At 68.2% G+C, this 55529-nt stretch carries 61 protein-coding genes (2 of these 61 running past the window's edge); 20 read left to right on the top strand and 41 right to left on the bottom strand.

The annotated features are described in order from the left end of the window. From NAM01S_RS11540 to NAM01S_RS11500, 9 genes are all read right to left on the bottom strand, one after another. Nucleotides 1–1010, bottom strand: the 5' portion of a protein-coding gene (locus tag NAM01S_RS11540; RefSeq protein ID WP_067783607.1) for a vWA domain-containing protein. The gene continues 199 nt to the left of window position 1, outside the view; only the first 1010 of its 1209 coding nucleotides appear in the window; the start codon lies at nt 1008–1010; its stop codon lies beyond the left edge, outside the window. Further along, a complete protein-coding gene (locus tag NAM01S_RS11535; RefSeq protein WP_067783604.1) occupies nt 1007–1657 on the bottom strand; it encodes an SRPBCC family protein in 651 nt (216 codons plus the stop codon). The genes NAM01S_RS11540 and NAM01S_RS11535 overlap by 4 nt, the downstream gene beginning before the upstream one ends. 13 nt (nt 1658–1670) lie before the next feature. Then, nucleotides 1671–2558, bottom strand: coding sequence for an AAA family ATPase (locus NAM01S_RS11530; protein ID WP_067783601.1), 888 nt, complete (start codon nt 2556–2558; stop codon nt 1671–1673). Further along, the gene (locus NAM01S_RS11525) at nt 2555–3148 is read right to left on the bottom strand and encodes a nucleotidyltransferase family protein (protein ID WP_067783598.1); all 594 of its coding nucleotides are present in this window, start codon (nt 3146–3148) and stop codon (nt 2555–2557) included. Before NAM01S_RS11525 ends, NAM01S_RS11530 begins: the two co-directional genes overlap by 4 nt. Further along, nucleotides 3145–4038 (bottom strand): XdhC family protein, encoded by an 894-nt coding sequence (locus tag NAM01S_RS11520; RefSeq protein ID WP_067783595.1) that lies wholly within the window; start codon nt 4036–4038, stop codon nt 3145–3147. Before NAM01S_RS11520 ends, NAM01S_RS11525 begins: the two co-directional genes overlap by 4 nt. Nucleotides 4039–4063: 25 nt before the next feature. Continuing rightward, nucleotides 4064–6454 (bottom strand): aerobic carbon-monoxide dehydrogenase large subunit, encoded by a 2391-nt coding sequence (locus NAM01S_RS11515; protein WP_067783592.1) that lies wholly within the window; start codon nt 6452–6454, stop codon nt 4064–4066. Then, the gene (locus NAM01S_RS11510; RefSeq protein WP_067783589.1) at nt 6451–6969 is read right to left on the bottom strand and encodes a (2Fe-2S)-binding protein; all 519 of its coding nucleotides are present in this window, start codon (nt 6967–6969) and stop codon (nt 6451–6453) included. The genes NAM01S_RS11515 and NAM01S_RS11510 overlap by 4 nt, the downstream gene beginning before the upstream one ends. Before the next feature lie 2 nt (nt 6970–6971). Continuing rightward, nucleotides 6972–7862, bottom strand: a complete 891-nt coding sequence (locus tag NAM01S_RS11505; protein WP_067783586.1) for an FAD binding domain-containing protein — start codon at nt 7860–7862, stop codon at nt 6972–6974. Nucleotides 7863–7940: 78 nt separating this feature from the next. Next, complete coding sequence (locus tag NAM01S_RS11500) at nt 7941–9077, bottom strand: XdhC family protein (RefSeq protein WP_067783583.1); 1137 nt, start codon at nt 9075–9077, stop codon at nt 7941–7943. Between the two features lie 64 nt (nt 9078–9141). On the opposite strand from NAM01S_RS11500, the gene NAM01S_RS11495 reads away from it, so the two are divergent. Beyond that, nucleotides 9142–10098, top strand: coding sequence for a LysR family transcriptional regulator (locus tag NAM01S_RS11495; protein ID WP_067783581.1), 957 nt, complete (start codon nt 9142–9144; stop codon nt 10096–10098). 71 nt (nt 10099–10169) lie between these two features. Here the strand turns inward: NAM01S_RS11495 and NAM01S_RS11490 are convergent, their stop codons facing one another. The 12 genes from NAM01S_RS11490 to NAM01S_RS11435 all read right to left on the bottom strand — a co-directional run bounded on the left by NAM01S_RS11490 (nt 10170) and on the right by NAM01S_RS11435 (nt 24142). Continuing rightward, nucleotides 10170–11399, bottom strand: a complete 1230-nt coding sequence (locus tag NAM01S_RS11490; protein ID WP_067783971.1) for a glycosyltransferase — start codon at nt 11397–11399, stop codon at nt 10170–10172. 200 nt (nt 11400–11599) lie between these two features. Further along, on the bottom strand, nt 11600–13186 hold the full coding sequence (locus tag NAM01S_RS11485; protein ID WP_067783578.1) for a flavin-containing monooxygenase: 1587 nt from the start codon (nt 13184–13186) through the stop codon (nt 11600–11602). Nucleotides 13187–13194: 8 nt separating this feature from the next. Further along, nucleotides 13195–14367: a hydroxymethylglutaryl-CoA synthase gene (locus NAM01S_RS11480; RefSeq protein WP_067783575.1), complete on the bottom strand. Its 1173-nt coding sequence runs from the start codon at nt 14365–14367 to the stop codon at nt 13195–13197. Beyond that, nucleotides 14364–15437: a hydroxymethylglutaryl-coenzyme A reductase family protein gene (locus tag NAM01S_RS11475; RefSeq protein ID WP_157107701.1), complete on the bottom strand. Its 1074-nt coding sequence runs from the start codon at nt 15435–15437 to the stop codon at nt 14364–14366. Before NAM01S_RS11475 ends, NAM01S_RS11480 begins: the two co-directional genes overlap by 4 nt. Beyond that, nucleotides 15434–16519 carry a type 2 isopentenyl-diphosphate Delta-isomerase gene (gene fni, locus NAM01S_RS11470; protein ID WP_067783572.1) on the bottom strand — a complete coding sequence of 362 codons (1086 nt, stop codon included), beginning with the start codon at nt 16517–16519 and terminating at the stop codon, nt 15434–15436. The genes NAM01S_RS11475 and fni overlap by 4 nt, the downstream gene beginning before the upstream one ends. Continuing rightward, nucleotides 16516–17595, bottom strand: a complete 1080-nt coding sequence (locus tag NAM01S_RS11465) for a phosphomevalonate kinase (protein WP_067783568.1) — start codon at nt 17593–17595, stop codon at nt 16516–16518. The genes fni and NAM01S_RS11465 overlap by 4 nt, the downstream gene beginning before the upstream one ends. Next, nucleotides 17592–18653, bottom strand: coding sequence for a diphosphomevalonate decarboxylase (gene mvaD, locus NAM01S_RS11460; protein WP_084482851.1), 1062 nt, complete (start codon nt 18651–18653; stop codon nt 17592–17594). The genes NAM01S_RS11465 and mvaD overlap by 4 nt, the downstream gene beginning before the upstream one ends. A 43-nt stretch (nt 18654–18696) precedes the next feature. Further along, the gene (mvk, locus tag NAM01S_RS11455) at nt 18697–19689 is read right to left on the bottom strand and encodes a mevalonate kinase (RefSeq protein ID WP_084482849.1); all 993 of its coding nucleotides are present in this window, start codon (nt 19687–19689) and stop codon (nt 18697–18699) included. A gap of 161 nt (nt 19690–19850) precedes the next feature. After that, nucleotides 19851–20687, bottom strand: a complete 837-nt coding sequence (locus tag NAM01S_RS11450; RefSeq protein ID WP_067783565.1) for a methyltransferase family protein — start codon at nt 20685–20687, stop codon at nt 19851–19853. Next, complete coding sequence (locus NAM01S_RS11445) at nt 20678–21694, bottom strand: fatty acid desaturase (RefSeq protein WP_067783562.1); 1017 nt, start codon at nt 21692–21694, stop codon at nt 20678–20680. The genes NAM01S_RS11450 and NAM01S_RS11445 overlap by 10 nt, the downstream gene beginning before the upstream one ends. Before the next feature lie 61 nt (nt 21695–21755). Then, the gene (locus NAM01S_RS11440; RefSeq protein WP_067783559.1) at nt 21756–23021 is read right to left on the bottom strand and encodes a hypothetical protein; all 1266 of its coding nucleotides are present in this window, start codon (nt 23019–23021) and stop codon (nt 21756–21758) included. Next, on the bottom strand, nt 23018–24142 hold the full coding sequence (locus tag NAM01S_RS11435; protein ID WP_253798763.1) for a polyprenyl synthetase family protein: 1125 nt from the start codon (nt 24140–24142) through the stop codon (nt 23018–23020). The genes NAM01S_RS11440 and NAM01S_RS11435 overlap by 4 nt, the downstream gene beginning before the upstream one ends. Nucleotides 24143–25941: 1799 nt before the next feature. Between NAM01S_RS11435 and NAM01S_RS11430 the strand changes: the two genes are divergently transcribed. Next, nucleotides 25942–26223: a hypothetical protein gene (locus tag NAM01S_RS11430; RefSeq protein WP_067783557.1), complete on the top strand. Its 282-nt coding sequence runs from the start codon at nt 25942–25944 to the stop codon at nt 26221–26223. Nucleotides 26224–26375: 152 nt separating this feature from the next. Here NAM01S_RS11430 and NAM01S_RS11425 read toward each other — a convergent pair whose 3' ends face one another. Continuing rightward, nucleotides 26376–27554 (bottom strand): helix-turn-helix domain-containing protein, encoded by a 1179-nt coding sequence (locus NAM01S_RS11425; RefSeq protein WP_067783553.1) that lies wholly within the window; start codon nt 27552–27554, stop codon nt 26376–26378. A gap of 229 nt (nt 27555–27783) precedes the next feature. On the opposite strand from NAM01S_RS11425, the gene NAM01S_RS11420 reads away from it, so the two are divergent. From NAM01S_RS11420 to NAM01S_RS11405, 4 genes are all read left to right on the top strand, one after another. Beyond that, a complete protein-coding gene (locus tag NAM01S_RS11420; protein ID WP_067783550.1) occupies nt 27784–28020 on the top strand; it encodes a hypothetical protein in 237 nt (78 codons plus the stop codon). Next, nucleotides 28017–28229: a hypothetical protein gene (locus NAM01S_RS11415; RefSeq protein ID WP_067783547.1), complete on the top strand. Its 213-nt coding sequence runs from the start codon at nt 28017–28019 to the stop codon at nt 28227–28229. Before NAM01S_RS11420 ends, NAM01S_RS11415 begins: the two co-directional genes overlap by 4 nt. A 519-nt stretch (nt 28230–28748) precedes the next feature. Continuing rightward, nucleotides 28749–29273 carry a pentapeptide repeat-containing protein gene (locus NAM01S_RS11410; protein WP_253798765.1) on the top strand — a complete coding sequence of 175 codons (525 nt, stop codon included), beginning with the start codon at nt 28749–28751 and terminating at the stop codon, nt 29271–29273. Nucleotides 29274–29400: 127 nt separating this feature from the next. Beyond that, the gene (locus tag NAM01S_RS11405) at nt 29401–30294 is read left to right on the top strand and encodes an SGNH/GDSL hydrolase family protein (RefSeq protein ID WP_067783541.1); all 894 of its coding nucleotides are present in this window, start codon (nt 29401–29403) and stop codon (nt 30292–30294) included. A gap of 18 nt (nt 30295–30312) precedes the next feature. Here NAM01S_RS11405 and NAM01S_RS11400 read toward each other — a convergent pair whose 3' ends face one another. Then, entirely contained in the window at nt 30313–31158 is an 846-nt protein-coding gene (locus NAM01S_RS11400) for an alpha/beta fold hydrolase (RefSeq protein ID WP_067783536.1), read from the bottom strand. Nucleotides 31159–31274: 116 nt separating this feature from the next. On the opposite strand from NAM01S_RS11400, the gene NAM01S_RS11395 reads away from it, so the two are divergent. From NAM01S_RS11395 to NAM01S_RS11370, 6 genes are all read left to right on the top strand, one after another. Then, a complete protein-coding gene (locus NAM01S_RS11395; protein WP_067783533.1) occupies nt 31275–31856 on the top strand; it encodes a TetR/AcrR family transcriptional regulator in 582 nt (193 codons plus the stop codon). A 102-nt stretch (nt 31857–31958) separates the two neighbouring features. Then, a complete protein-coding gene (locus NAM01S_RS11390) occupies nt 31959–33173 on the top strand; it encodes an acyl-CoA dehydrogenase family protein (protein ID WP_067783530.1) in 1215 nt (404 codons plus the stop codon). Nucleotides 33174–33210: 37 nt separating this feature from the next. Next, complete coding sequence (locus NAM01S_RS11385) at nt 33211–33963, top strand: SDR family oxidoreductase (RefSeq protein WP_067783527.1); 753 nt, start codon at nt 33211–33213, stop codon at nt 33961–33963. Nucleotides 33964–34125: 162 nt separating this feature from the next. Continuing rightward, complete coding sequence (locus NAM01S_RS11380; protein ID WP_067783524.1) at nt 34126–35043, top strand: phytanoyl-CoA dioxygenase family protein; 918 nt, start codon at nt 34126–34128, stop codon at nt 35041–35043. Nucleotides 35044–35170: 127 nt separating this feature from the next. Beyond that, on the top strand, nt 35171–35623 hold the full coding sequence (locus NAM01S_RS11375) for a VOC family protein (RefSeq protein ID WP_067783521.1): 453 nt from the start codon (nt 35171–35173) through the stop codon (nt 35621–35623). A gap of 128 nt (nt 35624–35751) precedes the next feature. Further along, nucleotides 35752–36708: an alpha/beta fold hydrolase gene (locus tag NAM01S_RS11370; RefSeq protein WP_067783518.1), complete on the top strand. Its 957-nt coding sequence runs from the start codon at nt 35752–35754 to the stop codon at nt 36706–36708. 76 nt (nt 36709–36784) lie between these two features. On the opposite strand, the gene NAM01S_RS11365 is transcribed toward NAM01S_RS11370, so the two are convergent. Continuing rightward, nucleotides 36785–37261 carry a winged helix-turn-helix transcriptional regulator gene (locus tag NAM01S_RS11365; protein WP_067783963.1) on the bottom strand — a complete coding sequence of 159 codons (477 nt, stop codon included), beginning with the start codon at nt 37259–37261 and terminating at the stop codon, nt 36785–36787. Nucleotides 37262–37375: 114 nt separating this feature from the next. Here NAM01S_RS11365 and NAM01S_RS11360 point away from each other — a divergent pair, with 114 nt between their 5' ends. Then, nucleotides 37376–38656: an MFS transporter gene (locus tag NAM01S_RS11360; RefSeq protein WP_067783515.1), complete on the top strand. Its 1281-nt coding sequence runs from the start codon at nt 37376–37378 to the stop codon at nt 38654–38656. On the opposite strand, the gene NAM01S_RS11355 is transcribed toward NAM01S_RS11360, so the two are convergent. The 11 genes from NAM01S_RS11355 to NAM01S_RS34960 form a co-directional block, all read right to left on the bottom strand. Then, entirely contained in the window at nt 38595–38888 is a 294-nt protein-coding gene (locus NAM01S_RS11355) for a gas vesicle protein K (protein ID WP_067783512.1), read from the bottom strand. The genes NAM01S_RS11360 and NAM01S_RS11355 overlap by 62 nt on opposite strands. Then, nucleotides 38881–39102: a gas vesicle protein gene (locus NAM01S_RS11350; protein WP_067783509.1), complete on the bottom strand. Its 222-nt coding sequence runs from the start codon at nt 39100–39102 to the stop codon at nt 38881–38883. The genes NAM01S_RS11355 and NAM01S_RS11350 overlap by 8 nt, the downstream gene beginning before the upstream one ends. After that, a complete protein-coding gene (locus tag NAM01S_RS11345) occupies nt 39099–39890 on the bottom strand; it encodes a GvpL/GvpF family gas vesicle protein (RefSeq protein ID WP_067783506.1) in 792 nt (263 codons plus the stop codon). The genes NAM01S_RS11350 and NAM01S_RS11345 overlap by 4 nt, the downstream gene beginning before the upstream one ends. Continuing rightward, a complete protein-coding gene (gvpJ, locus tag NAM01S_RS11340; RefSeq protein ID WP_067783503.1) occupies nt 39883–40278 on the bottom strand; it encodes a gas vesicle protein GvpJ in 396 nt (131 codons plus the stop codon). Before gvpJ (NAM01S_RS11340) ends, NAM01S_RS11345 begins: the two co-directional genes overlap by 8 nt. Then, nucleotides 40275–40601, bottom strand: coding sequence for a gas vesicle protein GvpO (gvpO, locus tag NAM01S_RS11335; protein ID WP_067783500.1), 327 nt, complete (start codon nt 40599–40601; stop codon nt 40275–40277). Before gvpO ends, gvpJ (NAM01S_RS11340) begins: the two co-directional genes overlap by 4 nt. A 19-nt stretch (nt 40602–40620) precedes the next feature. Further along, complete coding sequence (locus tag NAM01S_RS11330; RefSeq protein ID WP_067783497.1) at nt 40621–40857, bottom strand: gas vesicle protein GvpG; 237 nt, start codon at nt 40855–40857, stop codon at nt 40621–40623. Between the two features lie 3 nt (nt 40858–40860). Next, nucleotides 40861–41652 (bottom strand): GvpL/GvpF family gas vesicle protein, encoded by a 792-nt coding sequence (locus NAM01S_RS11325; protein WP_067783494.1) that lies wholly within the window; start codon nt 41650–41652, stop codon nt 40861–40863. Continuing rightward, entirely contained in the window at nt 41652–42050 is a 399-nt protein-coding gene (gene gvpJ / locus NAM01S_RS11320) for a gas vesicle protein GvpJ (protein ID WP_067783491.1), read from the bottom strand. Before gvpJ (NAM01S_RS11320) ends, NAM01S_RS11325 begins: the two co-directional genes overlap by 1 nt. Continuing rightward, nucleotides 42047–43288 (bottom strand): SRPBCC family protein, encoded by a 1242-nt coding sequence (locus tag NAM01S_RS11315; RefSeq protein WP_067783488.1) that lies wholly within the window; start codon nt 43286–43288, stop codon nt 42047–42049. Before NAM01S_RS11315 ends, gvpJ (NAM01S_RS11320) begins: the two co-directional genes overlap by 4 nt. A 5-nt stretch (nt 43289–43293) precedes the next feature. Next, on the bottom strand, nt 43294–43899 hold the full coding sequence (locus NAM01S_RS11310) for a hypothetical protein (protein WP_067783961.1): 606 nt from the start codon (nt 43897–43899) through the stop codon (nt 43294–43296). Between the two features lie 403 nt (nt 43900–44302). Next, nucleotides 44303–44476 (bottom strand): hypothetical protein, encoded by a 174-nt coding sequence (locus NAM01S_RS34960; protein ID WP_157107700.1) that lies wholly within the window; start codon nt 44474–44476, stop codon nt 44303–44305. On the opposite strand from NAM01S_RS34960, the gene NAM01S_RS33950 reads away from it, so the two are divergent. The 3 genes from NAM01S_RS33950 (at nt 44424) to NAM01S_RS11295 (ending at nt 46324) form a co-directional block, all read left to right on the top strand. Then, the gene (locus tag NAM01S_RS33950; protein WP_084482843.1) at nt 44424–44762 is read left to right on the top strand and encodes a helix-turn-helix domain-containing protein; all 339 of its coding nucleotides are present in this window, start codon (nt 44424–44426) and stop codon (nt 44760–44762) included. The genes NAM01S_RS34960 and NAM01S_RS33950 overlap by 53 nt on opposite strands. 709 nt (nt 44763–45471) lie before the next feature. After that, nucleotides 45472–45906 carry a T6SS immunity protein Tdi1 domain-containing protein gene (locus tag NAM01S_RS11300; RefSeq protein ID WP_218018383.1) on the top strand — a complete coding sequence of 145 codons (435 nt, stop codon included), beginning with the start codon at nt 45472–45474 and terminating at the stop codon, nt 45904–45906. Between the two features lie 85 nt (nt 45907–45991). Continuing rightward, on the top strand, nt 45992–46324 hold the full coding sequence (locus tag NAM01S_RS11295; protein WP_169810837.1) for a hypothetical protein: 333 nt from the start codon (nt 45992–45994) through the stop codon (nt 46322–46324). A gap of 269 nt (nt 46325–46593) precedes the next feature. Here NAM01S_RS11295 and NAM01S_RS37255 read toward each other — a convergent pair whose 3' ends face one another. Continuing rightward, nucleotides 46594–47112, bottom strand: coding sequence for a TetR/AcrR family transcriptional regulator (locus NAM01S_RS37255; RefSeq protein ID WP_373862662.1), 519 nt, complete (start codon nt 47110–47112; stop codon nt 46594–46596). Nucleotides 47113–47282: 170 nt separating this feature from the next. On the opposite strand from NAM01S_RS37255, the gene NAM01S_RS33940 reads away from it, so the two are divergent. Beyond that, a complete protein-coding gene (locus tag NAM01S_RS33940; RefSeq protein WP_084482878.1) occupies nt 47283–48074 on the top strand; it encodes an alpha/beta fold hydrolase in 792 nt (263 codons plus the stop codon). Nucleotides 48075–48294: 220 nt separating this feature from the next. Continuing rightward, nucleotides 48295–49326 carry a cytochrome P450 gene (locus NAM01S_RS11280; RefSeq protein ID WP_067783474.1) on the top strand — a complete coding sequence of 344 codons (1032 nt, stop codon included), beginning with the start codon at nt 48295–48297 and terminating at the stop codon, nt 49324–49326. Nucleotides 49327–49328: 2 nt separating this feature from the next. On the opposite strand, the gene NAM01S_RS11275 is transcribed toward NAM01S_RS11280, so the two are convergent. Then, nucleotides 49329–49751 (bottom strand): DUF2752 domain-containing protein, encoded by a 423-nt coding sequence (locus tag NAM01S_RS11275; RefSeq protein WP_067783471.1) that lies wholly within the window; start codon nt 49749–49751, stop codon nt 49329–49331. Further along, nucleotides 49748–50254 (bottom strand): CD225/dispanin family protein, encoded by a 507-nt coding sequence (locus NAM01S_RS11270; RefSeq protein ID WP_084482839.1) that lies wholly within the window; start codon nt 50252–50254, stop codon nt 49748–49750. The genes NAM01S_RS11275 and NAM01S_RS11270 overlap by 4 nt, the downstream gene beginning before the upstream one ends. 317 nt (nt 50255–50571) lie before the next feature. On the opposite strand from NAM01S_RS11270, the gene NAM01S_RS11265 reads away from it, so the two are divergent. After that, the gene (locus tag NAM01S_RS11265; protein WP_084482837.1) at nt 50572–51933 is read left to right on the top strand and encodes a M20/M25/M40 family metallo-hydrolase; all 1362 of its coding nucleotides are present in this window, start codon (nt 50572–50574) and stop codon (nt 51931–51933) included. Nucleotides 51934–51964: 31 nt separating this feature from the next. Continuing rightward, a complete protein-coding gene (locus NAM01S_RS11260; RefSeq protein WP_067783465.1) occupies nt 51965–52489 on the top strand; it encodes a YbhB/YbcL family Raf kinase inhibitor-like protein in 525 nt (174 codons plus the stop codon). A 64-nt stretch (nt 52490–52553) separates the two neighbouring features. Here NAM01S_RS11260 and NAM01S_RS11255 read toward each other — a convergent pair whose 3' ends face one another. The 3 genes from NAM01S_RS11255 to NAM01S_RS11245 form a co-directional block, all read right to left on the bottom strand. After that, nucleotides 52554–54386, bottom strand: a complete 1833-nt coding sequence (locus NAM01S_RS11255; protein ID WP_067783462.1) for an AMP-dependent synthetase/ligase — start codon at nt 54384–54386, stop codon at nt 52554–52556. A 162-nt stretch (nt 54387–54548) separates the two neighbouring features. Beyond that, nucleotides 54549–55166 carry a GTP cyclohydrolase II gene (locus NAM01S_RS11250; RefSeq protein ID WP_253798769.1) on the bottom strand — a complete coding sequence of 206 codons (618 nt, stop codon included), beginning with the start codon at nt 55164–55166 and terminating at the stop codon, nt 54549–54551. Between the two features lie 175 nt (nt 55167–55341). Next, nucleotides 55342–55529: the 3' end of a GTP cyclohydrolase II gene (locus NAM01S_RS11245; RefSeq protein ID WP_253798770.1), read on the bottom strand. Its footprint extends 433 nt past the window's final position; only the last 188 of its 621 coding nucleotides appear in the window; the start codon falls outside the window, past its right edge; its stop codon occupies nt 55342–55344.

Raw genomic sequence — 55529 nt, 5'->3', positions numbered from 1 at the left:
GCGCGGGCGAGAACATCGGGGGTGTCGCTGTCCCAGCCGTCCGAGGCGATGACGACGACGGCGCCGCGCACCGCGTCACCGGACGGCGTCGCGAGCAGCGCGCCGAGGCATCGGCCGATGTGCGTGCCGCCGTAGCGGTCGACAACCTTGTCGTTGGCCCGTGCCACCGCGACGTCGGGGGAGCGGTGCGCCAGCACCGAGGTCAGCCTGGTCAGCGAGGTGGAGAAGGCGAAGACCTCGGGCCGATCGGGGGAGTGGCGCAGCATCGCGGCCCGCATCAGATGCAGGTAGATCGTCGCGTACGGCTGCATCGACCGGCTGACGTCGCAGATCAAGACGATTCGGCGGCGTCGACGCCGGGGACGGGTGCGGACGAGCACCGCCGACTCCCAGCCGGTGCGGCGAGAGTTGCTCATCGTCGCGCGGAAGTCGATCCGCTTGCCGTGCGGATGGCTTTCGTAGCGCCTGCTACTGCGCTGGGGCCAGAGCGCCGCCGCCTGTTCCAGCCAGGTCCCGATGGTGCGCAGATCGTCCGGATCGAAGCGGGCGAACGGTTCCTGTGCACGCGCCGCGAATCGGCTCGGCAGCACGTCGGGCAGCGCGGCGCCCCGGTCGGTCGATCCATCGGCGTCGGCTACCGATCCCAGTGTCGCCCAAGGGACTTCACCGCCGTGCCGAGGCTGCCCTCGACCACCCATACCCGGGGCCGTCGCGCGTCCGGGAGGCAGTCCGTGCGTTCGGCTCGGCGGGTCCGTCCCCAGTACCGCGTCGGCGAACACCGTCGCGAAGACCGCGTCGAAGGCGGCGAGATCCTGCATGCGATCCACGAGCGTGAGGCGCGTGGCCCAGTAGAGCTCGGGGCGCGATCGCGGCGTCATGCGACGCAAGGCCTGCACGTACAGCGCGGGCCCGCTCGGCGCCACCGCGACCCCGCCGCGTCGCAGCCGCGCGACGACCGCGACCGCGAAGGCGGCCAGATCGACGCCACGCAGCAGGACCGCCCGCGTCATCGTCTGCTACGTATTCGCTTGAGTAGCACAATGGTTCCGATCAAGGCCGCGAGCGCGAACGCGATCGCGGGCACGTACTTCTCGAGCAACGCCGACCTGACGAGATTTCCGAGGTCCAGCGGCGCCTGCTCGGGTTGCGCGACAGGCTGTAGCCGCGCTGCTCGGCTCTCCGCCTCGGCCGTTGGCTCGACCGCGGCCGAATCGCCCTCCGCCAGTTTCGCTTCCAGTGATGCGACGAATTCACCGATCATCTTCTCGGACACCTGCTGCAGCATCCCGCTGCCGAATTGCGCGAGCTTGCCGACGATCTTGAGATCGGTGTCCACGCTGACACGGGTCTTGTCGCCGTCTTCACGCAACCGTGTGGTGATGATCGCCGCGGCGTTTCCGGATCCGCGGGAATCCCGGCCGCGGCCGTTGATGACGGCTCGATGGTCGTGTTCGTCGCGCTCGACGAAATTCGCCTTCCCGCTGAATTCGCTGATCACCGGACCGACTTTGACCTTCAGCTTGCCGAGGAAGTCGTCTCCTTCCCAGCCCACCATTTGTGCGCCCGGCATGAGCGGGACGACCTGTTCGAGGTCGGTCAGCACCTCCCATGCCCGCTCGACGGGTGCGTTGACGGTGAACTCGTTGGCGATCTTCATCGGAGTATCCCTCTCATCCGGAAGTCGGGCCTCGGGTGTATTCGGCGAACGCCGCGTCGACGGTGACGCGGTCGTCGGGCGTCTTGGCCAGTGCGCTGAGCGCGGCGATCGCCTCCGGCGCGGTGAGTTCGGTGACATCGAGTGTCGCCAATGCCGCGATCCAGTCGATGGTCTCGGCGACGCCGGGCGGCTTGTCGAGATCGAGCGTGCGGGTGTGGGCGACGAATCGGGTGGCGTGCTCGATCAGCGCGTCGGTCGCCCCTGGCACGGTGCGTCGCACGATCGCGACCGCGCGGGCCGGTTCGGGGTAGTCGATCCAGTGGTAGAGGCAGCGCCGCCGCAGCGCGTCGTGCAGGTCGCGACTGCGGTTCGAGGTCAGCACCGCCAGCGGCGACTGTTCGGCGACGAAGGTACCCAGTTCGGGGACGGTCACCGCCGCCTCGCCGAGGAATTCCAGCAGCAGCGCCTCGAATTCGTCGTCGGCGCGGTCGATCTCGTCGACGAGAAGCACCGGCGGGGTCGGTCCGCGATACCGGACACAGCGCAGGATAGGACGGTCGACCAGGAATGCCTCGGTGAACAGGTCGGCTTCGGTGAGGTCGGCGCCGCGCGCCTCGGCGAGCCGGATGCTGAGCAGTTGACGTTGGTAGTTCCAGTCGTAGAGCGCTTCGCTCACGGTGAGGCCCTCGTAGCACTGCAGGCGGATCAGCGGTGCGCCGAGCACGGTGGCGAGGGTCTTCGCCGCCGTCGTCTTGCCCACTCCCGGTTCGCCTTCCAGCAGCAGCGGCCGCCCCAGCGTGGTGGCCAGATAGAAGGCCGCGGCGGTCCCGGTGTCGAGCAGGTAGTCGTCGGCGTCGAAACGTCGCACGACGTCCTCGACATCGTCGAACGGCGACATCATGGCGGTGACGCGGAGCGCAGGCGCTCGTAGTCGTCCCAGGTGTCCACGTCAAGGGGCACCGGTGCGTCGACATCGAGCAGGGACACCGGCACGCGGCCCGACTCGATGATCTTCCACACGGCCTTGTCGCCGTGCAATTCGGCCAACTCGCCGAACATGCCGCGGCTCAGCCAGAAGGGATGCCCGAGGCCGTCTCGATAGCGGCAGACCGTGACGGCTCCGGTCGTTCCCTCGGCGATCAGCCGATCGACCGTCGCCGCCGAAAGACCCGGCTGATCGCCGAGCACGAGCACGATTCCGTCGGCCCGTGGGTCGACCGAGCGCAGCGCCGAACGCAACGACGACGAGCAGCCCGAACCGAAGTCTTCGGCCATGACCACCGCCAACCCGGTGAGATCGACCCGCTGCCGGATCGCCTCGGCGGATCCGCCGAGGGTGACGATCATCTGATCGAAAGCGCACGAGCGCACCACGTCGAGGGTGGCGCCGAGAACCGTCGTATTCCGATACGGCAGCAGCTGTTTCGCAGTCCCGAGCCGCCGTGAGGCTCCCGCGGCGAGGACGACTCCGGTGACGAACCCGCTCGTCATGAGTCCGTCTTCGTCGTCGCGAAGGAACTGCGGCAGCCGGAACTACAGAACCAGTAGTCGACATCGTCGACGGTGAGATGTGGCGTATCCGGCCCGACCGCCACCGTCATGCCGCACACCGGATCCAGAGCCTCGGAGACGACGCTCACCGGGCTCGACGGGACGGTCAAACCATCCTTGCGGATCGCCTGGATCAGTTCCGCGACGATCGAGACTGCTATCTCCTGCGACGTCTTGGCCCCGATCGGCAAACCCACCGGTGTGCGTATCCGCGCACGCTCGGCGTCGGTCAATCCGAGCTCGTCGAGGATCGACGCACCGCGAATCTTGCTGGCCACCAAGCCGATATAGCCCACGCCCGCGTCGAGCGCCACCCGGATCAGCTCGGCTTCCGGTCCGCCGTGGCTGGCGATCACCATCGCCGTCGTGTCTGAATGCGAATCCAGCGGCTCGGCTTCGGCAGCACCGCGTTGCACCCCGAATCCCACCAGTTCGCACATTTCGGCCAGTGCGTCCGCGATGGGAGTCGCACCGCAGATGCGCACCAGCGGCGCCGGGATCTGCGGCTCGAGGAAGATCTCCAGCGCGCCGCCGGACAGGCAGGGATTCACCACCACCGCCGCGCCGGGCGCCTCGGGAAATTGCAGATCGCCGTCGGGCAGCACCCGCAGCAGCACACTCTCGTTCGACTGCAGTGCGCCAAGCGCGGCCTTGCGGACCGAGTTCTGGGCGCACTGGCCGCCGACGAATCCTTCGATCGTGCCGTCCGGCAAGAGGATCGCCTCGTCCCCGGCATGCGCCGAGGTCGGTTGCTGCGCGCGCACGACGGTCGCGTGCACGAACGGAGTCCGGGTGCGGACCAGCTGCTGTGCTCGCTCGCTGATCTTCATCGGTGATCTCATCGCTGGTATCCACTCAGATGGGCGGTGTCGGCCTGCCCTGCATCGCTTCCCACACCCGCGACGGCGTCAGCGGCATGTCGGCGTGCCGAACTCCGAACGGCGCCAACGCGTCCACCACCGCGTTGACCACCGCCGCGGGCGATCCGACCGTGGCCGATTCGCCGATGCCTTTGGCGCCGATCGGATGCACCGGCGACGGGGTGACCGTGTGGCCGGTCTCCAGATGCGGAACCTCGAGCGCCGTCGGGATCAGGTAGTCCATCAGGGAGCCACCGAGGCAGTTGCCGTCCTCGTCGAAGGCGATGATCTCCATCAACGCCATGCCGATGCCGTCGACGATGCCGCCGTGGATCTGGCCCTCGATGATCATCGGATTGATGCGGGTTCCGCAGTCGTCGACGGCCAGGAAGCGCCGCACCTTCACCACGGCCGTTCCAGGGTCGACATCGACGACGCAGAAGTACGCACCGTAGGGATAGGTGAGGTTCTCCGGGTTGTAGCAGATCTGCGCGTCGAGCCCGCCCTCGATTCCCTCGGGGAGGTCACCGGCGCCGTGCGCGCGCATCGCGATCTGCTGGATCGTGACGGCCGCGGACGGATCGCCCTTGACGTGGAACGAGCCCTTCTCCCAGTCCAGGTCGGCGATGGAGACCTCGAGCATGCCGGAGGCGATGATCCGCGCCTTGTCGCGCACCTTCCGCGCCACCAGCGCGGCGGCCGCACCCGAGACCGGTGTCGACCGGCTGCCGTAGGTGCCGAGGCCGAACGGCGTCTGATCGGTGTCGCCGTGCACCACGTCGATGTCGTCCGGCGGTATGCCGAGCTCCTCGGCGACGATCTGGGCGAACGTCGTCTCGTGTCCCTGCCCCTGGGTCTGAACCGACAGGCGCAGAACGGCTTTGCCGGTCGGATGGACGCGCAGCTCGCACCCGTCGGCCATGCCGAGCCCGAGGATGTCCATGTCCTTGCGCGGGCCAGCGCCGACGGCCTCGGTGAAGAAGGACATCCCGATGCCCATCAGCTCGCCGCGTGCTCGCCTGTCCCGCTGCTCTTCACGCAACGCGTCGTAGCCGATCATATCCATCGCGAGGCGCATGGTCTTCTCGTAGTCGCCGGAGTCGTAGACCCAGCCGGTCTTGCTGGTGTACGGGAACTGTTCGGGGCGAAGGAGATTCCGCAACCGCAGTTCGGCCGGATCCATCTTCAATTCGTGGGCGAGGCAATCGACCAACCGCTCGACGAAGTAGACGGCCTCGGTGATCCGGAACGAGCACGCGTAGGCGACGCCGCCGGGCGCCTTGTTGGTGTAGACCGCGGTCATCTTGCAGTACGCGGCCTCGATGTCATAGCTACCGGTGAAGACGCCGAAGAAGCCCGCCGGGTACTTCAACGGCGCGGCCGTGCCGTTGAAAGCGCCGTGATCGGCGAGCACGGTCGACCGGATGGCGAGGATCTTGCCCTCGGCGGTGGCGGCGATCTCGCCGACCATGATGTAGTCGCGGGCGAACCCGGTGCTGGTGAGGTTCTCGCTGCGGTCCTCCATCCACTTCACCGGTTTGCCGAGCAGCAGCGAACCGACGATGGCGCAGACGTAGCCCGGATAGATGGGCACCTTGTTGCCGAACCCGCCGCCGATGTCGGGGGCGATCACCCGGATCTTGTGCTCGGGCAGTCCGGCGACCAACGCGTACAGCGTGCGGTGGGCATGCGGCGCCTGAGTCGTCGACCACAGCGTGAGCTTCCCCGTCACAGGATCGAGATCCGCGACGGCGCCGCAGGTCTCGATAGGGGCGGGATGCACGCGCGGGTAGACGATCTCCTGCTTCACCACGACATCGGCGCGCGCGAACACCGCCTCGGTCGCGGCGGCGTCGCCGGTCTCCCAGTCGAAGCAGTGGTTGTCGCGCTTGCCCTCGAGATCGTCGCGGATCACCGGCATCTCGGGCGACAGCGCGGTCCTGGCGTCGATCACCGGATCGAGCATCTCGTACTCGACATTGATCAGCTCCAGCGCGTCGCGCGCGGAGTAGCGATCCTCGGCGACGACGAAGGCCACCTCTTGGCCTTGGAATCGGACCTTGTCCGTCGCGAGCACCGCCTGCACGTCGTTGGACAGCGTCGGCATCCAGGCCAGGCCCTTCGCCGCGAGATCCGCGCCCGTGACGACGGCCTTGACCTTCGGAAGCGCCTGTGCCGCCGAGACATCCACGCTGACGATCCGCGCGTGCGCGAACGGGGAGCGCAGGATCGCCATGTGCAGCATGCCGGGCAGCGCCACGTCGTCGACGAAGTTGCCGCGGCCGCGAATGAACCGCGGGTCCTCCTTGCGCAGCATCCTGCCGTGACCGCACGGCTTGCGGTCGTTGTCGACACGGTCTTCGGGGCGGGGCTCGACGGCGGTCATGACGCGCTCCCCGCGGGCGCTGCCGTGGCGGCGGGTTCGGGTTCCGCGGCTTCGCCTCGTTGCTTCGACGCGGCCCACTGAATGGACCGCACGATCGTGGTGTATCCGGTGCAGCGGCAGATCTGGCCCGAGATCGCCTCGCGGATGGTCTGCTCGTCGGGATTCGGGTTGCGGTCGAGCAGCGCCCTGGCGGTGATCATCATTCCCGGCGTGCAGAATCCGCACTGGAGCCCGTGGCACTGCATGAAACCCTCTTGGACGGGATCGAGCTGGCCGTCCACTTCGAGTCCCTCGACGGTGCGCACCGCGTGGCCGCCCGCCATGACGGCAAGCATCGTGCACGACTTCACCGGTTCGCCGTCCACCTCGACCACGCAGGCGCCGCAGTTGCTGGTGTCACAGCCCCAGTGGGTTCCGGTGAGCCGCAATTGATCTCGCAGGAAGTGCACGAGCAGGGTGCGTGGCTCTACTTCCGCGGTGACCGACTCGCCATTGACGGTCATGGTTACCTGCATGGCTAATTCCCTTTCGGCGCGGGATGGTTGAGCACTCGCTCGACGGCGCTGCGCAGCGAGCGGATCGTCAGTTCGGAAGCGAGATGGCGCTTGTACTCCGCGCTGCCTCGCGCGTCGGAGACCGGTGCGCACGCCGCGCTCGCCCGGCGGCCCGCCTCCGCGAAGACCTCTTCGGTGGCAGGCCGGCCGATGAGCGCGTCCGACGCGGCGGCCAGCGCCGCCGGATCGGGGACGACTGCCGTCAGGCCGATCCGTGCGGCCGCTATCGCGCCGTCGTTCAAAGTCACCGTCGCGCCGGCCGCCGCGATCGCCCAGTCGGCGACCCGACGCTCCACCTTCGTGTAGGCGCTCGAGGTCCGGTGCCGCACGGGAATCCGGATCTCGATCAGAAGTTCGTTGTGCGACATGGCGGTTTCGTACGGTCCGGCCAAGAAGTCGTCCATCGCGATCTCCCGCTCGCCGGACGGTCCGCGCACCAGGCAGGTGGCGCCGAGGACCGTGCAGACCGTGGTGAGATCTTCGGCGGGATCGGCCTGGCACAGCGAGCCGCCGATCGTGCCGCGGTTGCGCACGACCGGATCGGCGATCACCCGCTCGGCGTCGCGGAAGATCGGACACACCGCGGCGAGGCGGTCGGATTCGAGCAAGTTCCGATGCCGGACCATCGCACCGATCCGCACCAGGGTCGGATCGGTGACGATGTAGCCCAGCTCGGCCGCCAGGTCGTTGATGTCGATGAGATATTCCGGATTGGCCAGCCGCAGCTTCATCATCGGCAGCAGGCTGTGCCCGCCCGCGATGATCCGCGCCTCTTCCCCCAGCCGGTCGAGTAGTCCGATGGCGTGGTCGACGCCCGTCGCGCGCTCGTATTCGAATGGTCCAGGAACTTGCATGTGATCGACCTCACATCGATGGGGAAGCTCAGCCTCTGCCCCGCACATGCCGCCGTCAAGACCGATTTAAGGGATCACTTAATTCGCTGACGCGCCCGGTGTGTGGTGAATCCGGCCGCCGGTTTCGGTCAGTGAACGGCCGTGTCCGCCCCAGCGTCGCGCGATGATCTCCGCCGCGATCGAGACCGCCGTCTCTTCGGGCGTCCGGCCGCCGAGATCAAGCCCGATCGGGCTGGCCAGCCGGGCGAGTTGTTCGTCGGTGAGGCCGGCGTGACGCAGCCGGGCCATCCGCTCGTCGTGCGTGCGGCGCGATCCCATGGCGCCGACATAGCCGATCTCCGGCGCGCGCAGCGCCACCTCGAGCAGCGGAACGTCGAACTTGGGATCGTGGGTCAGCACGCAGACGACGGTCCGCGAGTCGATCGCGCCCGCGGCGATCTGCGCGGCCAGGTAGCGGTGTGGCCAGTCGACGACGACCTCGTCGGCGGTCGGGAACCGGGCGGAGGTGGCGAAAACCGGCCGCGCGTCGCACACCGTCACCCGATAGCCGAGGAACGATCCCTGCTTGGCGACCGCGGCGGCGAAATCGATCGCGCCGAACACCAGCATCCGCGGTTGCGGCGCGTAACTCGCGACAAAAACCGCCATACCTTCGCCGCGCCGCTGTCCGTCCGGGCCGTAGGTCAGCACCTCGTTGCGACCTGCCGCGAGCAGCCCGCGCCCGTCATCGATCACCGCGTCGTCGGCGCGCGCCGAACCCAGCGTGCCGTGCGCGGTGTCCGGCCGGATCAGCAGCCGTCGCCCTATCCGGCTGGCATCGGGGTGCTCGATGACGGTCGCGACCGCGACCGGCCGGTCTTCGGCGATGTCCGCGGCGATCTCGCCGAGTTCCGGAAACGTCGCCCGCGAGATCGCCTCGACGAAGATATCGATGACGCCGCCGCAGGTGAGGCCGACGGCGAAGGCGTCGTCGTCGGAGAAGCCGTATTGCTGCAGCACCGGGCGTCCGGTCCGGATGACCTCGGTGGCGAGGTCGTAGACCGCGCCTTCGACGCAACCACCGGAGACCGAACCGCCGACCGTCCCGTCGGGGGCGACGACCATGGCCGCGCCCGGCGGTCGCGGCGCCGAACGGAAGGTCCGCACGACCGTCGCGACCCCAGCCGTGCCCCCGGCGTTCCAGGTTGTCATCAGATCCGTGAGCACGTCCTGCATGATGCGTCCTCCACGCGCGATGCGGCGGTGGGCGCTGCGCCCACCTCCAAATTAGACTCGAATCGTGACGCCCGCCCAGCTTCGGGCCTACTCGACCGTGGTGCGGCTCGGCTCCGTCCACGCGGCGGCCAGAGAGCTGGGGATGTCCGACGCCGGTGTCTCGATGCACATCGCCCAGCTGCGCAAGGAACTCGACGACCCGCTGTTCACCCGCGCGGCGGCGGGATTGATCTTCACACCCGGCGGGCTGCGTCTGGCCAGCCGGGCGATCGAGATCCTCGGACTACAGCGCCAGACCGCCATCGAGGTGAGCGAGGCGGCGCACGGCCGACGGCTGCTTCACATCGCGGCGTCGAGCGCGTTCGCCGAACATGCCGCGCCCGGCCTCATCGATCTGTTCGCGGCCCGGGCGAAGGATCTGTCTGTCGAGCTGAGCGTGCATCCGACCAGCCAGTTCCGCAGGCTGATCGAGACCCGCGCGGTGGACATCGCGCTCGGGCCCGCACCGGAGGGCGCAGGCGCGACCGTCACCGCCCGGCCGTTCCTGAAGTACTCGATCATTTCGGTCGCGCGCCCCGACAGCCCGCTGGCGGGCGCCGCACCGCATCCGACGCTCCTGCGCGAGCAGCAGTGGATGCTCGGTCCGAGCGCTGGCAGTGTCGACGGACATATCGCGACGATGTTGCGCGAGTTGGCGATTCCCGAATCGCGGCAGCGGATCTTCCAGAGCGACGCCGCCGCTCTGGAAGAGGTCCGCCGCGTCGGGGGCATCACCCTGACGATCGGCTTCGCCGTTTCCTCCGACCTCGCGGCCGGTCGGTTGACCCACATCAACGGTCCCGGCCTGCAGGTATCCGACGAGTGGTGCGCGACCACACTGCCGCCCGATGCCCGCCAGCCCGCGGTGTCGGAACTGCTCCGGTTCATCACCACGCCGCGCTGCATTCAGGCGATGATCCGCGGCTCCGGCGTCGGTGTCACGCGGTTCCGTCCGAAAGTGCATGTGACACTGTGGAGTTGACAGTTGACGCGGACGCGCGCGCCAACCGTCGGGTACCTCGGACCGGCGCGTTGGATGGGGAAGCTGGGTGATCAGCCCGCGGTTCCGCTGCGGCCGGTCATGTCGAGGAACATCTTCGCGGCGACCGTCGCTCCGTCGGTGCGGATCGTGGCGGCAACGGGCTTCGCGCGCGTGCGAGTCTCCGGCGCCAAGGCGACTTCGAGTGCGGCCGAGAGGGATTCGACGGTCGGCGCCGGACCGTCGTGCGCCGCGCCGATGCCAAGCCTGGCCACTCGGTCGGCCCAGTACGGCTGGTCCGCGATCTGAGGGACCACCACCTGGGGGGCGCCTGCCTTGGCGGCCGTCGTCGTGGTACCCGCGCCACCGTGGTGCACCACCGCGGCCACCCGGCCGAACAGCGCCTGCTGATTGACCTCTCCTACGGCGAAGCAGTCGTCGGCGTCGTCGATCAGGGCCAGCTCGGCCCAGCCGCGCGCGAGGACGACGCGGCGACCCTGCGTGCGGACCGCCTCTATGGCCACCTGGGCGATGTCCTTCGGGACGTACGACGCGATGCTGCCGAAGCCCACGTACACCGGCGGTTCCCCGGCATCCAAGAACGCCTCCAGCTCGTCCGGGAGTGGGCGATCGTCGGGCAGAATCCACGCTCCGGTCTGCACGAGGTCGAGGTCCGTCATGCCCTGCGACGGGCACAGCGTCGGGTCCGCCGCAAGCCAGGGCCGGTCGGTGAAGACGTAGTCGCGGACGTTGTCCACCGGCGGCAGGCCGATCTCTGCCCGATGGCTGTTGAGCGCCTCGCGGTACAGCGCGTTCACCCGTTGGGCGTCCTGCTCCCACAGCACCCGGTTGTCGGTCTCGTTCTTCGGTGACTGCTTGCCCGGCCGCGTGCCCGGAGGGTAGTGCCGCGACGGCAGTCCGTAGAGCTGGAAGCACGCGAGCACGTAGACGATGCCCAGTTTCTCGGCCACGTCTCGCGCCCCGGCAGGCATCAGGCCGGTCGCCAGCAGCGCGTCACATCCCTCGGCCGCCTCGGTGAGCGTGGCGAACCGCGCCGCGACCAGCTCGCGGGCGAACCGGAACGCGTCGTCCGCCGTCGGCGGCTTCGCACCGGCGACCACCGAGCGCACCGACGGGCCGAGCGGCACGAGCGGAACGCCGACACGCGCCAGCAGCTCCGCGAACTCCTCGTCCGGCGGCGCGCACACCAGCGCCTGCGCACCCAGCTCTCGCAGCGCCACCGCGAGCGCGACCACGGGTTCGACATCTCCGCGCGATCCCACCGTCGTCAACAACACACGCACTTCCGCACTCCCCATTTCCGCAGGTCATGGCTTCCGGCCGACAATGATGGGCCATGACCCGGGTCTTGCCGCAAGCCCCGGGGTGCGCTATATCTTGAGAAGGGGAGGGGAGTGGGACCTCCTCGCATTCGCTTCTTCGCAGCCGAATCCTTCAGCGAGCTACCGCGCCGACGATGTGCGGCGGGCGCGGAGCTGCCTCGCTACCCGCCCGCGTGACTGACCGGCTCGGTGACTCCCTGCTCGGCACGATCGGCGGACACGTCGGCTCGGTTCGGCAGCGTATTATCCTGCGCCACAACCGAAGTCGTCTCGTAGTTCGCAACGTCGAACTTCCGCAGCTGCCCACGGAACCGGAAGCTGAAGTCGGGCCACAGCGTGGGATTGTTCCCGTGCTGGTCGAGGAACCAGCTGGTGCAGCCGCCGGTGAGCCACACGCTGCGGGCCATCTTCTGCCGCAGGCCGCGGTTGTACTCGTCCTGCACGTCCTTTCGGACCTCGAACGTGCGCAGCCCCCGCTTGTCCATCGTCGCGAGAGCGTCGAGGACATAAGCGATTTGGGATTCGATGATGTAGATCAGCGAGGTGTAGTTCAGGCCGGAGTTGGCGCCGAGCATGGTGAAGAGGTTCGGGAAACCCGCGACCGTCGTGCCCTTGTAGGCCTGTAGCCCCTCGGTTTCGAACTCCTCGGACAGCGTGAGTCCGCCCCGGCCGGTGAACATGCGGTAGGTCGGCGAATCGGCGACGTGGAAGCCGGTGCACAGCACGATGGCGTCGACCTCGCGTTCGGTGCCGTCCGCCGCGACGATCGAGCGTCCGCGGATCTCCTCGATGCCGTCGGTGACGAGCTCGACATTGTCCCGGGTGAGCGCCGGGTAGAACCGGTTCGAGACGAGCAGACGCTTGCAGCCCGCCCGGAACTTCGGCGTGAGCCGCTTGCGCAGTGCCGGATCGCGAACCTCCAACCACAGCTTCACGCGCGCGATCAGCTCGAGAAACACGGCCGTGGCCGGGAACTTGGCCTGGCTGATCACGAACAGTTCGCGGTTGGCGTAGATCAGCCCGCGGAGCAATCGTTGAAGTCCAGGAACATGTTTGAACGCGAATCGCTCCGGAGCAAGGTACCTGCGGGTGAGGTGCGGGAACACCCATGCCGCGCTGCGCTGGTACACGTCGAGCCGCGCGACCTGCGGTGCGATGGACGGTACGATCTGCACGGCCGAGGCGCCCGTGCCGATGACCGCGACCCGCTTACCGGACAGTTCCGCGTCGTGATCCCATTGCGCGGAATGGAAGATCTCACCCTCGAACGAGTGAATTCCCTTGATGTCGGGCAGATTCGGCTCGGCGAGCACCCCGGCGGCGGAGACGACGACGTCGGCGGTGAACTTCCCGCGCGTGGTCTCGACCTCCCACCGGGCGTCCGCCTCGTTCCACCGGGCGCTCGTCATCGCGCAACCGAAGATGTGCTTGTCGCGCACACCGTACCGATCGGCGATGCCCTGGATGTAGCGGTGGATCTCCGGCTGCGGCGAGAACGACCGCGACCACTCGGGATTCAACGCGAACGAGTACGAGTACAGCTGCGACGGAACATCGCAGCCCGCACCCGGATACGTGTTGACCCGCCAGGTGCCGCCCACATCGTCGCCGCGCTCGATGACCAGGAAGTCGGTGTACCCCTCCTGGGTCAACCGGACGGCCGTGCCGAGTCCGGAAAGCCCGCTCCCGACGATGAGGACGCGGGTGTGCCGAGGCGTGGCGTCCCCGTTGGTGATGCTTTGGCTCATATTCGACCTCAACGGGATTCGTAGATGCGCTTGTGACCGGAGATCGCGGCCAACCGGAAGGGGCGGCCGGTCTCCTCGGGGATGGCGTGATACATCCCGTCCGAGGGCGATTCGGCTTCGTGCAGCACGCGGTAGCGGTCGTAGTCGAGCGCGACGCGGGTGGCGATGGCGTCCCGGTTGGCGTCGGTGCGCAGGTGTGCACGGTAGCCGGGTTGTACTGTGCCGCTGAAGAATTCGGCGACGCTGCCCGATCCGTAGCTGATGAAGGCCAGCGGCTTTCCGGTCAGGTCGCCGGTGTGGTCGAGCAGGGACGCGAGACCGAGGTAGAGCGAGGCGGTGTAGCTGTTGCCGACCGTGCGGTTGTAGATCGTGGTGTTGCGGATCGCGGCATCGATCTCCGCCGCGTCGGCGGTGTGCCCCTGGCTCTCCAGCAGGTGGCGGTGCGCCTTGAAGGCCATCTTGGTGAACGGCTGGTGGTAGCAGAACGCGGCGAACTCGGTGAGCTCGCGCCCGCCGTTGCGGCGGTAGTCGGTCCAGGCTTCCTGGGTGGCCTTCTGGTAGGCGTTGACGGAGGTCTTGCCGTCGACCATGGCGGCGGTGCGGTAGTTCGGGCGCCAGAAGTCCATGATGTCGGCGCTGTAGATGCCGGACTGCGGATCCAATTGCAGGATCGCGGGATTCGCGCTGACGAGCATGGCGACCGCGGCGGCGCCCTGGGTCGGTTCGCCGGGGGTGCCGAGTTCGTACTTGGCGATGTCGGTGGCGATGACCAGCACGCGCTGCGACGGGTCGCGGGCGATGAGTCCGGCGGCGAATTGCAGACCGGCCGTGCCGCCGTAGCAGGCCTGCTTGAGCTCGACGACGCGAGCGGTGTTCGGCAGGCCGATCAGCGGGTGCAGGTACAGCCCCGCCGCCTTGGACTGGTCGACGCCGCTTTCGGTGGCCAGCAGCACGGTGCGGATGTTGTCGACGCCGTGGCGGTCGAGGATGGGCTTGGCGGCGGCCGCCGCGATGGTGACGATGTCCTCGTCGGCGGCGGCGACGCTCATGTTCTCCTGGCCGATGCCGAGGTAGAACTTGTCGGGATCGACGCCGAGGCGCTCGGCGAGCACCGCGTGATCGAGGGCGTAGTGGGTGGTGGCGAAGGAAAGGTCGTGGATTCCTACCGGTGGGACGGTCATGGCTGTGCTCCGATGGTGGCGGTGGGGATGCTTGCGGTGGGCCGTTCGAATTGGGTGTGGGCGCGCATCAATTCGCCGCTGTTGGTCTGCGCCGCCATCAGCGACAGTTCGCCGCACAGCACGGTGGCCGCGGCGATGACGGCGAGCCGGCGAGCGTTGTCGCCGGGCTCGCGATCCGCGCGGCAGCCGAGGCGGGTCAGGTTCTCGTCGACGAAGCTCAGGTCCTTGCCGTTGCCGACTGTCCCGACGATGAGATTCGGCAGCGTGCACGAGAAGTAGAGGTCGCCGTCTCGGTCCTCGGCGTGGGTGATGCCCTGCGACCCTTCCACGATGTTCGCGGCGTCCTGCCCGGTGGCGAGGTAGAAGGCGAGCAGCATGTTGGCGTAATGCGCGTTGGCGGAACGGATTCCACCCGCCAGCAGGGTGCCGATGAGGTTCTTGCGGATGTTCAGCTCCACCACTTGGCGAGCGGTGGTGTGCAGCCGCTTCTCGACCACTTCGCGGGGGACGAGCAGCTCGGTGACGACGTTCTTGCCGCGGCCGAGGATGCCGTTGACCGCGGTCGCCTTCTTGTCCGTGCAGTAGTTCCCGGAGATCGAGACGTACCGCAGGCCGGGCATCGTGGCCAGGATGTGGTTCATCAGGTGGTCGCAGGCGAGGGTGGCCATGTTGTGGCCCGAGGCGTCGCCGGTGGTGAATTCGAAGCGCAGGAACAGCAGGTTGCCGGTGATCTGATGGTGCAGGTCGATGAGGCGGGCGAACCGGCTGCTACCCGCGGCAACCCGCTGGAGTTCGGGGAACCGGTCGCGCAGCTGTCCGACGGTGGTGTGCGCGGTGTAGGCGTCGTCGGCCTCGAGCAGGATCGAGCGGGTCATGCGGTCGTCGACCAGGGTGGCCACCACGCCTTTTTCGGTCAGCGTGGAGATCCGCGCGCCGCGACCGACCGAGGGCCACAGCGGCGATTCGTAGGTGGCCAGTGGGACGTCCACACTGTCGTCGACGGTGTTGCCCGTGATGCGCACGGGGCCGACCCACCGCAGCGGTACCGCCGCGAAAGACTCGTCGTTCACGCGTGGCTCCTTCTTTCCGATTCGTTCCACCAGGGACTCCGGTGGGCATAGGAGGCCGCGTCGATACCGCGCAGCCGGCAAAACGTGTCCACCTCGCCGGTGATCAGCAGGTCGCTGCCTGCCAGGTCGGCGGGCGTCGGCGCGCCGAGCACGGTGAGGATCCGCCGCAGCTGATCGAGCCACGTGCGAATCGTCTCGATCAACGCGTCGGTACCGTGACTGACCAGCGTCTCGAGGAAGCGACCCGCGACCCCGGTCGCGTTGGCGCCCAACGCCAATGCGCGGGCGACGTCGAGGGGTGAGCGGATGCCGCCGGAGGCGAAGAGGTCGATGCCGGTGACGCCCGCGCAATCCACCAGGCAGTTGACCGTGGACTGGCCCCAGTCCGTCAGGAAGGAGAAGTCCGCCGTGGTGCGCCGGTCGTTCTCGATGCGCGCGAAATTGGTGCCGCCGCGCCCGCCCACATCGGCGACGGCCACACCCGCGTCGCGCAGCCAGGTGACGGTGGGCCTGCTCAGACCGAAGCCGACTTCTTTGACGATCACCGGCACGGAAGTGTGCTCGGTGATGCGCTCGATCTGCCGGGGCCAAGAGCCGAAAGACCGGTCGCCCTCGGGCATCACGATCTCCTGGACCGCGTTGAGGTGGATCTGCAACGCGTCGGCTTCCAGCAGATCGATCGCTCGCCGCACCTCGTCCAGCGTCGCGGTGGCGTTGACGTTGACCATGACGAAGCCGTGCGGATTCTCCTCGCGCAGCACACGGAAGGTGTCGGCGACGGAGGGGTCGCGGAAGTAGGCGCTCATCGATCCGGACGCGATCGGAACCCCAGTCTCGCGGGCGGCGATGGCCAACTGCCGGTTGATCTCTCCGGTGTGCTGACTGCCACCGGTCATGCCGTTGATGAAAAGCGGTGTTTCCCAGCGCTTCCCGGCCACGTCGACGGCAAGCGACACGTCGTCGCCGTCGATGCCCGCGAGTGCGTGGTGAACGAAGGTGACCGAGTCGAAGTCGTTGGGTCCGCCGTCGCGCTGCTGGCTCACGGCGTGGCGGACGTGATCGTCTTTGCGGCTCGCGATCATCGGCGATCCCCTTCGAATGGATGTGTGCGCAGCGCCAGCGGCCGGATGCCCGCGCCGACCCAGCGGTCGGTGAGCTCGGTGATCGCCGCGGTGCGGGCGCGGTCGATGAGCGCGATGCCGCAGTCGCCGCCACCCGCGCCGGAGGGTTTGGCCGCGGCGCCGACGGCCGCTCCCGCCTCGCACAGCGCACGCAGCGACGGCGTCATGATGCCCAATCGAGCTCGGGCGTCGAGGTCGACCAGAAGCGCTCGGGCGCAGTCGATTTCGGTACGGATGGCAGGTGCGTCGTCGGCTTCCAGCGCGGCGACGAGTCGTTGGACGCACTCGTCGCTGTGCACCAGGAAGTCGGCAGGCGTGCCCGCGCGGAGTCCGGCGACCAATGCCGGTGTCGACGCGGGCTTCTCGGTCCAGCCGACCCGCATCGCGAGTCCCGTCGGCGTGGGCAGCGAGCGCACCGACAGTCCCGGCCATGGCGCCCGCAGCGCGGCGGCCACCCCGCTCTCGGCCACCAGCTCGGCTACGCGCCCGCGGTCGGGGGAGCTGTAGGCGATCCAGCCGCCCCAGGTGCTCGCCGCCACGTCGCCGCCGGAGGCGCGCGGGTTGATCGACACGGTGGCCAGCATCGCCAACCGGTACCGGTCCATCGAGCTGAGACCGAGCCGATAGAACTGGCCGAGTGCCGCGACGGTGGCCACCGTGACGGCCGCGCTGGAACCGAGACCGAGCTTTCTCCCGTCCGCGTCGGCGAGGTCGGTGCTGATGCTCAGCCGGTAAGGGCGCGCCACGATATCGCGCTCGACGACCAGCCGGTCGATGATCGCGGCCGCGGCGAAGACGTAGCTGAAGTTCGGCGGCACAACGCCATCGGCGGGAACCAGTCCGTCGCCGATGCGCCCGCAGGTCAGCGTCACGCCACCGTCGAGTTCCGAATGCAGCGTCGTGACTTCGTCATCGGCCTCGACGACCGTGGCGGTGGCATAGCGGTCGACCGCGGTGAGAACGGCGTGGTGCCCCGGCTCGACGACGGCGTATTCCCCTGCGATGAACAGCTTTCCGGGGGCGCGGCAGGTGATCATCGCTCGTCGTCTCGGACGAGAGTCGCACCGGGGCCGAGATGCGCCACCTGGATGTCGGCGACGTCGCCGCCGTCGCGCAGGGCGGTGGTCACTCGCTGCTCGTCGGCGCGGGCGCACAGCACCTTGACGTTCGGTCCGGCGTCCATGGTGGCGTAGGCGGCGATACCGTCCGCGCGCAGCGCGAGCACCCGATCCAGGAGCGCGACCGACCGCGGCGACAGGTATCGGACCGACGGTCTGGCCAGCAGCATGGTGGCGTGCATGCCGAGGGCGTTGCGCTCGGCGATCTCCCCGACCGCTGGCAGATCGCGGCGCGCGATCGCCTTGCGCATCTCGTCGAGGTCGAGCCGGGACGCGGCGGCCCACGGCTGGTAGAACGGCGAGGTGTCGCAGGTCCGCCGCATCGCCTCCCGGCTCGACACCGCCTTCGCCCCGTCGTCGACGACGGCGACGATCAGCGCCGGATCCAGTGCGTCGCCGTCGATCGGTTCCGCGTAGGAACTCGCGTCTCCCGCCGCGCCGTCGCCTTCCCCGGCGTGCCACACCGCGAACCCGCCGAAGATCGAACGGCAGGCCGATCCGGAGCCCCGCCGAGCCAGCCGCGAGAGCGCGCGGGCGTCCGCGTCGAGTCCGTAGGCGGCGGCCGCGGCGACGGCCAGCGCGGCGAACCCGCTCGCCGAGGAGGCCAGGCCCGCGCCGGTCGGTCCGGCGTTGCTGGAGACGACCACGGCGTGTTCGTCGCGGCCCGCCCGCGCGCGCACCAGATCCAGGAACCGCGCCACCCTGGCGTGCGCGTCGCCGACCGCCGGGCGGTCGTTGAGCACGACGGTGTCGCCCGGTTCCGCGTGCAAGCGCACCGCGGTCGTTGTCGGGTAGATGTCGAGGGTCATCGAGAGGCTTCCCGTGACGGGAAGGAAATACGTCTCGTCGCGCTTGCCCCAGTACTTGACCAAGGCGATGTTCGGGTGCGCGACGGCGACCGCCGCGTCGCCGATCACGTTGTCGCCGAACCGATCCGCGAGCGGGTCGGCCAGCTCTGCTCCAGCTGTGAATGTCATTGGCGTTTCTCGAGCTCCGGTAGCGAGGGGAATCGGGAATCGGTCATGGTTGTGCGGCTCGGGTCGGAACGATCCAGGTCCGCACGGCGCCCGCCCGGTGCAGCGCCGCGCACACGTTCGCGGCGCCGTCGCCGGCCTCGGTGAGGGCGAGGACGCAGCCACCGAGGCCTCCGCCGGTGAGTTTCGCGCCGTAGGCGCCCGCGCCGGATGCGGCGGTGACGAGGGTGTCGATCTCGGGTGTGCTGACGCCGAGTTCGGCCAGCAGGCTTTGGAATTCGAGCAGTGTCTCGCCGAGCGACTCGACGCTACCGGCCGCCAGATCCGCCGCCGCCGACTCGATCAGGTTCGCCGCGCGTTCCAGCAGCCGGTCGGCCGCGCGCCGATCGGCGTCCAGCTTGCGGCGTACTGCGGCTACCGCGTGCTGGGTGGCGCCCGCCGTCCCGGTGTCTGCGATCACCAGGGTGGCGTCCAGCCCGACGGCGAGCTCGCGCGCCGTGCCCGCCTGGAACCGGATCGGTCCGGTCGCGACCGCGGCGCTGGCGTCCACGCCACTGGCGCGGCCGTGTGCGAACTGCTCGCCGCACTGGACCAACTCGTAGAGCGCGTCGGAGCCGATGGTCCGGCCGTAGAGGTCGGCGACCGCCCGTACCGCGGCCGCCGCGCACGCGGCACTGGAGCCCAGGCCGCGCGCGGGCGGGATCTCACAGTCGAGCACGACCTCGACCACCTCATCCGCCAGTCCCCACCGCCGCAGCGCCTCCTCGACCGCGACGTGGGCACCGGACGACGCGGTGACGGTATCGCCAGCGACGAACCGAAAGTGCTGTACCGCGGGGGAATCGCCTTCGTCCTCCGGTCGACCGAGGCGAGCGACCGCGCGCGCCGCGAGCGTCGGCAACGGAAACGCGAGGGCGGGCGTGCCGTGCACCACCGTGTGCTCGCCGAGCAGGATCGCCTTGCCGTGGGCACGACCGGCGCCGTGCCCGCCGTCCGTGCCCGCGGTGATGGGTCCGCTGCCCTCGCGAACGCTGTTCACGTCGTTTCCTCTCCCAACTCGAGCAGGGGCCACCGGCGCGTTCCCGTGCCGGGACGAACCGGTGGCGGACAGTGCACAGCCGATGGCCACGTCGATGTGCGGCGACGGTGACCACGAGCTGGGTGGTACGAAAGCCGTTCAGGCCGAGCCGTATTCGGCCGTCACAGCGGTTGATCCGAACGGCCGAACACGGCTTGGCGCACACGTGCCCGCGCCGAGGGACCGAGCGGTGACGGGAAGAAGGCGGGAACCTGCTCGGCGTAAGCGCGGTAGGCCGTGCCGAAGCGTGCGACGAGGTCGCGCTCTTCCAGGAACGTGCCGAGCAGGATGTAGCCGGTCAACCCGACCGCCCACAGCAGATGTCCGGCGGTCATGTCGCTGGCGCACCAGAACGACAGCAGCAGGCCGGTCATCAACGGATGGCGCACCAAACGGTAGGGCCCGTGCACCTGCAAGCGATCCATGGTCGCGTCCGGCACCTGGATCACGTAGTGGCGGTAGGCCTGACTGATGCCGAGCAGGTGAAAGTGGTTGAGCAGCAACGTCGCCGCGTAGACAAGCACGAAGCCGAGCCAGAACCCGGCGTCGAGAGCGGTCCCGACGACGCCGTCCGCCGACCAGACCCGCTGGGGGAGCGGCTGCCACGCGAGGCACATCACCCACACGACCAGGCAGACCATGACGATGTAGACGGTGCGCTCCAAGGCTTCCGGCACCCAGCGGGTGATGAACGCCTTGAACGCCGGTCGTGACATGCCCGAGTGCTGCAAGCCGAACAGCGCGAGCAGCAGCACGTCGACGGCGATGGCCGGACCGGTCGCCAGGTGCGGTCCCTCGTCGACGGTCTTCGGCAGCCACCAGCCTCCGGCGAACAACAGCAGTAGCGGCACGGTCACTCCGGCGACGCCGTAGACGCCGAAGGCCAGCAGGAACGGGACGAGCCGGCGGCGGTCCGTCAGCGCGCCCCGAACCTGTTGCTGCGCGGTGGTCAGATCCATGCGAACCAGGGCAGGAACCGCAGGCGGACCGTCCCCGTCTCCATCCGCTTGTCCAGCTTGGCCTTCCACCGCTCGCCGTAGCGCGCGTCGAGGAAGCCACCGGGCCGGACCAGGCGCCACGACGACTGGATCGTCATCCAGTACGGCACGATGACGGCCGCGTCGACCTGCCGCATGAAATCGAGCTTGTCGGGTATCTGCGACCAGTGCACGCCCGGGTACCGGTGGTGCACGCTGTGGTAGCCCTGGTTGAAGATGAAGAAGTTCAGCCAGTTACCCGCGGTGTTCAGCGATTTGCTCGGATCGTCCTCGAACACCCGCGCCGGGGCGTGGGTCAGCCAGGCGAAGTATCCGGAGTTCACCTGGGTGATCAGGAACGGCAGGCCCCAGAACAGCGCGAACCGCTCGAAGCCCGCGACGTACCAGATGCCGATCGGCAGCGCCAAAGCGAGCGTGAGGTCGAGGACGAAGGTGTGGCGACGCTTGAGCCGACCCTCGGACGGGTTGGCGGCGAAGATCATTCGCATGGTGTGGTTCTTGACGATGGTGCCGTACCGAATCCAGTACCACACGGCGCCGAGCCCGCGTTCCATGCCCTCGGTGGAGGTGACGTCACCCGGTCCGTCGTTGAACCGGTGATGGTTGAGCACGTGCACCTCGCGCATCTCCGCCGAGGTCAGCGTGGCGGGCAGACAGCACATGATGTCCACGAAGCGGTTCAGCCGCCGCGAGACGAACAGCGCCCGGTGCGTGTGCATGTGCATCACGCCGATGGTGAGCGAGAAGTTCAGCAGGGTCAGCACGATGATCAGCGGGACAGCCAGATACCAGTTCGTGGCGATCGGCACGAACAGGCCGAAGGACAGCAGCACGACCCACGCCACGATGTGCAGTAGCGGGCCGACGTTCGCCGGGTGCTCGAGCTTCAGCACCCGGCGGCTGAACGGCGGTCGGTCGGAGGCCGCCGGGGGCGTTCCGTCGCCGGGACGGGTTGGCACGGTGGTCATAGGTGTTCTCCTCGGGTGTTGGTGTCGGGCGTTCCTATGCCGGGGTCGGTGGACGAACTGGTCACGGACGATCTCCTCCGGGAGTGGTTTCGAGGGCGGCCAGCTGGAATCTTGTTGCGAGGGCGCGCATCTCGTCTGCTCCGCGCGGCGGCAGCCGATCGAGTGCGCCGAAGGCCAGGTGATCGGCGATCATCATGGTGCGGATGTCGGCGGCGGAGAGTGTGCCCGTCAGCGGTTCTTCCGGCAGTGCCCGCACGAGGGCGAAGGTGGTGTCGACGATCAGCGGCACCATCGCGGGCGACAGCGTGCCAGGGTCGACCGCGCCGAGCAGTCGCGCCGCCGCGTCGGAACCGGTACCGAGTTCCGGCGAGGTGTCGAGCACCCGGTGGACCGCCGCGTCGGCGCATCGCTGGACCCGCTCGACCATCTTGGCCCAGCGCGCGGGCGACAGGACGGCCAGCGCGGTGGCGCCGATCGGCCGCCGGTAGGGGACCGGCGCCCCGACCGTCGAACACAGGAAGCCTGTCGTCGTGATGGTCATGTACGCCATCGCCGCCCTGGCGCCCGGGTTGGGGGTGCGCGGGCCGAGGCGGGCCAGCAGGGCGAACCCGCCCAAGGCAGGCGCGAGCAGTCGCAGCATCACCGCCCTGGTCAGTTCGGCGCGGTCGGCGACGCCGTAGAGTGCGAGTTCGCCGTCGCGCAGGTCGTTGGCCGCCTGAGCGATGACGCCGACGCACGCGGTGAGCTCGCGCAAATCGGTTTCGGCACAAGCCTCTTCGGCGACCAGCGTGCACGCGTAATGCGTCACGCGGCCGAGCACTCCCTCGCTGTAGGCGACCCGAGGCAGTGGCGATTCGAGGTTGCGGGCCATCACATCGCCGACGTCGAGCAGCAGGCTGCCCACGCGTTCCCGTCCCGCGACGGGCAGCGCCGACACCAGCGCGCGCACGTCCGCGATGCGTTCGGCGAGCACCAGGTCGACGGCCTCACTGTCGCGGACCGTGACCCGCTCCGGCGGTGGCGGCGGGGTGTCGGTGCCGCCGATGAGGTACTGCGCGGCGGTCCGCACGGCGGTGCCCGCCAGCGGACGGTCGATCAGGTCCTCGTAGGCGTCGAGCACACGGCAGGCGAGTAGGGCAGCGGTGGCTTCGGCCCGCAGGTCCGCGCCGAGGAAGCCGATCGCGATTCCCATGTTCCGTGCCGCCGGGATCAGTGCCAGCCTGGCCAGTTCGGCGGGGGAGGCCGCCGCCCGCAGCGCGGCCAGGTCGGGTGCGCGGCGCAGGTTCCGCAGCCCGTTGGCGAGGATGCCGAGTCTTCCTCCGGTCATCGCGACACCACCTGTAGCGCCAGGGTGCGCAGGTCGTCCCGCGCCGGGGTCGGCGGGAACGTCTCCAGCGCCGCGCACGCCGTCTCGGCGGCGCGGATCGCGGCGTCGTGCGCGGCCTTGGTCGCCCCGCTGCGCACCAGGTCGGCCTGCAATTCGGCGCTGGAAGTCGTTGGTGAGAGCCACATTTCGCGAGCATTCGGGCGTATCGCCAGCCATTCGATCACCGGCCAGGTCGGCACCCTGCGATCCAGGTCGCCGCAGGCCTCCTTGCCGAGCGCGGGGTCGCCCTCGACGTCGCGCACGTCGTCCATGATCTGGAAGGCCAGGGAGAACTGTTCGGCGTACCGCATCAGGTCGCGCAGCCGGTCGTGGTCGACCCCGCCCGCCGTACCGCCGTAGGAACAGGCCAGCCGGAACAGTGTGCCGGTCTTCGCGCCCGCGACGACCTCGTAGTGCCTGCGCAGCGCGGCATCGTCGACGTCGGGGGTCATGGTCTCCACCAGCTGCCCCGCGGACAGATCCGAGATGCTGTCCAGGTAGGTGACGCCGGGAGCCTCGCCGAGCTGCGCGCAGACCACCGGGTTGTCTTCCAGCACCCGCGCCAAGACCTGTAATGCGGTGCCCGCCATATGGAATCCGACCCGGGCGGCGGTCCGGATACCGAACAGGGCGGGCACCGAGGGGGCATCGCGCCGCAGCAGCGAGCTGTCGCAGATGTCGTCGTGGATCAGCGACGCTTCGTGCAGCATCTCCATCGCGCAGGCCAGATCGACGGCGTCGGGGACGGACGCCGACACGGCCGACGGCAGCAGGCGGTGGCAGTCCAGCACCAGCCTGGCCCGGACCCGTTTGCCGGGCGCGGTCAGGACGTGACGGTAGATGTCGTCGAAATCGCTTCCGGTGACCAAGATTTCGCGCATCCGCTCGGTGACCATCGCCACTCGGTCGCCCGGCGCGACGACCTGCTCGGCGGACTCGGTGCGGGCATGGCCGTTCGACGCCGAGGTGGCGACGCGGACGCGGCCGTCCGCGACCGCGTCCGCGGTGCTCGACCGCCCGGACATGGCCGCCACCAGGCGCCCGTCCTCCTGATGTCCTGACGGTGACGTGGGATTGTCCATTGGCGGTGAGCTCCTTCGGTGTCATAGCGAGCGGAGTCGGGCACGCGGCGGCGACCACTGGCCTGGAGAGGGCGTTCGGTTACGGACGAATCGGCTGTTCGGCAGCAGGCGTCGATGCCGCCACCGCGACTTCGGTGGGCTAGTCGGCGCTGGTCTCGGTGGGTGCGTAGCGCGGGGAGTTGGCGATTTCGTGGTCGCCTGCAAGAGTCGGCGTCAGTACGCGCCGAGTACGGGATCCGCGGCTGGGTCCGGGGGAGGTGGTCCGTAGGGCGGACGACGGTGTGGCCGCTGCCCGTTCGGGGATCCACGACTCTCCGGCTACGGAACCAACGCGTAGCCGGGTCGACTCCGATGTCGACCGCCGTGAAATACGTTGTGCGCCAGAATGTGTGGCGTGGGAGTCGGCCGCGGCGACCGGTGCGGGTCGGCGGCGCGACGCAGCGGGGGCATGCCCGTTGCCGAGATCGTCGAGCCGACGACGCTCGACGACACCGCCCGGACGCGGACATAAGTGTTGCGCCCGAGGGATTTTCACGTTCTTACACAATGATCCGGCCTCATCCACTACCAGCACATCGTCCGGATCGCCGAGGTGCTCGTCCGCGTACGCGCGCAGAGCGTCACGCACGCGGTAGTAGTCGTTCCACATGGTCTTGCTCGACACCCGCCACGGCCAGTCCATCACCCAGCGCAACCTCGAGCGCAACAAGTTCCTCAACCACGAACATAGCGAAAGAGGCTACCGCACAACACATCTAGTCGCGCGTCGAAACCGACCGGAATTCTTTGAGCAAACTTCTGTGATGAATCACAGTGCACGACAAGGCAACTCAGACGGATGATGGTTCAGTATTCGACCATGCGGCCGGACCGAAGGGAGCGATTGGACAATCCCCAGCAGGGGAGCGTCGCGAATCCGGATCAGACGGCGCTTCAATCTAAATTGTTTGCGCACAACGTAATTCGATCGCTGTTTGTTTGCCTCTACGCGCTTGTGACAGGTTCGGCAATGCGTCTGCCGCTAGGCTCTCGAGGTGTGGGAAGTGGGCCAGGTCGGCGCGTCGCCCTTGCCGCGTGGCGTTCGCGAACGCTATTGTTCGTTGACCGGCTCGCGATCCGAGCCGTCGGACCCCGCGCGCCCGACAGGGTACGCAATTTCTTCAAAGCTATTGGAAACAAACGAATCTCAGTCAACACCTGCTGACACCACGACCTTTCGCGACAGCGTCCGGAGAGAGATCGGATGCGAACCGGCCTACGGCTGGTCAGCGATATCGGCGAGTCCGATCGAAGGTATCGTGTGATTCGGTCGTGCCGTATAGCGCTGTGCAGCAACAGTTTTCGTCTTGAGAGCGTGAAACTCGGCGACATACTGGACGGCATCTCGTCGAGCTGATCGTCCACCACGCTGATCACCCGCGCTGCTTTCGGCGGTGTATCGATCGTCGGCCGACACGACGATCGCGTCGCTGATTACGGGGCTGATGCCGGCGATCGCAGCCGCTCGTCCAGCCACTCATAGCGCACGGGATGCCGGTGCTGCCGGACGGGCGTTTTTCGGTCCGGCGAGGCCCGGCGGGGTTCTGAACTGATCGCATTTTCAACTGCCGCGCATTGTCGGTTTCTTCCGACCGCGGGGACCGAAACCGCCGCCCACCTTGGTGGGATCGAACCACAAGAAGGGTGAGTCGCCCCGCACCCTTGGTGTCCTATCAGCGCGGCTCAGCGTCGAGCAGTCTAGACATCGTCACAACGACAGCGGGACCGCCCCGCCAGACCGACACGAAGGAGCAAACCATATGACGACCGACCAGCGCTCGACCCGCCGCACCCACCGCTTCGCACGCGCCATGGCGATCGCCGCGGCACCCGCCCTGCTAGGTGCCGGCTTGGTGACGGCTGGTGTCGCCCAAGCCGAGCAGGACCCCAACCTGCCGACCTGCTCCTGGCCCAATCTGGTGTGTGGCGGCCAGCAGGATCTGACCCCCGGCGGCCAGACCAACCTCACCCCGGGCGGCCAGACCAACCTGACTCCCGGCTCCGAGAACTACGACGCCTACGGAAATTACTACTACTACTGATCACCGTACGGGCATGTACTGATCCCCGTACCGGCGTGCGGCCCCGCCGCCTCGCACGCCCACTGCCACCCATACCAGCAACCCCGGGACCTGCCCCCTCGGCAGCACCCCGGGGTCGGAGGTGTTGGTGGATCGCCCGGTGTACCGACCGCTCAAAGACTCGCGCCGAGCCAAGAGGCGAAGCCGACCAGACTCTCGGACTGGCGGCGCTGAGCGGCGGCGATGCCGAACAAAGTCTCCCGGACGGACGGATGCAGGCGCGTCTGTTGGGGTGCCGCGGCACGGGCCTTGTTGAGCGCGGCAAGGGCTTGGTCGGGTTTCCCCGTCATCAGCCAGGCGCGAGCGTTGTCGTGCCAGTGGTGGCCCGCCCTCGGCGCGGCCATATCGGACGGAAGGGCCAAGACGGCACCGTCACGCGCTGCCTTGCCGGGGTCGCCTGCCTCCAGCTCGACCGCACACGCGTGCACCTCCACGTTCCCCGGGCCGAAATCGGTTGTGTACAGCGAGCTTTCCCGGGTCATCGGCCTCGCGATCTGCCGGGCCGCGCCGATATGGGTTCGCGCGTCGTCGAGGCGTCGTGCCCGCGCGGCGACGATCGCACCGCGCAGGTGGCTGTACCCGCGAAGGACGTTCTCCGCCTCGCTGTCGCCCGGAACCAGAGCCAGGCCACGGTCGACCAGCGACATCGCCACGTCGGTCGCTCCGTGTGCCATGAGGAGGCGCGACCGTTTGATCAGACTGCGGACGGCATAGGCGGGATCGTCAGCGTGCGATGCCGCCCAATCCAGCCGATCCAGCACCAGCGCAGTCAACGATGAGTAGCCCAGCCGGCCGCACGCCCCCTCGGCGGCGATATATGCCGCGCAGAGCATCTTGTACGCCTTCGCGCGGTCCCGCTCGTGCTGTGCGGCGTGGATCGCGCCGTACAGTTGCCGGATCAGATCGGGCAGCATCACCAGGGCACGACGTGTGCGGTCGTTCCGCAGTGCCATCTCCACGGCGGTGAGACCGGCGGACAGCTCCTCGAAAGACGGCGGCTCGACCGCTCGGACATACGCGCCTTCGGCCAGCACCGTGCGCAGTTCGGCCAGCCCTTCGATCGGACCCTCTTCGGCGAGCGTATCGACATACGGATTGCCCTGCAGCCGCTCGGGCTCGACACCGAGCGCGCCGGACACCGCCGCGATGAACCCCGCAGACGCGACCTCACGCCCCTGTTCGACCGCCTTGACCATGCTCAGGCTGTACCTGGCCCGACCGGCCAACTGATGCTGACTCAGCCCAGCGATCTTGCGTTCCGCGGCAATCCGCTCCCCAACGTGCTGGCCCATGCCACGAGGGTAGATCGATCCCCACCACGCCGCCCCTCACTACTCGAAACCTGTCCCTTCACTGGCCTTTCGAACACACCCCCAACCACCAAGCTGATACCCAGCCCCGCCGCCGGGTCGACGCGGTGCCCCTCATCGTTCCCCGGCGGCGGGCGCTCCTCATATGTCGAGCGAGCAGGGAGGGTGTTTCACCGATGGGGTTGTTCGAAGCAGTGACCGGGAGGCTGTTGTGAGCACCATTCTGCCGCGCACCGATCCGTTCGCGGCCGAAGCGGCCTTGTATCGCAGCCGCCGAATCACGGTGCTTGGCAACGGCGATCGAGTCGCGCTGCCGTCACCGGCCGACGAGGGCTCGGAGTATCGCGGCTGGATCACCGCCGCGCACTCGCTGTTCCGTCCCTCCGGCCGGGCAGTGCTCTACGGAGTGCACGCGTGTCCAACTCCGCCCCATGAGCATTCGCGATGAGCACCGTCTCACCGCGGCCGGAGGAACCGGACGTGCACCTGTCGGTGTTCCTGCACGGCGTGCGCATGGACTTCGTCGCGTGCCTGACCGCCGCGCTGGTGTTCGTCGCCGAACACGAGGACCGGCATTACCTCGACGCGGTGACCATCGATACCGCCGCGAACGGATTCCGCAGACTCCCGAACGAGCGGCTCTACCTCGAACCCTGACCGACGGCTGGACGTCCGGAGTCTCAATCGGTACAGAACCTTTGCGGGGTCGGTCGGGCGTCGAATCAGTGTGACGAGTCGCGGCGAGCGTGCATGCGGGCGAGATCCCGCGCTCGGTCCTTCGGTTTCACTGATCACTGCCGGCCGGGGCCGCGGCGTCGTCCGTTACCGCGGGACTCGACACGGCGCTGCTGAACACCGGAGGACCCACCTGGCCGTCACCGGCCGGTGCGGAGGTGGCAGTGGGTTCGTCGAGGTGACTGAACAGGTTTGGCGGCCGAGATTTACGATTCATCCCTGAAGTGTCCTCTCCGATACGAAAACAGCGGCGACCGGTACCGTCGACACCGCCGAACTCCTTTCACGACGGCCACTTGGACACGGCAGCTACTTCTCGTCGAACAAGCCATGTCGAGCTTCGCCTTGGGGCTCTGTAGCGATAAGCTGTCTATCACCGCTGAACCCCGCCGATTTTAGTTGGACCGACGAACAATTCGGACGGACTCGAGCGTCCGCATCGTGTGCAGTGTCGAAACCCGCTGGCTAACTTCTCGCATGCAGGGGGCTAGATTGAGTACTGTTGCTCGTCGAACACTGCTTCAGAATGCGACCACCGCGCTGGTGCGCGGCGCGACGTCGCTACGCGCCGTGCTGATCGTCCGCGGCGGAGTGGCGATCCGGCCGGGCGCCGATCTGGTCCGCGCGAGACTGCACGGGATCGAGCTTCCCGGGGCGGATCTCACCGGAGCCGATCTGACGTCGGCCGATCTTCGCGAGGCCTACCTCGTCGAGGCGGTTCTGGTCGACGCCAATCTCGCGTACGCGCAACTGGCCGGTACAGATTTGCGCGGCGCGGATCTCACCGGCGCGGACCTGACCCGAGTCGACGCGGTGGGAACGGATTTCTCCGAGGCCGAGATCCCGGGCATCGCAACGGCGAAAGACCTGACGTGGTCGGAAACCACGCGCTGGGGCGAGTACTCCGAACAGGTCCGTTCCCGCTCGTGCGCCCTGGGCGGCGGCCGATACCGGCTCAATCCGTAGACGCGAATTCTTCGTTCCCGAAGCCGATCTCAACGGTTGAGGGCATATGCCCGCACCGCCGTGCTAGATTCCGTCTGGACGTTAGTCCAATTCATGCACGGGGTCGGGTAGTTCGAGCGGAGATACAGTGCTTGGGACCAAGCGAACACTGCTGGCGTCCGCCGCGGTGGCGCTACTGCCACTCACGGCCGCGGGTCTGCCCGCCGCACCGGCGATGGCCGCACCGGCGTATTCGGAGTATGTGGCGCTGGGGGATTCGTGGGCGGCCGATGCCACGGGCAGTCAGATCAGTACGCGGTTCGCGCCGGTGAACTGTCTGCAGAGCGCCCGCAACTATCCGAAGCAGGTGGCCGCCGCGCTGTCGATACCGGTCTTCCGCGACGCGACCTGCGGCGGCGCCGAGACCCGGCACATGACGAGTCCGCAGGCCACGGCACTGGGCAGCAACCCACCGCAGTTCGACAGCCTCACTCCCACCACGGATCTGGTGACCCTTGGCATCGGCGGCAACGACGCCGCTCTGGCGAAGTCCGTATTCACCTGTCTGACGATCGATCCCGCCGCCACACCGTGCCGGGACACGATGGTCACCGGCGACACCGATCTCATGACCGAGGCCATCGGCGTCGCCGCGACCCGGGTGACCGCCACCATCGCGGGCATTCGCGAACGCGCCCCGCACGCTCGCATCCTGCTGCTCGACTACTTCGACGCCGTCGGCACCACCGGCGGCTGCTTCCCGGAGATCCCCATCTCCGACGCCGACGCGATCTGGCTGGGCGACAAGCTCATCGAGCTCAACCGCATGCTCGCCCGCGTGGCCGACGCCACCGGTGTGGAGTTCGTCGACACCCACACCGGCAGCACCGGCCACGACGCCTGCCAACCACCCGGTGTGCGATGGGTGGAGGGACTCGTCCCGTTCTCCAGCGCGCCGACCGGGCTCGCCGTGCCTTTCCATCCCAACCAGCTGGGAGCGGACTACCAGGCGCGGCGGGTGCTGGAGACGCTGGGCGCGTAGCGGTTTCGCGAACGCGGCTCAGCGACTGCTGCGGGCCGCGGCGACGTCGTCGGTCGTTTTGACGAATCGTGCGATCAGCTCGGTGATCGCCTCGGGCTGCTCGAGTGTGCAGGTGTGGCCGCAGTTGGGGACGATCTCGAGCGTGGCGCCCGCGATGTGGTCGGCGATCTGCTTGGCTTTATCCGGCGGGGTGTCGATGTCGTCGGCGCCGACCACGACGAGAGTGGGCACGTCGATGCGCTCGAGTTCCGGCAGGATCGCGTCGCGGTCGGCGACACCGACGATCGCGCGGTGGATGCCCGCGCGCTCGGATCGGCTCAGCCGTCGAGCCCATTCGGCGATGACCGGCTCACCCGCCGTGCTGGCCCGAAATACCGGCCCGAACAGCAGATTCGCGGCGCGGTCGCGCACCATGCCGGTCCCGGCGAGCCGGTAGGCCAACGCGAGCAGCTTGAACTTGGCGGCGTGCACGGCGCCCTGGGCCTCGGCGCTGGTGCTCAGCAGGGTCAGCGAGCGTAGCAACTCGCCGCGCCGCGCTGCGATGCGCTGCCCGACGAACCCGCCCATGGACAGGCCGACGTAGTGCACCGGCGCCAGATCCAGGTGATCGATCAGGGCCACCACGTCGTCGGCGAGCGTGTCCATGTCGTAGCCGGACGGTGTCGGCGCGCTGTAGCCCTGACCGCGGAAGTCGATCGCCACACAGCGGTAACGCGAACGCAGAGCTTCGATTTGCGGTTCGAACATCCACCCGCCGAACAGCAGCCCGTGTCCGAACACGATGGTCGGCGCGAACGGCCTCCGCGGGGGGAGGCCGGTGTCGATGTAGGCGAGTTCGGCGCCATTGATGTGACTGGTCGGCATAGTGACTCCTGCCTGGTCAGCGGTCGACTCATCGTCGTGGGGGCTACAGGCTAGCGTCAGGTTGAGCAACGCTCAATAGTGGCGGGAGCATTGCTCCGCAGTGGTACCTTCGCCAGATGACCGCGTCCGGGAGCGCCCGCATCCGCTTGAGGAGCGAGGATCGTCGGCAACAGCTCATCGGCATCGGGCTACGCCTGCTCGTCACCCGCCCGATCCACGAGCTCGCCATCGACGAGGTCGCCACCGAGGCCGGTATCTCGCGAGGCCTGCTGTTCCACTACTTTCCGACCAAGCGCGACTACTACATCGCCGTCGTCCGCGCGGCGGGGGACCGGATGCTCGGGCAGACCGAAGTGCCCGAAGGCGGAACGTCGCAAACGCGCGAGCACGCTGTCACCGATGGCTTCGTGAGCTTCATCCGGCGGCGCCGCGCCAACTACGTGGCACTGGTGCGCGCGGCGAGCGGCGGTGACGACCGGGTCATGGAGGTCTTCCAGGACATTCGCGCGACCTTGACCGACCGCATCCTGCACGCGATGGGACGTTCGAAGGCCGACGCGATGACGCGCCTCGCCGTCCGCGGCTGGCTCGCCATGGCCGAGGAGATGGCCGTGGAAGCCGACGACGACGTGGCCACCTCGGATCTGGTCGACTACCTCGTCGACGCCCTCGGCCGCCTGTTCGACTCACCCGAATAACACTGCCCCACTACGCGTCGAGTCCTATAGGACGAGTCTTATTGAGCATTGCTTAGGGATGTTCTACTGTCGCCGTGTCGGGGGGAATCGAGAGGAGCCATCGTGGACTTCACCCATTCAGCCGTCGCCCGCGATTACATAGACCGGGTCCGCGCGTTCATCGACAATGAGATCACGCCGCGCGAGGCGGACTATTTCGCCACGCTGCACGGTCTTTCGGACCGTTGGGTCGTCTCTCCCGTCGTCGAGGAACTCAAGGCCGCCGCGCGCGAGCAGGGGCTGTGGAACCTCTTCCTGCCCGACGACAGGTACGGGGCTGGCCTGTCGGTGGTGGAGTACGCGCCGCTGGCGGAGCTGATGGGTCGCTCGTTGCTTGCCCCGGAAGTGTTCAACTGCAACGCCCCCGACACCGGCAACGCCGAGGTGCTGGTGCACTACGGCAGCGACGCGCAGCGTGCGGAATGGTTGACGCCGCTGCTGGAGGGCCGGATTCGTTCGGCGTTCTGCATGACCGAGCCGGACGCGGCGTCCTCGGACGCGACGAACATGAGCGCGACCGCGATCGTGGACGGCGACAGCGTCGTTCTCAACGGCCGCAAATGGTGGAGCACCGGCATCGGCCACCCGAACTGCCGATTCGTCATCTTCATGGGCCTGACCGATCCCGACGCGCACCGCCACGCACGGCACTCGATGGTCCTTGTGCCGCTGGACACCGAAGGCGTTCAGGTGGAACGGATGCTGCCGGTCATGGGGTACTACGACGAGCCATACGGCCACGGCGAAGTGTCGTTCACCGACGTCCGACTGCCGCTGGACGCGATCATCGCCGGTCCCGGCCGCGGCTTCGAGATCGCCCAGGGTCGTCTCGGACCCGGCCGGATCCACCACTGCATGCGCCTGATCGGCATGGCCGAGCGCGCGCTCGAGCTGGCCTGCGAACGGGCAAGCAGCCGTCACGGTTTCGGCAAACCGTTGATCAATCTCGGTGGCAATCGCGAACGTATCGCGCACGCGCGCATCGCGATCAACCAGGCGCGGCTGCAAGTCCTGCACACGGCGTGGCTGCTGGACACCGGGGGAGCCGCGGCGGCGATCAGCGAGCTGTCGCAGGTGAAGGCCTCGGTTCCGAGCATGGCCTACTCGGTGATCGACATGGCGATCCAGCTGCACGGCGCGGCGGGACTGTCCGACGACACCCCGCTGGCGGGGTTCCTCTCGGCGGCGCGGGCGCTGCGGCTGGCCGACGGTCCCGACGAGGTTCACCTCGGCGTTGTCGCCCGGGTCGAACTGGCCAAGTATCGGGACCGCGCGTGACCCGGCCGCATACGTTTCAGCATCAGGAGGATCGTCGATGACCACCAGGAAGCGCATTCTGATCACCGGCGCAAGCAGCGGCCTCGGCGAGGAGATGGCCCGCGCCTTCGCCGCGAAAGGACGCGATCTCGCGCTGTGCGCGCGCCGCGGGGAGCGCCTGCGTCGGCTGCACGACGATTTGCTCGCCGCGCATCCCCGCATCCGGGTGAGCGTGCGCGAGCTCGACGTCAACGACCACGACGCGGTCTTCGAGGTGTTCAACGCCTTTCACGACGACCTCGACGGCCTGGACCGGGTGATCGTCAACGCCGGGCTCGGCAAGGGCCAGCCGATCGGCACCGGCCGCTTCCACGCCAACCGGCAGACCGCAGAGACGAATTTCGTCGCGGCGCTGGCGCAATGCGAGGCCGCCGTGGAGATCTTTCGCCGTCAGCGGTCCGGTCATCTCGTCGTCGTCTCCTCGATCAGCGCGATGCGGGGCCTGCCGCGCAATCTCACCACCTACGCCGCCAGCAAGGCCGGTGTCGCGGCGCTGGCCGAGGGAATCCGCGCCGAACTGCTCGACACCCCGATCGCGGTCACCACCTTGTACCCGGCCTACATCGAATCGGAGATGACCGCCGCCGCGGGCCGCACGCCGCTGATGGTCTCGACGCGAAAAGGCGTGCGGGCCATGGTCAAAGCCATCGAGGCCGAACGCGTCCAGTCCAAAGTTCCCGCGTGGCCCGGCTTGCCGCTGGCAGCCGCCATGCGCGTGCTGCCGCTGCGCCTCGTCGCCAAGGTCAGCTGAGCACTTCCGCGGCGACGAGTACGAGTGCGGCGCTGATCAGCGACGAGATGGCGCTGGCAACCCTGGGCCAAGCCCTGGACATCATCCACGCCTTGCCGTCTCGGTGAAGCAGCCGCTCGGAACCAGTTGGCGGGCAGGCGGATATGCGGCGAGACTGTGCCGGTGGATCTTTCGAACGCGTCCCATGAGTGGAATCGGCACGGTTTCGCCGTCCTGCCCGGATATCTGCCCGAAGACGTCTTGACGCCCGCGGTCGCCGAGCTGGCGTCCATGTTCCCTTCGGCGCACGGATTCCATGACGGCAGCGACCCGCGCCGCGACCGCTTCGTCGGCGACGAGTTCGCCGGCATCGACAGTTTTCCCTTCACCGGCACCGAGGTCGCCCTGTTGGCGGTGCACGATTTGCTCATCGATCTAGCCGAGGAACTGCTGGGCAGCAACGACTTACGCCTCTACACCGCCGAGGCGTGGGCGAAGTACACCGGTGCGGCGGACTACGACCAGCATCTGCACCGCGACTACCTCAACCACACCGTGCTGGTGCCGAGCAGCGCCCCCGCCTTCAAGCAGGTCGAGATGTTCGTCTTCCTCGACGACGTCCCCGAGGAGCTGGGCCCTCCACATCTCGTTTCGCGAACTCACACAAGCGATATCGACGCCACGCCGAACTGGTTTCCGGATGGGGAGTCCGGACGAGACCCGGCCGCGAGGTTCCGTGGGCCGGGCCGACCGGACCTGTACGAACGTGAGATCTCCGCCGCCGGTCCCGCCGGCACGGTGGTGGCGTTCGAGCTGGGCACCTTCCACCGCGGCACCGGTATGGCGCGGCCGGGCGGCGCACGCTTTTCGATGCATCTTGGCTACCGCCGCGCCGACAACGAGTGGGGCCAGCGCTACGGATGGGCGCTGCGCAGTCACGAACCCGCCTGGTATCGGTTCGTCGAACGCGCCACCCCGCGCCAGCTCCAACTCTTCGGGTTCCCGCCGCCCGGCCATGCTTTCTGGACCGACGAAACTCTGGGGGGCATGGCGTTGCGCTACCCCGAACTCGACCTGTCACCCTGGCTCGACCGATCGTGATCGGAGTCGGGTCGGGTGGACGTTCGAGCGATACACGGGATGGCTGGCCCGAACGATCGTCGACGCACTGTGCCGGTGAGAGCCTGGCGTCGCGTTTCTGTCGTAGCGGCGGTGTAGGTTCCGGCGCGTGGCATTGAACTGGAAGCTCGTCGTCGACAGCAAGAACGCGCCCGCCCTCGCGGACTTCTGGGCCGCGGCGCTGGGGTACGAGGTGGAAGACCCGAGCCCGCTCATCGAGCAGCTGCTCGCGGCGGGTCATCTCGGCGAGGACGCGGTGGCCGAGCACGGGGGTCGCAAGATCTTCCGTGGGCTGGCCGGGATCCGGCATCCGGAGGATCCGTTCGATCCGCTCAGCGGTGTCGGGCGGGGCAGGCGTCTGCTGTTCCAGGACGTCCCCGAGGAGAAGTCCGGCAAGAACCGCCTGCATATCGACGTGCACGGCGAGTCGGGCGACCTCGAGGGTCTGGTGGCTCGGCTGGAAGGGCTCGGCGCGACCCGCGTGCGCGAGTTCGACAACGGACCCGCCGGGCACTGGTGGGTCATGCGGGATCCCGAAGGCAACGAGTTCTGCGCAGCGTAGACCCGATCCCACCAAGGTGGCGATGCGTTCACCCCTTGGGGAAGCGACCTCAACTCTCGGGGCACTGACAACGGCGGCGGATCCGGCGGACAGTTGGACACGTAACCGCCAGCGAACCGGAGCCTCCGATGTCGATCCCCAGCACAGTCGCCACCTCGGCGGGTCGTCGTGCCACGGTCTCGACCCGAGACGGTGTGCGACTCGCCCTTCGCGAATACGGCCCGCGAGACGCGGAGCTCACCGTCGTGCTCCTGCACGGACATTGCCTGCGCACCGCGTCCTGGGCCTACGTCCGTGACGCGCTGATGCGCAGGTATCCGGGCGGCAGGCTCGTCTGCTACGACCACCGTGGCCACGGCGAGTCCGCCGTCGCCTCGCGCCAGACCTACAACCTCGAGCAGCTCGGTCACGACCTGCGCGATGTGCTCGACGCCGTCGCACCCACCGGGCCGGTCGTGCTGGTCGGTCACTCCATGGGTGGCATGACCGCGCTGACCTACGCCAGCCTGTACCCGCACGAGATCGGCACTCGCGTCGTCGGCGCCGCGCTCATCGCGACCGCGGCCAGCGGACTCGCCGACGCCGGCTTCGGCCGTCTGCTGCGCAATCCGGTCATCTCCCTGTTCCAGGCCGCCGTCCGGCGCGCGCCGAGCCTGATGCACCACGCGAAGCTCATGGCCTGCAAGGTCTTCGCCCCTCTCATCCGCACCGCCGAGTTCGGCGATCGCAAGGTCAGCCCCCGGGTGCTGACCCTCGCCAACGCGATGCACAATCAGACTTCGGTCGTGACGATGGCGAGCTTCCTGAGCGCCTTCATGGCCTACGACCAGACCGACGCGCTCGCCGTCCTGTCGAAGATCCCGACGCTGGTGCTGTGCGGCTCGGCCGACCTGATGACGCCGCCCTCGCACTCCGTCGCGATGGCCGCCACCATCGAATACTCGGACCTGGTGATGGTCGAGGGCGCGGGCCACTCCGTGATCCTCGAGCAGCCGCGCCACGTCGCCGACGCGCTCGCCCGCCTACTGGAGCGAGCGGGCGGCACCCCGTCGGACGAGGATCCCGACCTCGCTTTCGCCGCCTAGCCCCGCGCTCGGCTCACCCGAAACTCGGCTGTCCGCGGAGGAATCGCCGCCGCGCCGCGAACGGCGAAGCGTCTGGCTACGGTCGGCTTCCCGAATTCCCTTCGGCGACTTTCCGGACGCGCACGCGCTGCGGTGCGACGGTCTGGCCGTCCGGGGTGGTGAAGCGCAGTGTCGGCAGTGGACGTCCGGAGTCGGTGTCGACCAGGACCGAGTGCGGCTCGTCGGGGGAGAAGGCGTGCCGCTGGCCCCATTGCCGGAGGCTGACGATCAGATCGAACAGGTCCCGCCCCTCGGCGGTGAGGACGTACTCCTCGAATCTGCTTCCGTCGGCCGCGGGTTCGACGCGCAGCACGCCCGCGTCGACGAGATTTCGTAGACGGGCGCTGAGGATGTTCTTCGCGATGCCGAGATTGCGCTGGAATTGCCCGAAGCGCCGAACGCCGTCGAAAGCATCGCGGACGATCAACAGGGACCATCGGTCGCCGACCAGATCCAGCGTGCGCGCGACGGGGCACTCCGGATCCGTCCAATCCTTCGCCTGCGGCTTGCCCATGCACTCTCCCTCGGTGGACTCACCTCCATGGTTGCACATCGAAACCATTACGTCCATGATGGTTGCAAATCGAAACCATGACGCTTTGGTGTGTCACAGAGGGGAGAGGTCGGTATGGGCATATCGGTCGAGAAGGCTTCGGCCGCTGCGGAATCCGACGGAATCGACAGTCGACTATCGGTGTTGCTGGCGCTGGCCTGCGGGATCTCGGTGGCGAACGTGTACTACGCCCAGCCGCTGCTTGACGGCATAGGCGCCGATCTCGGCATCGACTCCGGGCAACTGGGCCTGGTGACCACGCTCACCCAGGCGGGGTACCTGCTCGGCCTTGTGCTACTCGTTCCGCTCGGCGATCTGCTCGATCGGCGCAGGCTGATCACTGTGCTCGCGGCGGTCGCGAGCGCCGGGTCGGTGGTGATCGCGGTCTCGGGCCGTGCGGTTGTCTTCCTCGCCGCCTGCGCGCTGGTCGGGCTGGTCTCGGTGGTCGTTCAGGTCGTCGTCGCGTATGCCGCGGTGCTCAGTGCGCCCGCGCGGCGCGGCGCGGTCGTGGGTACGGTGACGAGCGGGGTGGTGATCGGCATCCTGCTGGCGCGTACCGTTTCCGGACTCGTCGCCGAGGTGGCGGGCTGGCGCGCGGTGTTCGCGGTCTCCGCGGTGCTGATGCTGACGCTGACTTTCGCCCTTGCACGCGCGCTGCCTTCGGATACGGCTGCGCGACAAAGGATTTCTTACGGCGACCTGATCACCTCGGTGGTCCGGCTGACCATCCGAGAGCCGGTCTTCCGAGCCAGGAGCCTGATCGCCTTGTTCATGTTCGCCGCGTTCGGTGCGGTGTGGGGCTCGATGGCGCTGCCGCTGGCCGCGACGCCGTGGCGGCTGTCCGAAGCGGAGATCGGTCTGTTCGGGATCGTCGGCGCGGCGGGCGCTGTCGGCGCAGCGCGCGCCGGGCGGTGGGCGGATCGCGGTCTCGGGCAGTGGATCAGCGCTGGGTCGCTGGCGGTGCTGGCCCTGTCCTGGCTGTTCATCTGGGGCGCGCCGCACTCGTTGCTGCTGCTGGCCGTCGGAGTCGCCGCGCTCGACTTCGCGGGGCAAGCCTTGCACGTGACCAATCAGAACCTGATCGTCGCCATCGATCCGGCCGCGAGCAGCAGGCTGATCGGCAGCTACATGGTCTTCTACTCGCTCGGCACCGGTGGTGGAGCCATCGCCGCCACCGCGCTGTACAGCGCGACCGGGTGGGGCGCGGTCTGCCTGCTCGGGGTGATTCTGTCCGGCCTGGCCGCGCTGGTGTGGATCGTCGACCGGTGGCGGCGTGAGCCGACAACCGATCCGCTCACCTCTCGGGCAGCAGCGTGCCAAGGGGGCCGAGGTCGATGTTCAGGTCCTCGGGTGTGAGACCGAAGTGTTCGCGCAGTTCGTCCATGCGCTGTTCGAGCAGCATGAGGGTGGTGCCGATGCGTTCGATCTGCGCCTCGCTCAGGTCGCCGTCGTCCACGCGGCGCAGCGCCTGGCGCTCCATCAGCTGCCGCAGCAGCTCCACCAGGGTGAGCACGAGCGTGACGAGTCCGCGTTCGACGGATTCGGGGTCGGCGTCGATACGCGGTGAGATGCCGTCGAATTCAGTCATCCTTGGCCGGTTCCAGTGCGGTCCGCGCCACGGGCGAGAGCGGGTTGGCGGAGATGGTGCTGACGGAGGAGATCAGGGCGCGCAGCGAGATCTGGACCATGTCGACGTCCGCGATGGACAGCCTGATGTCGCCGGTGACGACGACGCCACCCGCGAGCACCCGATCCAGCAGATCGATGAGCGCGACACGTCGCTCGCTGTCGGTGCGCGTCATCGCGCCTCCCGTTCCGCACCGGCGAACGAGTACGGTGGCCACGGACCGGTGAGCTCGAGCCGGATGCCCGGGAACTGCTTGCCGAGATCCTCGACCGCCGCGGCGAATTCGTCGGCGCGGTCGTCGTCGACGAGGTAGGTGCCGTTGAGCACCATCCAGTCCCGGCGGCCGTCCAGCACCGGATCGGTCAGCGGCTGACGCCGACCGGCTGCGGCCTGCCGGACGAGGCGCTCGTGGATCCGGTCGGCGCGCTCGGCCGCGTCGCGTTCCACGGTTTCCCGCGCGGACAACTGGGCGCGGCGCCGAAGCAGATAGGCCGTGCCAGAGCCGGCTCCTTCGGACCCGGCCAGCTCGGCCTCGGCGACCGCGGCCGTGAGCGCGGCCCGGTCCCCATAGGCTTTGACGCCCCATTCGGTCCGCCCCCTGATCAGGGCAAGCGCGGACTCGAAGGCCGTGCGGCGCTCGTCGAGCATGCCGCGCACTCGGTCGTCGTCGAGGAAGACGACGGCCAAGCGCAGCGGGACGGCCGCGCCCCGCCCCGCCACCGCGGAGACGACGGCGTCGTGGGCCCGAGCCGTCGCCTCCAGCCATGTGAGATCCTCCAGATTCCGGCGCAGCGGCTCGTCGCCGAAGACCGCGAGCGGCACCGATCCCACCACTGCCGCGAGATCGCCGGAGACCACCGTGCGCACCGGCTCCCCGGCAACGCCGGTCAGCTCACCCAGGTCTGCCCGGAGGTCGGCGGCGCTGGTCACCGCGTACAGCCAGACTCCGTCGGCGTCAGTCACGGTCGCGCTCTTCCTCCCGTTCGCGTGCGCGCTCGATGGGCTTGCGGCCGATGTCCTTTCGCGACTCCAGTTCCGCGATCCGATCGCGCAGCTTCTGGTTCTCGAGTTCGAGATCGTGATCCTGCCGTTCGAGGGCGCGTGCCTTGCTGTTGAGCCAGGGATCGGTTTCCCACCAGTCGATGCCCACCGCCTTGGCGGTTTCCAGCGACGCGACCACCAGCCGCAGCTTGATCGTGAGCAGTTCGATGTCGAGCAGATTGACCTGAATGTCGCCCGCGATGACCAAGCCCTTGTCCAGGACCCGCTCGAGGATGTCGCCGAGGTTCGTCGACCGGTTGCCGCCGCCGTAGGGCTCCGGCATCGATGATCCGCTGTTCACGACGGTCATGGCGCACCCCTCGCGCCGATATCGGTGCTGCCGCGGCTGTAACGCCGGGTTCTGCGGTAGGCCACCAGATTCCCGTCCACATCGAGCTCCACCTCGTAGAGCGCGAGCATGTCCGACGACGAGGGGATGCGACGGTCCTCGAGCACCTCGACCTCCACCAGCCAGCCGTCCTCGATGGGCTCGGCCGAGGTCGCCCCCTCGGCCTGCTTCGAGGTCAGCTCGGCCAGCTCCGCGATCGCCGCCGCGGCCGCCTGCGCGGCGGTCCGGCACTGCGCTCGGCCACCGCCGTCGTCGGCCTCGTCGTCCGCTCTCCGGGCGCTCACTCGGATCACTCCCTTCCGGTCAGCCGGTGCCGCCCGGGCGCATCATCCGGTCGAGGACGGCCTGCTGGGCCTGCCTGTGCTCTTCCTCCGAGAGTTGGCCGGCCGCCGCGGCCTCGTCGATCGCCTCGAGCTCACGCCGGATGGTCGCCGGATCGTTCAGCTGCCGTTCGACTTCGTCCTGGATGACCTGACCGAGCCAGATCACGCCGCGAACCGGCGCGAGCGGCAACGTGACGATCGCCGAGATCAAACCCACCGGTCAGCCCTCCGGTGCGCGCTTCATCACGAAGTCGTAGGCCGCCATCGGACCGAGCAGCGACAAGGTCACGCGGTCGTCCCACTCGTCGGCGAGCTGGGCCAGCGCGTCCTCCAGGTCGCCCTGCCTGGACACCTCCACCAGGATCGCGACGTGCACGGCGTCCTGCTCGTGGGTCGGGGGCCGCTGGTTGACGAGAGGCTCCAGCTCGTTCAGCGCGTCGAGCACCCGCTGGGTGTCCTGGGCGCGCTTCGCTTCGATGCCCTGGTTGATGATCTCGCCGAGCGCCATCCTGGCGTCCCGCGTGGCATCCGCCGACTTGTCGCGGATCGCGTCGCGCAAACGAGCCGCCTCGGCGTTCTCGTCGAGCAGTTCCCGCAGGATCGTCTTCTCGACGTAGCGACCCTTGACCACGAACTGCGCGCGACCCTCCAATTCCTCCAGCGCTGCGCGGAATTCGTCCTGATGGGCCTCGAGCAGTTCCTTCTCCACCGCTTCCGTGGTGGACATGACGGCGCCGAACCGCAGCGGCAGCACCGGGACCACGGCGGCCGAGCCGTCCAGCAGCTCCGCGTGCGCGGTCATGTCGGCGGGGGTGCCGAGCGGGCGGTCGGTCGTGATCTCGCTGACCAACGCGCCGATCTCCCCGTGGCGCACCACGGTGACGCCGTGATCGCCGACACCGGAGGCCTGCTCCTCGGGTTCCACATCCGCGGGCACGATGCCGTAGACGTACACCGCGGTACGCCCGGCGCTTTCCTTCTCCCGCGCTTCGGTCGCTTGTTCGGTGGACATCAATCCTCCCTACGTTTCGTCGACCGGCTCTGCTTCTCGCGCCGCGCCTCGATGTCGTCCATGAAGTTCAGGACTTTCTCGCCTGCGGCCTCGAGCGCGCCCTGGGTCTTGTGCTTGGCTCCGCCGCTGGCGACCTCACCGACCAGGTCCGGCAGGCCCTTCGGTTCGGTGTCGGAGATCTCCAGTCGATTGACGGCCTCGGCGAATCGCAGATACGTGTCGACGCTGGCCACCACGACTCGGGCGTCGATGGTCACCAGTTCGATACCGACCAGCGACACGCGCACGAACGCGTCGATGACCAGCCCTTTGTCCAGAATCGTGTCGATGACGTCGGCCAAGCCCGAAGAGTTCGGTCGAGCCGCTACGCCCCCGCCACCCGCGGGTTCGATAGTCATGCTTCTTGCCTCCTGCGCGCGGTCGATCGGCGTTCCGGGGCGCCGCGCCTGCTCCCTGATGTGGTGCGACGACTCGCCGCTGGAGTGCGACGTCGCGCCGCGGGCCGACGGGCGGGCCGCTCGTCTTCCTCGGACTCTTCGTCTTCCTCGGACTCCTCGTCTTCGTCGGCCTCGTCGCGTTCTTCGTCTTCGTCCTCGTCGGGTTCCTCGTCCTCGTCGGGTTCTTCGTCTTCGTCTGTCTCTTCGGCTTCGTCCGCCTCTTCGTCCTCGGCTTCCTCGGGTTCCTCGCCTTCGTCGGCCTCGTCGCGTTCCTCGTCCTCGTGTTCTTCCTGCTCCTCACGACGGGCGGTCTCGTCGTCCTTGACCACCTTCTTGTCGCGGATTTCGCCGTGCCAGCCCACGATGTCGTCGGGGTGCAGCACGCTTTCGGTCATGACGTGACGCTGGAAATGCTTGAGCTCGAGCCGAACCCGGCGACCGGCCGCACGCCAGAGGTTGGCGGTCTTCTCGAAGAGCCCTGCGGGGTGGTACTCGAGGACCACCATGATCCGCGTCAGGTCGGGGGTGAGTTCGTGGAAGGTCACCGCGCCGTCGATATAGCCTTTGTGGCCCTTGGAGCGCCACACGATCCGCTCGAACGGCACCTGCTCGACGATGGTGGAATTCCAGGTCCGCTTGGACCAGAAGACCTTGCCGGACCATTCGAGCTTCTCGTCGGAGACCTGCTCGACCTGCTGGACCTTCTTCATGAACTTCGGGAAGTCCGCGAACTGGGTCCACTGGTCGTAGGCGAGGTCGATCGGGACACCGACATCGATGTGCTCGACGATATTGGTCAACTTGAGCTTCTTGCCGCCGCTGCCCTTGCCGCCTCCGGTCAGGGATTCCTTGACGTCCTGGAACTTCTCCGTGGCGGAACTCTTCAGCTTGTCCATGCCCGCGCTCATCGCCGCGGACATCGGTGACTTGCCTTCGGCGAGCTTCTCGACCCCGGTCAACGCCGACAGCAGGTTGCCGCCGCCGCCCTCCGCCACCTGGGTGAGGCGATCGGCTGTTCCGGCTACCCGGTCGGCGACGCGGGTGAGAGCACGCTCGGCGAGGGTTCCCGTGAGATTCCGCAACGAGTCCTGCAACTGTTGCTGCGGCGTACCGGGCCCGGCCGCCTTCTTGGCCCGGCTCGCGGCATCGGTCGCGGTCTCACCGAGCTTGCGGGTGACGTCTTCGAGAGCTTTCGTCATCGCCCTCACCTCCTCGTGCGACGCACCGGCGCGCTGTCCGCGCTGTCGGCACGCGCTCTACGCCGTGCGGCGCCCGTCGGCTTACTTTCTCCCGAACCGGACGATTTGGCCGGTGTCCGCTTGGAGCCTGCCCCCGTGGCCCGACGACGGGTGGGCGTCCGCGAGCGGGTGGACGACGACCTCTTGCCCTTCTCCGGCTCGGCCTCCTCCTCGTCTTCGTCCTCCTGGTCTTCCTCGGCGGATTCGTAGTCCTCTTCGGCGTAGTGGTCCGCGTCTTCGGGGCGCTCGTCCTCGGCGGTGTCTTCCTCCGCCTCCTGCGGCTGGCCGCCCGCTTGGAGGCGGGCGTTCAACGCATCGATGCGGTTGCTCGCGGCGCTGACGGCCGCGGCTCGCGCGGCGTCCATCAACTCGCCGCGAATCGTGTCGGTGATCTTGGTCAGTTCCTTCGACGAGCCGAGCACCGACGCTCCGCGTTGCAGCAGGGCCTGCGGGCCCCCCGCCTGCCTGCTCAATCCCGCACCCGCCAGCGCCAACGCCAGCCGCATTTTGCGCGTGCGTCCCAGCACGTATCCGATCCCCACCCCCGCCGCCAACCTCGCTCCACCCTTCATGGTCACTCCTGGTTTGCCATTCGCTCGATATCAGCGCGTGTGCGAAACGGAGCCCGGTTATAGCCTCGGCGGTTCAGAGGTGGGTCAGATCACATCACGCCCCTAGGCTTCGACGCTACGCCGAATACGAGGCGGGTGTAACCGCGTTCTTCCTGCGAAAAGCCGGACAATCCCGATATGTGAAACGCACGACCACGCGCGAGGGGCGATTGGCCGACGATGCGGGTGCGCGAGCGAACGATCGAATGCCGCGGATGAGCTGTGAGATAGCCAGATGCCTTTCGGCTACGGCACGGCGGCCGTGTCGCGGCGAAAGAGTTGCGAACGAGCGGAATTCACCGCTGCCGAGGGCACTGGAACGCTGCGGTGCGCGGCCGCATCGACGGCAGTTCGCACCACCGACTCATGGGACGAGCAGGACGGCGGCGCCGATCAGCACGTCGACCACCGCGCAGAACTCCGCGAACGAGCGCGCCACGGCGCGATTGGCGCGGTGATGCGCGAAGTCCCAGAGTCCGTGGCCGATCCGACGGGTCGCGACCCATATCGCCGCGAACCTGTCCGCCGATCTGTCCACGGCCGCGCTCGCCGCACGGGAGGGCTCCAGCGCGCGACACCTCACGCGGTTGTTCGTCCAGCATGTCGGGCTTACGCCGGGTCGGTACGTGCGCCGAGCCCGGCTCGAGGCGGCGGCGCAGTTGCTGGCGAGTACCGGCGTGCCGATCGCCGCGGTGGCGGCGCGCTGCGGTTTCGGCTCGGCCGAGACGCTGCGGCAGTCCTTCGTGCAGCGCTACGGCGTGCCGCCCGCGCACTATCGCGCGACCGCGGTCAGGAGCAGGCGGGCCGAGCGGATCACCGGCTGATCCGGCGGCGAGTTACGTACCGGCGCAGCTTGTTTCGGTTTGCCACGGCACGCGATCATGATCGATTTCACCAAGTCCCGACGGACGAAACCGCTTTCGCGCAAGCCGTAGCCGCGCGATTGCGACACCCCGCGAAAACGCCGATACGCGAAAGGAAACAAGAAATCACGTTTTCATCACGGGACTTCTGGGTACTACAACGATATGACTACACGGAACGACCGAGCTCGCCGAATAATCGGCATCGAGCGCGGTACGGCCGTGCTGTGCGCCCTCATCGCCACGGCCCTGGCCTGCGGCGTCGCGATCTTGACGGGTTCATTGACCTGGGCGCTCGCCGCGGGCGCGTCGATCTGCGCGGGAATGGCGGTGAGCTTGCCGACGATAACTCGACAAGCGCCGCCAGCGCAGACAATTCGCGATTTTTGATCGCAATCTCCATATTCCCGTCATCAATTCGCAAAACACCCCGCGATCGTGTTCGCGGCCAACGACTGTCAGCCGCGCGACCCGCAAGGACCGGGAGCGGTACACCGAACCATCGCCGCGCGGCGGCACAAAGCGCCGCCGATTCCGGGACAGCTGGTTTCGCGAGGAGGAAGCACACAGGGAGCGGATCCGGTCGACTCCTTTGAAGGCCGACGCGCCGAGCGGTAGCGAACCGCGCGGCGTGGAGACAGCGGGCGGTCTCGGCTGATTGGATCGGTGCGTGACAGTCGAGGGTTTTCAGTTGATCGGGCAGCGGCCGATGGTCGAGGCGATGCCGGCCTGGGCGCCGCACTTCCCACAGTTCGATCTCGTTTTCGGGTATTCGGATCTCGGGCACACGTTCCTGGTGAACAGCCAGTCGGGGGAGTGCGCGGTGCTGCATCCCTATCGCGCGGCCGCGAAGGGATACGGCGCGTTCGCCGATCCCGCCGAGTTCGCGGACCGGGTGCTGCGCGAGCAGGGGTTCGCCGACCACGTGCTGCGCACCGAGCACGTGGCGCGGATTCGCGACCTGCTCGGGCCGCTCGCGCCGGAGCAGGTCTACATCGCGACGCCCTACCCGTTCCTCGGCGGCAGCGAGGCGCCCGACACCTACGACACCGGCGAGCTGTGGACGTTCCTGGAGCTCGTCGCGCAAGCTCAGCAACTTCGGTAGCGGGGGGCATTCCGACCGGTCCGTACTCGTGACATGATGGGAACATGTGTTCGAATTGCGGCGCGGCCGGGTCGGGTGGTCGACGGTGAGCGAGGATGGCTGGTCGGCGGTCCGGCGCCTGCCGCGACCGCGTCCCGTGTTGGTCGATCCGAAGCGGATCTGGCTGCTGCCGAACCGGCCGGGACCGCAGCGTCCATCGCTGGGCGTCGCGTCGAACAGCCTGGACCCGAGGTTCCAAGAACCGTGGGTCCAGGCGACCCAGTACGGCTGGGTGCGGCTGCACCTCGGCCACTATGTCGCCTGGTACGCCGAGGTCGCGGTCGACTACCGAACCCGCAACAAGCTCACCGAGACGACCCTGCGGCACTGGGTGCCCTGGGATGCGGTGCGGTTGCCATCGCCCGACAAGAAGCGCTGACGCTCATCGCATCGAACCCGGGCTACGTCCCCGCATCCGCTGCGCGGTCCGGGTCGGATGAGCCTGGTCGGCGAACGCGGCGATTTTCGATAGGTGAGGACGAACGGCACCCGGGGTGGCCGGCGGCCACGATGTCGCGACCTTGCTTGCTGACGGTGTTGCCGATTCCGCGCCCGGAGGTTGCTGACGTTGGGCGGTTGTGGAGCGGAAGCTGGGGCGCGAGTGGTGATCTGCTGCTGCTCACTGTCGGATCCCTGGCCAATTGTGGATCAGGAGAGTTCGCGGGGGCGTGACCCGAGCCCGAGACCGACTTCGAGGTGATGCGTCCACCAGCGTGCGTGCGCGCTCGGATCTGTCGCCGAGGCTCCCGTCAGACCAGCGCTACGCCGAAAGTCGGGGCCGTACAACACGTCGAGCGCCATCGCTTGATGAAGGGCCGCGACTGCGTGTCGAGTCTCATCGATGGAGCTCCCACGCGGTCGCAACCGATGTAGGGCGTCGACGATCGGATCCAACATCCCACTACCTTGGTCGCGCCATCCTGCAGCGTGAAGGGCCACCGCAAGGTCGGCATAGCCGCGCTGATAGAAGCGCTGGAGGGAGCCGATGAGCTCGTTGAGCTCTGCGGCGTCAGCGATCCATGCGGAGACGACCTCTTCAAGGCCCGTTCGGAGTTGGCGACCGCCGTGTCGGAGAAGTTCGGTGAGCAGCGTCTCCCGATTTCCGAAGTGATGCGTTACGCCGGCATCGGTCATCCCGATTCGGGCAGCCACAGCGCGAACCTGCACCGCCGAAGGGCCTCCCTCGGCGAGTAGCGCCGCGGCAGCCTCGAGGATCAGCTGGCGCGCATCTTCGGGACGCCTTCGCACTCTTGGCCCGCTCACGGCACCACTCTACCTTGACCGATCAAGTTAGCAGGACTAGCGTCACCTTGATATCCCAAGGTAAAGGGGCCGGGATGACACACACAGACATCGCTCTCGATGACGTCACGTTGCGCGCCACCGTCACGGGCAACGGGCCCACCGTTCTATTGCTCCACGCGGGCGGAGAGCATCGCGGTGTATGGGCGCCTGTCGCGGAGCGACTCGACGAGCGTGGTTACCGCGCGGTGGCAGTCGACCTCCGCGGTCATGGCGACAGTTCTGGCACAGCGACCATGCTTCGGCCCATCGCCAACGACGTCACCGAGCTGATTCGTCGTGATTCGCCACCCGTCGTGGTCGTAGGAGCATCCCTCGGCGGCTTTGCCGCCATCGCAGCGCTCGCTGAACCTGCGACGCGGTCACAGGTCGTCGGCCTGGTGCTCGTGGACGTCGTTCCCGACCCAGACCCGCGTCGGGTGCGGACCTGGCTTCGCCAACAGGAGCTCGGCAATCGCTTCGTCGATCTCACCGAAGACATCCTTGCGGCCGGGCCCGACTTGCTCGCCACGATCGGCGCGCTGGATCTTCCCATCCTGCTCGTGCGTGGTGGCTGCTCTCCGCTCGAGGACGCCGACATACATCGTCTCCACGCGGCAAACCGACGAGTCACGACAATTCGAGTCGCCTCAGCCGGCCACCTCGTCGCCCAAGAGGCCCCGGCGGAGCTCGCAAGGATCATCGCAGCGCACGCCGACGCCTGTCTGGACGACGACGCCGTTCGCCAAGCCTTCGAACTCCAGCGGACGCTGGGGGTCGAAAGCATCAGGCACCCCGGCGGGGAATCTGCTCGACCGCCTGCCCCGCGTGCACGCCCTTACCGCTGACTGTGGTCGACGATTGGCTCACCGGCGGCGTGATCTACGCAGCCCGTCGTCGGCTTCGCCGTGCCAGCCGAGAAACGTTGTCGGACAATGCCTTCTAGATCGATGCGAAACGAATCGGTCATGTCGATCCAACGCGGTTGGCAATCGCGGCTTATGGGGACCACCGCTCCCGGATCGGTCGTCAGCCCACGCCGGACAGGGATAGGCGGCGTCGTCAAAGTTGTTGTGGCTGACGAACATCGGCACCGAGATGAACCGGCTGACCCTGGACATCGTGGCGCGCACCATGTTCGGCACCGACCTGTCCGGCCCCATCTCCCAGATCCGGCTGACGAACCTGCTGAAGTTCTTCGGCGTCGGCTTCGCCACCAACATCAGCAGGCCGCTGCGCGCGCTGTCGACGTTTGTTGTCCGGTGCACGACACCCGAGGAGCGGCGCGCCGGTTCACGCATTCCCCTCCGCGCCATGCGTTATCTGACCTGGCTGACCGCACCGCACATCATGCTCGAGCTACGCCGAATCGAGCGGGCGGTGGACACCCTCGTCGCCGATCACCGCGGCGGCCGCATCGCGCGCAAGGACAATCTGCTCGGCCTGCTGATGCAGGCGCGCGACCCGGAAACCGGACACGCATACAGCGACACCGAGATCCACGACGAGCTGATGACCTTCATCGGCGCCGGGATGGAGACCTCGGCGACCGCGCTGACCTGGACCTGGAAACTACTCGCCGAGCATCCCGAGGTCCGCGACAGAATGCGCGAGGAACTGCGCGCCGTACTCGGCGAGCGCACGCCCGAGGCCGCCGATGTGGACAAGCTGGTGTGGACCAAAGCCGTTCTCGCCGAATCGATGCGGCTGTACCCGCCGATCATCGGCCTGACCCGGGTCGCCAAGGGACCGGACGTGCTGGCCGGTTATCGGATCGAGCCGGGCACAACGGTGGTGATCAGCCTGCACGGCGTGCACCACAACGCGTCGGTCTGGCCCGACCCCGAGCGCTTCGACCCGTCGCGGCACCTGCCGGAGAACCTGACCACCGAACGCAGGCACGGATCGCTGGCCTTCAGTGCGGGCAAACGCATCTGCATCGCGCAGAACTTCGCGACGATGGAAATGGTGCTGTCACTCGCGGTTCTGGCGCAGCGCATGGATCTGGACCTGGCGACCGAGGAACCGATCCGGCGGGCGCTGTCGTTCACCGGCGGGCCGGACGGACCGGTGCCGATGACGGCGACACCGCGCACCTGAACTCAGACGCGCAGACCGGTGAAGGGCGCGACCGGGATATTGCGCAGCACCAGCCAGCCGAGCACCAAGGCGAGGGTGATGTGCGGGGCGGTGCGGTACTGATACCAGCGCACCGAGTCGCGGCCGCGGACACGGTCGCGCGTCCAGAAGACGAACGTGCCGACCAGCGCGAGCAACGCGAGCAGGCCGAGGGCGTTGTAGTGCAGCGCCGCGGGCAGATCGCCGTGCAGCAGCGAATACAGCATGCGGGAACTGCCGCAGCCGGGACAGTTGATGCCGAACAGCGCCTTGGACGGACAAACCGGGATGACACCGCCTGGCGTGGTGGGATCGGCCCACAGCACGGCGGCACAGACCAGTGCGCCCGCACCGGCGACCGCGACGGGCGCGGCCAGCCGGTGCGAGACGGAGACCGGCGTGCTCACACCCCGGAGGCTCCGATGAGCGCGATGTTGGCGACGAGGGCGATCACGAAGACGATCACGCCGCACACCGCGGAGATCATCGTCCACTTCTTGGCGTCCTCGGCGGCACGGTAGGCCTCGGCGGCCTGCCCCTGCGCCCACAGGCTGTTGACGTTGGCCGCCTTCATGATCGCGACGATGCCGAACGGGAGGCAGCAGAACACGGTCGCCAGGATCGCCCACACCATGTTGTTCTCCGGCGGCGTTCCCGGGTTGTAGCCGGGGCCGTAACCGGGAGCGGCCGGGTAGCCCGGGGCGGGCGGATAGCCGCCGGCGGCCGGATAACCCGGCGCCGCGGGGTAGCCGGGCGCGGCAGGGTAACCCGGAGCTCCGGGATACCCCGGCGCGGCAGGGTAGCCGGGCTGCTGCGCGTAGGGGTCGCTCGCCGGTTGCGGCTGCTGCTGGGCGTACGGGTCGGACTGCTTGTACGGGTCGAAGCCGGGCTGGGGCGGGGGGTACGTCATCAATTCCTCACTTGTCGTCGACGCTCGGCGAGCGCGGGCCTGATTTCGGTGGAACTCCGAGCGCGCCCCCCGAACGACCTTGACAGTCTGTCGACCAGGTCTCCGGCAGTGTAGTGGGTCGAATCCGCCCGTTCCTGTCGGCCGTCCGCGGCGGTTCCACCCGCCGACAGCGGGTTTCGGCCCCGGCGGGCACGGGTTTGCCGCACGCTGATCGCTAACCCGAGGCGCCGCGATCGCGCACGCCACGCCGCGTCGCGCACGGACTCGCGGCGCGGGGGCGAAGCGCGGCACCGGCGACGAGTGGTAGGAAAGGGGACGTGTCCGTCAACGACGAAGGCTCCGGTCCGAACAGCAGATCTCGCGCGGTGGACGAGGTCGTCGAGTTGGTCAGTCGCCTGATCAGGTTCGACACCTCGAACACCGGCGATCTGGCCACCACGAAGGGTGAGCGCGAATGCGCCCAGTGGGTGGCCGATCAACTGCACCAGGTCGGATACACCACCGAGTACGTGGAATCCGGTGCGCCGTGCCGCGGCAACGTCTTCGCGCGGCTGAAGGGCGCCGATTCCAGCAGGGGCGCGCTGCTGATGCACGGGCATCTGGACGTGGTGCCCGCCGAGGCGTCGGACTGGAGCGTGCACCCGTTCTCCGGCGCGGTGCGCGACGGCTACGTCTGGGGTCGCGGCGCCATCGACATGAAGGACATGGTCGGCATGATGCTGGCAGTGGCCCGCCAGTTCAAGGTCGACGGCACGGTGCCGCCGCGCGACATCGTCTTCGCCTTCCTCGCCGACGAGGAGAACGGCGGCAAGTGGGGCTCGCACTGGTTGGTGGACAACCGCCCCGACCTGTTCGACGGCGTCACCGAGGCGGTGGGGGAGGTCGGCGGCTTCTCGCTGACGGTGCCGCGCCGCGACGGCGGTGAGCGCAGGCTCTACCTGGTCGAGACCGCCGAGAAGGGGCTGGGCTGGACGCGCCTGCGCGCCAAGGCCCGCGCCGGACACGGCTCGTTCCTGCACGAGGACAACGCGGTCACCATCCTGGCCGACGCGGTGGCTCGCCTCGGCAAACACACCTTCCCGCTAGTGCTTTCGGATTCGGTGACCGAGTTCCTCGCCGCGGTCTCGGAGGAGACCGGCATCCCCTTCGACCCGGAGAGCCCGGACATCGAGGGACAACTAGCCAAGCTGGGCACCATCTCCCGCATCATCGGCGCGACCCTGCGCGACACCGCCAATCCCACCATGCTGCAGGCCGGTTACAAGGCCAACGTCATTCCGCAGACCGCGGAGGCGGTGGTGGACTGCCGGGTGGTGCCGGGCCGCCAAGCCGCCTTCGAACGCGAGGTGGACGAGCTGATCGGCCCCGATGTCGAACGCGAGTGGATCACCAAACTCGACTCCTACGAGACCACTTTCGACGGGCACTTGGTCGACGCTATGAACGACGCGATCCTGGCCAACGACCCGCAGGGCCGCACGGTGCCCTACATGCTGTCCGGCGGCACGGACGCGAAAGCCTTCGCCCGCCTGGGAATTCGCTGTTTCGGTTTCGCACCGCTGCGGCTGCCGCCGGAACTGGACTTCAGCGCCCTGTTCCACGGCGTGGACGAACGTGTTCCGGTGGACGCCCTCGAGTTCGGCACCCGCGTACTGGAACACTTCCTGTTGCACAGCTGATCCGCACACCACGGCTCCGAAAAGAGGAACCATGACCTACAACCCGTACGACGCACTACCGCAGGTCCCCGAGTTCACCCTCACCTCCGAGGACGTCACCGACCGAAGCCCGCTCGGCAACGATCAGGTCAGCGGCGTGTTCGGCGCCGGGGGCAAGGACATCTCCCCGCAGCTGTCCTGGTCCGGATTCCCGGCCGAGACCAAGAGTTTCGCCGTCACCGTCTACGACCCCGACGCTCCGACGGCCTCGGGCTTCTGGCATTGGGCCGTCGCCGACATCCCCGCGTCGGTCACCTCGCTGCCCAGCGGCGCGGGCAGCGAGGGCGGTTCGCTGCCCGCGGGCGCGGTGACCCTGCGCAACGACGGTGGCTTCGCCGGATTCGTCGGCGCCGCACCGCCGCCCGGCCACGGCCCGCACCGCTACTTCATCGTGGTGCACGCGGTGGACGTGGAGAGCCTCGGCGTCCCGGCCGACGCGTCGCCCGCCTTCCTGGGCTTCAACCTGTTCTCGCACACCCTGGCCCGCGCCACCCTGATCGGCACCTACGAGCAGTAGTCCGGCGCGAAAACGACCGTGGCCCCGAGCTTTCCGCTCGGGGCCACAGTTCTTCCAGCACGACTCAGGAGACGTTGACGACCGTCTCGGGCAGCGGGGTGACATACAGCGTGGCGATCTCCTCGGCGTACTTCGCCGCGATCGGGTTGCGCTTGAGCTTCATGGTCGGGGTCAGCTCGTCGCCGCCCGGCTCCCACGGCTTGCCGACGATGGTGAAGCGCTTGATCTGCTCGACGCGCGAGAGCTTGCGGTTACCGGCCTCGACCGCGGCGAGCACCTCGTCGACGATCTCCTTGCGGGTGGCCAGCGCGGCGAGATCCTCGGCGGGCGCGCCGATCTCCTTGGCGCGGATGGCGGCGGTATCGGGGTCGAGCACGATCAGCGCGGAGATGTAGGGCTTGGCCTCGCCGATCGCCACCACCTGACCCACCAGCGAGGACGCCGCCTTCACCGCGTTCTCGATGTTGGTCGGCGAGATGTTCTTGCCCGCCTCGTTGATGATGAGCTCTTTCTTGCGGTCCACGATCCGCACGTAGCCGTCGGCGTCGATGGTCGCCACGTCGCCGGTGGACAGCCAGCCGTCGGAGTCGAGCGCCTCCTTGGTCTTGTCGGGCTGCTTGCGGTAGCCCGGCGTGACGATCGGACCGCGCACCAGCAGCTCGCCGTCCTCGCCGAGGCGCAGCTCGAGCCCGTCCACCGCGCGACCGACCGAACCGGGGCGCGGCTTGTCCAGCTCGGTGTAGGTCGCGACGCCGGTGGTCTCCGACATGCCCCACACCTCGGTGACGGTGAAGCCGAGGCCGAGGAAGTACTCCAGGGTCTCCGGCGGGATGGCGGCCGCGCCCGAGGCGGCGACCTTCAGGTTGTCCAAGCCGAGCGCGTGGCGCAGCTTCGACAGCACCAGCGCGTCGGCGATCTTGTACTGCAACCCGAGCACCGGGCCGCGGCTCTTGCCCGCGAGGTCGGCGCGCGCGGCGGCGACACCGGTGCCGATGGCCCAGGTCGCGAGGGACCGCTTGACCGGGCTCGGTTCGGTGGCCAGCTTGCCGTCGATGCCCGCCTTGATCTTCTGCCACACCCGGGGAACGCCGAAGAAGACGGTCGGGCGGGCGTCGGGCAGCGCCGCGGCGATCTCGCGCGGATCCGGAACGCAGGTGATGAGGATGCCGGTCAGCAGGCTGATGGCGTGCCCGGAAATGCGGTCCGCGACGTGCGCCGCGGGCAGGTAGGAGATGGCGCGGTCGTCGTAGCCCACCGGCAGCGCGCCGTTGACCAGCGCGATGATCTGGGCGAGCACGTTGCGGTGGGTGATCTCCACGCCCTTGGACGGGCCGGTGGTGCCCGAGGTGTAGATCAGGGTGGCCAGATCGCCCGGCTCCACGGCCTGCCAGGCGGCGGCGAAATCGAAGTCGGCGGCCGGGTTGGCCTCGACCTCCTCCAGGGTGATCGCGCCGGTGGCCGGGCCGTCCACGACGACGGTGTGCGCGAGTTCGACGCCCGCGGCGTCGATCGTGTCGAGGAACGCGCGTTCGGTGACGACGACCTTGTTCTCGGCATTGGTGAACAGATGGGTGATCTGTTCGGGGGAGCTGGTGTTGTAGATCGAGAACGGTGTCGCGCCCAGGTGCAGGGCGGCCGTGTCCACGAGGTTGAATTCGGGCCGGTTGGTGAGCATGATCCCGACGGTGTCGCCGCGGCTCACGCCGAGTGCCGCGAGGCCTGCCGCGATCGATTCGACCCGTCGGCCGTACTCCCGCCAGCTGATCTCCGTCGTCCCGCCGACCGTGCGCAACGCGACCGCTTCCGGCCGCAGCTTGATGGTCTCCTGGAACGCCTCGGGAACGGTGTAGACCGTCTTGCCTGATTCGTGTGCGAAACCGATTTCTGTAGTGCTCATTTTCCCTGTTCCCGATGATCCTGTCGGTGAACCGACCCGATGCGCTCGGCGCCAACCGCTGACGCAATGCGCCAGACTCTATGTCATCTTCTCGCCGGATGTGGCGTCAACGAGTGGCGCGGCTCACTCATGGTAGCCAGACCCGGGCAAAAGTGACGGCCTTTACAGCGCGAGCAACCGACGCCACCAACAACCCGGCGCGGACCCGCGCCACCGCGATCGCCACACCGCACTGCCGAGCGCCTGCCAGGACGCGCTCTCGTCCGGGATCGTGTGACCGCGCCTGCGTCGCTTGGCTTCCAAATACCGGCGGGCGCGTTCGCTGCGCGGCCGAGTCACCAACGGCACCACCGTGACCGCGATGCCGAGATCGGTCAGCGCGCGCACCTTGTCCGGGTTGTTGGTCAGCAGCCGCACCGATCGCAGACCGAGATGCAGCAGCGCGTTGGCCGCGTTCTCGTAGGAACGGGTGTCGGCGCAGAGTCCGAGCCGCTCGTAGCTGTCGAAGGTGTCCAGGCCGAACACCTCGCTGGTGCGCAATCCCCGTGCCTTGTCGACCAATCCGGCGCCGCGGCCCTCCTGTTCGAGATAAACGAGCACCCCGCACCCGGCGTCCTGGATCATGTCCATCGACAGATCGAGTTCGGGCCCGCAATCGCAATCGTCGGAGCGCAGCGCGTCGCCGTACAGGCAGCGCGAATGGATGCGCACCAGGCAGCCATCGGCGATCGGACCGAAGATCATGGCGTGCCCGCCGTCCTCGGCGCCGGGTATCGCCATGACTCGAACGCGGAGTTCGCGCCCCTTGCGAGTCAGACGATGCCCGGTCTCGCGGAGATGGAATGCCGCTTGGTCCATGCCCCTCCGATGCACGCTGCAGCGGTTCGGCGAACTGCGGAATCCCCAGTCGCACAATCCATCTATGGTAGCCGCAGGCCGGGCATCGCAGCAGGGCCTAGACCAGAACCGGCGGCGCGCTTTCGCGTGGCGGCTCGGCGGCCTCCGACCTGGGCAGGATGGTCTGCTCGGCCGACCACGGCGCTTCGCCGTTGGGAATCCAGTGCCTGCGCCTGCGGCGTTTGGCGTCGAGATAGTCGATGGCGCGTTGGCTCAGCGCCTCGGTCACCAGCGGCACCACCTGCA

This window comes from Nocardia amikacinitolerans NBRC 108937 (genome assembly GCF_001612615.1).
In the GTDB taxonomy this organism is placed as follows: domain Bacteria; phylum Actinomycetota; class Actinomycetes; order Mycobacteriales; family Mycobacteriaceae; genus Nocardia; species Nocardia amikacinitolerans.
Note: the sequence above shows the minus strand (reverse complement) of the source record. Positions and strands in the feature narration are given on the sequence as shown.

What these genes read in the sequence shown, in the direction of transcription:
- NAM01S_RS11485 (WP_067783578.1), bottom strand. Translation starts at nt 13,186, where the DNA reads ATGAGCCAAAGCATCACCAACGGGGACGCCACGCCTCGGCACACCCGC.
- NAM01S_RS11400 (WP_067783536.1), bottom strand. Translation starts at nt 31,158, where the DNA reads ATGCCGACCAGTCACATCAATGGCGCCGAACTCGCCTACATCGACACC.
- NAM01S_RS11480 (WP_067783575.1), bottom strand. Translation starts at nt 14,367, where the DNA reads ATGACCGTCCCACCGGTAGGAATCCACGACCTTTCCTTCGCCACCACC.
- NAM01S_RS11370 (WP_067783518.1), top strand. Translation starts at nt 35,752, where the DNA reads ATGTCGATCCCCAGCACAGTCGCCACCTCGGCGGGTCGTCGTGCCACG.
- NAM01S_RS11500 (WP_067783583.1), bottom strand. Translation starts at nt 9,077, where the DNA reads ATGCAGGACGTGCTCACGGATCTGATGACAACCTGGAACGCCGGGGGC.
- NAM01S_RS11425 (WP_067783553.1), bottom strand. Translation starts at nt 27,554, where the DNA reads ATGGGCCAGCACGTTGGGGAGCGGATTGCCGCGGAACGCAAGATCGCT.
- NAM01S_RS11510 (WP_067783589.1), bottom strand. Translation starts at nt 6,969, where the DNA reads ATGCAGGTAACCATGACCGTCAATGGCGAGTCGGTCACCGCGGAAGTA.
- NAM01S_RS11350 (WP_067783509.1), bottom strand. Translation starts at nt 39,102, where the DNA reads ATGACGCGCACCGACAGCGAGCGACGTGTCGCGCTCATCGATCTGCTG.
- gvpJ (WP_067783503.1), bottom strand. Translation starts at nt 40,278, where the DNA reads ATGACCGTCGTGAACAGCGGATCATCGATGCCGGAGCCCTACGGCGGC.
- NAM01S_RS11270 (WP_084482839.1), bottom strand. Translation starts at nt 50,254, where the DNA reads ATGACGTACCCCCCGCCCCAGCCCGGCTTCGACCCGTACAAGCAGTCC.
- NAM01S_RS11440 (WP_067783559.1), bottom strand. Translation starts at nt 23,021, where the DNA reads ATGACCGGAGGAAGACTCGGCATCCTCGCCAACGGGCTGCGGAACCTG.
- NAM01S_RS11365 (WP_067783963.1), bottom strand. Translation starts at nt 37,261, where the DNA reads ATGGGCAAGCCGCAGGCGAAGGATTGGACGGATCCGGAGTGCCCCGTC.
- NAM01S_RS11325 (WP_067783494.1), bottom strand. Translation starts at nt 41,652, where the DNA reads ATGTCCACCGAACAAGCGACCGAAGCGCGGGAGAAGGAAAGCGCCGGG.
- NAM01S_RS11530 (WP_067783601.1), bottom strand. Translation starts at nt 2,558, where the DNA reads ATGATGTCGCCGTTCGACGATGTCGAGGACGTCGTGCGACGTTTCGAC.
- NAM01S_RS11360 (WP_067783515.1), top strand. Translation starts at nt 37,376, where the DNA reads ATGGGCATATCGGTCGAGAAGGCTTCGGCCGCTGCGGAATCCGACGGA.
- NAM01S_RS11515 (WP_067783592.1), bottom strand. Translation starts at nt 6,454, where the DNA reads ATGACCGCCGTCGAGCCCCGCCCCGAAGACCGTGTCGACAACGACCGC.
- NAM01S_RS11310 (WP_067783961.1), bottom strand. Translation starts at nt 43,899, where the DNA reads ATGAAGGGTGGAGCGAGGTTGGCGGCGGGGGTGGGGATCGGATACGTG.
- NAM01S_RS11445 (WP_067783562.1), bottom strand. Translation starts at nt 21,694, where the DNA reads ATGACCACCGTGCCAACCCGTCCCGGCGACGGAACGCCCCCGGCGGCC.
- NAM01S_RS11385 (WP_067783527.1), top strand. Translation starts at nt 33,211, where the DNA reads ATGACCACCAGGAAGCGCATTCTGATCACCGGCGCAAGCAGCGGCCTC.
- gvpJ (WP_067783491.1), bottom strand. Translation starts at nt 42,050, where the DNA reads ATGACTATCGAACCCGCGGGTGGCGGGGGCGTAGCGGCTCGACCGAAC.
- NAM01S_RS11505 (WP_067783586.1), bottom strand. Translation starts at nt 7,862, where the DNA reads ATGCAAGTTCCTGGACCATTCGAATACGAGCGCGCGACGGGCGTCGAC.
- NAM01S_RS11255 (WP_067783462.1), bottom strand. Translation starts at nt 54,386, where the DNA reads ATGAGCACTACAGAAATCGGTTTCGCACACGAATCAGGCAAGACGGTC.
- NAM01S_RS11355 (WP_067783512.1), bottom strand. Translation starts at nt 38,888, where the DNA reads ATGACTGAATTCGACGGCATCTCACCGCGTATCGACGCCGACCCCGAA.
- NAM01S_RS11315 (WP_067783488.1), bottom strand. Translation starts at nt 43,288, where the DNA reads ATGACGAAAGCTCTCGAAGACGTCACCCGCAAGCTCGGTGAGACCGCG.
- NAM01S_RS11535 (WP_067783604.1), bottom strand. Translation starts at nt 1,657, where the DNA reads ATGAAGATCGCCAACGAGTTCACCGTCAACGCACCCGTCGAGCGGGCA.
- NAM01S_RS11430 (WP_067783557.1), top strand. Translation starts at nt 25,942, where the DNA reads ATGACGACCGACCAGCGCTCGACCCGCCGCACCCACCGCTTCGCACGC.
- NAM01S_RS11465 (WP_067783568.1), bottom strand. Translation starts at nt 17,595, where the DNA reads ATGATCACCTGCCGCGCCCCCGGAAAGCTGTTCATCGCAGGGGAATAC.
- NAM01S_RS11435 (WP_253798763.1), bottom strand. Translation starts at nt 24,142, where the DNA reads ATGGACAATCCCACGTCACCGTCAGGACATCAGGAGGACGGGCGCCTG.
- NAM01S_RS11415 (WP_067783547.1), top strand. Translation starts at nt 28,017, where the DNA reads ATGAGCACCGTCTCACCGCGGCCGGAGGAACCGGACGTGCACCTGTCG.
- NAM01S_RS11260 (WP_067783465.1), top strand. Translation starts at nt 51,965, where the DNA reads ATGACCTACAACCCGTACGACGCACTACCGCAGGTCCCCGAGTTCACC.
- mvaD (WP_084482851.1), bottom strand. Translation starts at nt 18,653, where the DNA reads ATGACATTCACAGCTGGAGCAGAGCTGGCCGACCCGCTCGCGGATCGG.
- NAM01S_RS11395 (WP_067783533.1), top strand. Translation starts at nt 31,275, where the DNA reads ATGACCGCGTCCGGGAGCGCCCGCATCCGCTTGAGGAGCGAGGATCGT.
- NAM01S_RS11520 (WP_067783595.1), bottom strand. Translation starts at nt 4,038, where the DNA reads ATGAAGATCAGCGAGCGAGCACAGCAGCTGGTCCGCACCCGGACTCCG.
- NAM01S_RS33940 (WP_084482878.1), top strand. Translation starts at nt 47,283, where the DNA reads ATGACACACACAGACATCGCTCTCGATGACGTCACGTTGCGCGCCACC.
- fni (WP_067783572.1), bottom strand. Translation starts at nt 16,519, where the DNA reads ATGATCGCGAGCCGCAAAGACGATCACGTCCGCCACGCCGTGAGCCAG.
- NAM01S_RS11525 (WP_067783598.1), bottom strand. Translation starts at nt 3,148, where the DNA reads ATGACGAGCGGGTTCGTCACCGGAGTCGTCCTCGCCGCGGGAGCCTCA.
- NAM01S_RS11250 (WP_253798769.1), bottom strand. Translation starts at nt 55,166, where the DNA reads ATGGCGATACCCGGCGCCGAGGACGGCGGGCACGCCATGATCTTCGGT.
- NAM01S_RS11450 (WP_067783565.1), bottom strand. Translation starts at nt 20,687, where the DNA reads ATGGATCTGACCACCGCGCAGCAACAGGTTCGGGGCGCGCTGACGGAC.